Origin of the sequence: Flavivirga amylovorans, from assembly GCF_030540875.1 — a bacterium.
Taxonomy (GTDB): domain Bacteria; phylum Bacteroidota; class Bacteroidia; order Flavobacteriales; family Flavobacteriaceae; genus Flavivirga; species Flavivirga amylovorans.
The window spans coordinates 562,953-620,623 of record NZ_JAUOEM010000002.1; the positions used below are offsets into that span (position 1 = coordinate 562,953).

General features: G+C 32.1%; 59 protein-coding genes (2 of these 59 cut by a window edge). 29 read left to right on the top strand and 30 right to left on the bottom strand.

From position 1 onward, the window contains the following. A protein-coding gene (locus Q4Q39_RS07710) for a PQQ-dependent sugar dehydrogenase (RefSeq protein ID WP_303281828.1) crosses the window boundary here: on the bottom strand, positions 1 to 517 show its 5' end (the start). 2,009 nt of this gene lie to the left of the window's left edge; the window shows 517 of its 2,526 coding nt (coding positions 1–517); the start codon lies at positions 515 to 517; its stop codon lies off the left edge, out of view. A gap of 187 nt (positions 518 to 704) precedes the next feature. On the opposite strand from Q4Q39_RS07710, the gene Q4Q39_RS07715 reads away from it, so the two are divergent. Beyond that, positions 705 to 1,322 (top strand): thioredoxin family protein, encoded by a 618-nt coding sequence (locus Q4Q39_RS07715; RefSeq protein WP_303281829.1) that lies wholly within the window; start codon positions 705 to 707, stop codon positions 1,320 to 1,322. Here Q4Q39_RS07715 and Q4Q39_RS07720 read toward each other — a convergent pair. The 6 genes from Q4Q39_RS07720 to Q4Q39_RS07745 form a co-directional block, all read right to left on the bottom strand. After that, a complete protein-coding gene (locus Q4Q39_RS07720; RefSeq protein WP_303281830.1) occupies positions 1,306 to 1,959 on the bottom strand; it encodes a hypothetical protein in 654 nt (217 codons plus the stop codon). The two genes, Q4Q39_RS07715 and Q4Q39_RS07720, sit on opposite strands and share 17 nt — an antisense overlap. Positions 1,960 to 2,080: 121 nt before the next feature. Next, complete coding sequence (locus tag Q4Q39_RS07725; protein WP_303281831.1) at positions 2,081 to 2,620, bottom strand: hypothetical protein; 540 nt, start codon at positions 2,618 to 2,620, stop codon at positions 2,081 to 2,083. Positions 2,621 to 2,660: 40 nt separating this feature from the next. Beyond that, positions 2,661 to 3,356: a tRNA pseudouridine(55) synthase TruB gene (gene truB, locus Q4Q39_RS07730; RefSeq protein ID WP_303281832.1), complete on the bottom strand. Its 696-nt coding sequence runs from the start codon at positions 3,354 to 3,356 to the stop codon at positions 2,661 to 2,663. 1 nt (position 3,357) lies between these two features. After that, positions 3,358 to 4,155 (bottom strand): undecaprenyl-diphosphatase UppP, encoded by a 798-nt coding sequence (gene uppP / locus Q4Q39_RS07735; protein ID WP_303281833.1) that lies wholly within the window; start codon positions 4,153 to 4,155, stop codon positions 3,358 to 3,360. A 49-nt stretch (positions 4,156 to 4,204) separates the two neighbouring features. Next, entirely contained in the window at positions 4,205 to 4,456 is a 252-nt protein-coding gene (locus Q4Q39_RS07740) for a DUF3098 domain-containing protein (protein ID WP_303281834.1), read from the bottom strand. Positions 4,457 to 4,543: 87 nt separating this feature from the next. Continuing rightward, complete coding sequence (locus Q4Q39_RS07745) at positions 4,544 to 5,419, bottom strand: cell division protein FtsX (RefSeq protein WP_303281835.1); 876 nt, start codon at positions 5,417 to 5,419, stop codon at positions 4,544 to 4,546. A gap of 315 nt (positions 5,420 to 5,734) precedes the next feature. On the opposite strand from Q4Q39_RS07745, the gene leuS reads away from it, so the two are divergent. The 7 genes from leuS to Q4Q39_RS07780 all read left to right on the top strand — a co-directional run bounded on the left by leuS (position 5,735) and on the right by Q4Q39_RS07780 (position 14,710). Continuing rightward, positions 5,735 to 9,016: a leucine--tRNA ligase gene (gene leuS, locus Q4Q39_RS07750; protein ID WP_303281836.1), complete on the top strand. Its 3,282-nt coding sequence runs from the start codon at positions 5,735 to 5,737 to the stop codon at positions 9,014 to 9,016. A gap of 39 nt (positions 9,017 to 9,055) precedes the next feature. After that, positions 9,056 to 9,457 (top strand): DUF302 domain-containing protein, encoded by a 402-nt coding sequence (locus Q4Q39_RS07755; RefSeq protein ID WP_303281837.1) that lies wholly within the window; start codon positions 9,056 to 9,058, stop codon positions 9,455 to 9,457. 219 nt (positions 9,458 to 9,676) lie between these two features. Further along, entirely contained in the window at positions 9,677 to 9,937 is a 261-nt protein-coding gene (locus Q4Q39_RS07760; RefSeq protein WP_303281838.1) for a SemiSWEET family sugar transporter, read from the top strand. A 171-nt stretch (positions 9,938 to 10,108) separates the two neighbouring features. Beyond that, on the top strand, positions 10,109 to 11,209 hold the full coding sequence (gene ald / locus Q4Q39_RS07765; RefSeq protein ID WP_303282033.1) for an alanine dehydrogenase: 1,101 nt from the start codon (positions 10,109 to 10,111) through the stop codon (positions 11,207 to 11,209). A gap of 72 nt (positions 11,210 to 11,281) precedes the next feature. Next, positions 11,282 to 11,980, top strand: coding sequence for a zinc metallopeptidase (locus Q4Q39_RS07770; RefSeq protein ID WP_303281839.1), 699 nt, complete (start codon positions 11,282 to 11,284; stop codon positions 11,978 to 11,980). A gap of 109 nt (positions 11,981 to 12,089) precedes the next feature. Then, entirely contained in the window at positions 12,090 to 12,794 is a 705-nt protein-coding gene (locus tag Q4Q39_RS07775) for a Bax inhibitor-1/YccA family protein (protein WP_303281840.1), read from the top strand. A gap of 146 nt (positions 12,795 to 12,940) precedes the next feature. After that, positions 12,941 to 14,710: a MutS-related protein gene (locus Q4Q39_RS07780; RefSeq protein WP_303281841.1), complete on the top strand. Its 1,770-nt coding sequence runs from the start codon at positions 12,941 to 12,943 to the stop codon at positions 14,708 to 14,710. A 410-nt stretch (positions 14,711 to 15,120) separates the two neighbouring features. Here Q4Q39_RS07780 and Q4Q39_RS07785 read toward each other — a convergent pair whose 3' ends face one another. Beyond that, positions 15,121 to 16,011, bottom strand: a complete 891-nt coding sequence (locus tag Q4Q39_RS07785) for a thioredoxin family protein (RefSeq protein WP_303281842.1) — start codon at positions 16,009 to 16,011, stop codon at positions 15,121 to 15,123. A 195-nt stretch (positions 16,012 to 16,206) separates the two neighbouring features. Here Q4Q39_RS07785 and Q4Q39_RS07790 point away from each other — a divergent pair, with 195 nt between their 5' ends. The 5 genes from Q4Q39_RS07790 to Q4Q39_RS07810 all read left to right on the top strand — a co-directional run bounded on the left by Q4Q39_RS07790 (position 16,207) and on the right by Q4Q39_RS07810 (position 20,582). Continuing rightward, entirely contained in the window at positions 16,207 to 17,175 is a 969-nt protein-coding gene (locus Q4Q39_RS07790; RefSeq protein ID WP_303281843.1) for a sensor histidine kinase, read from the top strand. 35 nt (positions 17,176 to 17,210) lie between these two features. Further along, complete coding sequence (locus Q4Q39_RS07795) at positions 17,211 to 17,906, top strand: LytR/AlgR family response regulator transcription factor (protein ID WP_303281844.1); 696 nt, start codon at positions 17,211 to 17,213, stop codon at positions 17,904 to 17,906. A gap of 89 nt (positions 17,907 to 17,995) precedes the next feature. Next, positions 17,996 to 18,472 (top strand): GNAT family N-acetyltransferase, encoded by a 477-nt coding sequence (locus Q4Q39_RS07800; protein WP_303281845.1) that lies wholly within the window; start codon positions 17,996 to 17,998, stop codon positions 18,470 to 18,472. A gap of 95 nt (positions 18,473 to 18,567) precedes the next feature. Further along, entirely contained in the window at positions 18,568 to 19,710 is a 1,143-nt protein-coding gene (locus tag Q4Q39_RS07805) for a methionine aminotransferase (protein WP_303281846.1), read from the top strand. Positions 19,711 to 19,802: 92 nt separating this feature from the next. Beyond that, complete coding sequence (locus Q4Q39_RS07810) at positions 19,803 to 20,582, top strand: amidohydrolase (RefSeq protein WP_303281847.1); 780 nt, start codon at positions 19,803 to 19,805, stop codon at positions 20,580 to 20,582. Here Q4Q39_RS07810 and Q4Q39_RS07815 read toward each other — a convergent pair. The 3 genes from Q4Q39_RS07815 to Q4Q39_RS07825 all read right to left on the bottom strand — a co-directional run bounded on the left by Q4Q39_RS07815 (position 20,569) and on the right by Q4Q39_RS07825 (position 23,947). Continuing rightward, positions 20,569 to 22,179, bottom strand: coding sequence for an Ig-like domain-containing domain (locus tag Q4Q39_RS07815; RefSeq protein ID WP_303281848.1), 1,611 nt, complete (start codon positions 22,177 to 22,179; stop codon positions 20,569 to 20,571). The genes Q4Q39_RS07810 and Q4Q39_RS07815 overlap by 14 nt on opposite strands. Positions 22,180 to 22,279: 100 nt before the next feature. Further along, positions 22,280 to 22,957 carry a ComF family protein gene (locus Q4Q39_RS07820; protein WP_303281849.1) on the bottom strand — a complete coding sequence of 226 codons (678 nt, stop codon included), beginning with the start codon at positions 22,955 to 22,957 and terminating at the stop codon, positions 22,280 to 22,282. 147 nt (positions 22,958 to 23,104) lie between these two features. After that, a complete protein-coding gene (locus tag Q4Q39_RS07825; protein ID WP_303281850.1) occupies positions 23,105 to 23,947 on the bottom strand; it encodes a hypothetical protein in 843 nt (280 codons plus the stop codon). Between the two features lie 187 nt (positions 23,948 to 24,134). On the opposite strand from Q4Q39_RS07825, the gene Q4Q39_RS07830 reads away from it, so the two are divergent. Further along, positions 24,135 to 25,676 (top strand): glycine--tRNA ligase, encoded by a 1,542-nt coding sequence (locus tag Q4Q39_RS07830; RefSeq protein WP_303281851.1) that lies wholly within the window; start codon positions 24,135 to 24,137, stop codon positions 25,674 to 25,676. 206 nt (positions 25,677 to 25,882) lie between these two features. Here the strand turns inward: Q4Q39_RS07830 and Q4Q39_RS07835 are convergent, their stop codons facing one another. The 3 genes from Q4Q39_RS07835 to Q4Q39_RS07845 form a co-directional block, all read right to left on the bottom strand. Beyond that, positions 25,883 to 26,449, bottom strand: coding sequence for a DUF3575 domain-containing protein (locus Q4Q39_RS07835; RefSeq protein ID WP_303281852.1), 567 nt, complete (start codon positions 26,447 to 26,449; stop codon positions 25,883 to 25,885). Positions 26,450 to 26,593: 144 nt separating this feature from the next. Further along, a complete protein-coding gene (locus Q4Q39_RS07840) occupies positions 26,594 to 27,064 on the bottom strand; it encodes an Lrp/AsnC ligand binding domain-containing protein (protein ID WP_303281853.1) in 471 nt (156 codons plus the stop codon). Positions 27,065 to 27,221: 157 nt separating this feature from the next. Next, entirely contained in the window at positions 27,222 to 28,586 is a 1,365-nt protein-coding gene (locus tag Q4Q39_RS07845) for a saccharopine dehydrogenase family protein (RefSeq protein ID WP_303281854.1), read from the bottom strand. An 81-nt stretch (positions 28,587 to 28,667) separates the two neighbouring features. Here Q4Q39_RS07845 and Q4Q39_RS07850 point away from each other — a divergent pair, with 81 nt between their 5' ends. Together Q4Q39_RS07850 and pckA are read left to right on the top strand one after the other, a co-directional pair. Then, positions 28,668 to 29,069: a DUF423 domain-containing protein gene (locus Q4Q39_RS07850; protein WP_303281855.1), complete on the top strand. Its 402-nt coding sequence runs from the start codon at positions 28,668 to 28,670 to the stop codon at positions 29,067 to 29,069. A 57-nt stretch (positions 29,070 to 29,126) separates the two neighbouring features. Further along, positions 29,127 to 30,743, top strand: a complete 1,617-nt coding sequence (gene pckA / locus Q4Q39_RS07855) for a phosphoenolpyruvate carboxykinase (ATP) (protein ID WP_303281856.1) — start codon at positions 29,127 to 29,129, stop codon at positions 30,741 to 30,743. A gap of 159 nt (positions 30,744 to 30,902) precedes the next feature. Here the strand turns inward: pckA and Q4Q39_RS07860 are convergent, their stop codons facing one another. Continuing rightward, positions 30,903 to 31,652, bottom strand: coding sequence for a uroporphyrinogen-III synthase (locus tag Q4Q39_RS07860; RefSeq protein ID WP_303281857.1), 750 nt, complete (start codon positions 31,650 to 31,652; stop codon positions 30,903 to 30,905). Between the two features lie 23 nt (positions 31,653 to 31,675). Further along, positions 31,676 to 32,323: a DUF4271 domain-containing protein gene (locus Q4Q39_RS07865; RefSeq protein ID WP_303281858.1), complete on the bottom strand. Its 648-nt coding sequence runs from the start codon at positions 32,321 to 32,323 to the stop codon at positions 31,676 to 31,678. A gap of 121 nt (positions 32,324 to 32,444) precedes the next feature. Here Q4Q39_RS07865 and Q4Q39_RS07870 point away from each other — a divergent pair, with 121 nt between their 5' ends. Genes Q4Q39_RS07870 through Q4Q39_RS07880 form a run of 3 tightly spaced genes read left to right on the top strand, consistent with a single transcriptional unit; the run spans position 32,445 to position 35,073 of the window. Beyond that, on the top strand, positions 32,445 to 33,167 hold the full coding sequence (locus Q4Q39_RS07870) for a polyprenol monophosphomannose synthase (protein ID WP_303281859.1): 723 nt from the start codon (positions 32,445 to 32,447) through the stop codon (positions 33,165 to 33,167). Between the two features lie 8 nt (positions 33,168 to 33,175). Next, entirely contained in the window at positions 33,176 to 34,522 is a 1,347-nt protein-coding gene (locus Q4Q39_RS07875; RefSeq protein WP_303281860.1) for a dihydroorotase, read from the top strand. Further along, entirely contained in the window at positions 34,519 to 35,073 is a 555-nt protein-coding gene (locus Q4Q39_RS07880) for a DUF4296 domain-containing protein (protein ID WP_303281862.1), read from the top strand. The genes Q4Q39_RS07875 and Q4Q39_RS07880 overlap by 4 nt, the downstream gene beginning before the upstream one ends. On the opposite strand, the gene Q4Q39_RS07885 is transcribed toward Q4Q39_RS07880, so the two are convergent. Next, positions 35,048 to 36,049, bottom strand: a complete 1,002-nt coding sequence (locus Q4Q39_RS07885; RefSeq protein WP_303281863.1) for an NAD-dependent epimerase/dehydratase family protein — start codon at positions 36,047 to 36,049, stop codon at positions 35,048 to 35,050. The two genes, Q4Q39_RS07880 and Q4Q39_RS07885, sit on opposite strands and share 26 nt — an antisense overlap. A gap of 215 nt (positions 36,050 to 36,264) precedes the next feature. On the opposite strand from Q4Q39_RS07885, the gene tyrS reads away from it, so the two are divergent. Then, on the top strand, positions 36,265 to 37,560 hold the full coding sequence (gene tyrS, locus Q4Q39_RS07890; protein ID WP_303281864.1) for a tyrosine--tRNA ligase: 1,296 nt from the start codon (positions 36,265 to 36,267) through the stop codon (positions 37,558 to 37,560). Positions 37,561 to 37,709: 149 nt separating this feature from the next. Here tyrS and Q4Q39_RS07895 read toward each other — a convergent pair whose 3' ends face one another. Continuing rightward, positions 37,710 to 38,690: a LuxE/PaaK family acyltransferase gene (locus Q4Q39_RS07895; protein WP_303281865.1), complete on the bottom strand. Its 981-nt coding sequence runs from the start codon at positions 38,688 to 38,690 to the stop codon at positions 37,710 to 37,712. A 139-nt stretch (positions 38,691 to 38,829) separates the two neighbouring features. Further along, a complete protein-coding gene (locus tag Q4Q39_RS07900) occupies positions 38,830 to 39,171 on the bottom strand; it encodes a T9SS type A sorting domain-containing protein (protein ID WP_303281866.1) in 342 nt (113 codons plus the stop codon). A gap of 202 nt (positions 39,172 to 39,373) precedes the next feature. On the opposite strand from Q4Q39_RS07900, the gene Q4Q39_RS07905 reads away from it, so the two are divergent. Beyond that, entirely contained in the window at positions 39,374 to 40,054 is a 681-nt protein-coding gene (locus Q4Q39_RS07905; protein WP_303281867.1) for a response regulator transcription factor, read from the top strand. Then, a complete protein-coding gene (locus Q4Q39_RS07910; protein WP_303281868.1) occupies positions 40,054 to 41,097 on the top strand; it encodes a sensor histidine kinase in 1,044 nt (347 codons plus the stop codon). The genes Q4Q39_RS07905 and Q4Q39_RS07910 overlap by 1 nt, the downstream gene beginning before the upstream one ends. Here Q4Q39_RS07910 and Q4Q39_RS07915 read toward each other — a convergent pair. Beyond that, positions 41,071 to 42,126: a glycosyltransferase gene (locus tag Q4Q39_RS07915; protein ID WP_303281869.1), complete on the bottom strand. Its 1,056-nt coding sequence runs from the start codon at positions 42,124 to 42,126 to the stop codon at positions 41,071 to 41,073. The genes Q4Q39_RS07910 and Q4Q39_RS07915 overlap by 27 nt on opposite strands. Before the next feature lie 189 nt (positions 42,127 to 42,315). On the opposite strand from Q4Q39_RS07915, the gene trmB reads away from it, so the two are divergent. From trmB to Q4Q39_RS07945, 6 genes are all read left to right on the top strand, one after another. Beyond that, positions 42,316 to 42,993 carry a tRNA (guanosine(46)-N7)-methyltransferase TrmB gene (gene trmB, locus Q4Q39_RS07920; RefSeq protein ID WP_303281871.1) on the top strand — a complete coding sequence of 226 codons (678 nt, stop codon included), beginning with the start codon at positions 42,316 to 42,318 and terminating at the stop codon, positions 42,991 to 42,993. Next, complete coding sequence (locus Q4Q39_RS07925; protein ID WP_303281872.1) at positions 42,993 to 43,619, top strand: lysine transporter LysE; 627 nt, start codon at positions 42,993 to 42,995, stop codon at positions 43,617 to 43,619. The genes trmB and Q4Q39_RS07925 overlap by 1 nt, the downstream gene beginning before the upstream one ends. A gap of 3 nt (positions 43,620 to 43,622) precedes the next feature. Further along, entirely contained in the window at positions 43,623 to 43,952 is a 330-nt protein-coding gene (locus tag Q4Q39_RS07930; RefSeq protein ID WP_303281873.1) for an MGMT family protein, read from the top strand. Positions 43,953 to 44,223: 271 nt separating this feature from the next. Next, on the top strand, positions 44,224 to 45,360 hold the full coding sequence (locus Q4Q39_RS07935) for an Mrp/NBP35 family ATP-binding protein (RefSeq protein WP_303281874.1): 1,137 nt from the start codon (positions 44,224 to 44,226) through the stop codon (positions 45,358 to 45,360). Between the two features lie 3 nt (positions 45,361 to 45,363). Further along, entirely contained in the window at positions 45,364 to 45,609 is a 246-nt protein-coding gene (locus Q4Q39_RS07940) for a NifU family protein (RefSeq protein ID WP_303281875.1), read from the top strand. Positions 45,610 to 45,728: 119 nt separating this feature from the next. Beyond that, on the top strand, positions 45,729 to 46,058 hold the full coding sequence (locus tag Q4Q39_RS07945) for a 2Fe-2S iron-sulfur cluster-binding family protein (RefSeq protein WP_303281876.1): 330 nt from the start codon (positions 45,729 to 45,731) through the stop codon (positions 46,056 to 46,058). A gap of 193 nt (positions 46,059 to 46,251) precedes the next feature. On the opposite strand, the gene Q4Q39_RS07950 is transcribed toward Q4Q39_RS07945, so the two are convergent. The 7 genes from Q4Q39_RS07950 to Q4Q39_RS07980 form a co-directional block, all read right to left on the bottom strand. Further along, positions 46,252 to 47,058 (bottom strand): DUF1853 family protein, encoded by an 807-nt coding sequence (locus Q4Q39_RS07950; RefSeq protein WP_303281877.1) that lies wholly within the window; start codon positions 47,056 to 47,058, stop codon positions 46,252 to 46,254. Between the two features lie 39 nt (positions 47,059 to 47,097). Next, on the bottom strand, positions 47,098 to 47,583 hold the full coding sequence (locus Q4Q39_RS07955; RefSeq protein ID WP_303281878.1) for a hypothetical protein: 486 nt from the start codon (positions 47,581 to 47,583) through the stop codon (positions 47,098 to 47,100). 2 nt (positions 47,584 to 47,585) lie between these two features. Continuing rightward, a complete protein-coding gene (locus Q4Q39_RS07960) occupies positions 47,586 to 48,485 on the bottom strand; it encodes a metallophosphoesterase family protein (protein WP_303281879.1) in 900 nt (299 codons plus the stop codon). Positions 48,486 to 48,689: 204 nt separating this feature from the next. After that, on the bottom strand, positions 48,690 to 48,854 hold the full coding sequence (locus Q4Q39_RS07965; RefSeq protein WP_303281880.1) for a hypothetical protein: 165 nt from the start codon (positions 48,852 to 48,854) through the stop codon (positions 48,690 to 48,692). Between the two features lie 330 nt (positions 48,855 to 49,184). Continuing rightward, on the bottom strand, positions 49,185 to 52,631 hold the full coding sequence (locus tag Q4Q39_RS07970; RefSeq protein ID WP_303281881.1) for a PPi-type phosphoenolpyruvate carboxykinase family protein: 3,447 nt from the start codon (positions 52,629 to 52,631) through the stop codon (positions 49,185 to 49,187). 142 nt (positions 52,632 to 52,773) lie between these two features. Then, positions 52,774 to 53,952 carry an acyl-CoA dehydrogenase family protein gene (locus Q4Q39_RS07975; protein WP_303281882.1) on the bottom strand — a complete coding sequence of 393 codons (1,179 nt, stop codon included), beginning with the start codon at positions 53,950 to 53,952 and terminating at the stop codon, positions 52,774 to 52,776. Positions 53,953 to 54,060: 108 nt separating this feature from the next. Beyond that, positions 54,061 to 54,777, bottom strand: coding sequence for a tRNA1(Val) (adenine(37)-N6)-methyltransferase (locus Q4Q39_RS07980; protein ID WP_303281883.1), 717 nt, complete (start codon positions 54,775 to 54,777; stop codon positions 54,061 to 54,063). Between the two features lie 149 nt (positions 54,778 to 54,926). Here Q4Q39_RS07980 and Q4Q39_RS07985 point away from each other — a divergent pair, with 149 nt between their 5' ends. Then, positions 54,927 to 55,376 carry a hypothetical protein gene (locus Q4Q39_RS07985; protein ID WP_303281884.1) on the top strand — a complete coding sequence of 150 codons (450 nt, stop codon included), beginning with the start codon at positions 54,927 to 54,929 and terminating at the stop codon, positions 55,374 to 55,376. Positions 55,377 to 55,395: 19 nt separating this feature from the next. On the opposite strand, the gene rimM is transcribed toward Q4Q39_RS07985, so the two are convergent. The 3 genes from rimM to Q4Q39_RS08000 all read right to left on the bottom strand — a co-directional run. Beyond that, positions 55,396 to 55,920 carry a ribosome maturation factor RimM gene (gene rimM, locus Q4Q39_RS07990; protein WP_303281885.1) on the bottom strand — a complete coding sequence of 175 codons (525 nt, stop codon included), beginning with the start codon at positions 55,918 to 55,920 and terminating at the stop codon, positions 55,396 to 55,398. Between the two features lie 218 nt (positions 55,921 to 56,138). Continuing rightward, positions 56,139 to 56,657: a 30S ribosomal protein S16 gene (locus Q4Q39_RS07995; protein ID WP_303281886.1), complete on the bottom strand. Its 519-nt coding sequence runs from the start codon at positions 56,655 to 56,657 to the stop codon at positions 56,139 to 56,141. A 99-nt stretch (positions 56,658 to 56,756) separates the two neighbouring features. Continuing rightward, on the bottom strand, positions 56,757 to 57,671 hold the 3' portion of the coding sequence (locus Q4Q39_RS08000) for a lactonase family protein (protein ID WP_303281887.1). The gene runs 147 nt beyond the window's last position; the window shows 915 of its 1,062 coding nt (coding positions 148–1,062); the start codon falls outside the window, past its right edge; the stop codon is at positions 56,757 to 56,759.

Sequence of the window (57,671 nt, forward strand, 5' to 3'; positions counted from 1 at the left end):
AAATATAGAGGTAGTTATCTGGTCCAAAAGCTATTTTACCACCATTATGATTGCTATTATCTTGGTTTTTATCAGATTCAAAAAGAATGAGTTCGCTATTTGGATCGGCTAAATTTGCATCTCCTGCGCTGACTGAAAATCTGGATAACACAATTTTAACATCAATTCCAGTAATAGAACTATCGGCAGTATAATAAACATAAAAGTAACCATTGGTAGTATAATTAGGATGAAATGCTAATCCTAGTAATCCAACTTCTTGCCCGTTTCTAAAACGCACAATATTTGTTATATTTAGAAACGTATCTACATCTGCAGAAACAACGTCTGCATTCCTTGGAAATACTTTTATACGTCCTCTTTGTTCTACTACAAACATACGGTCTGTCCCGTCTTTTGGTGATTGTATTTCTACAGGAAATTCGAACCCTATATTGGGGAATGCCGATTCATAAGTGATTTGAGCATTTGCAAATGAAATAAAAGACAAAAAAAAGGTATAAAAATAAAGTTTCATAGCATTTATCTTTTATGGTTAAAAGAGTTTCATTTAAAATTAGGAACAAACTAACCATGTTTTTAAATAATAACTTAGATAGCTTCAGATTATTATATTTTGTAAGGTTTAAAGTAAAAGTATGACAAATATCATCTTAATTAAAAAATCAAGATGCTAATTTTGCATTATTCATTAAAAGAAGATTATGGACATCATTATAAAAAATAGCTTAGATAAAAGTATTTCATATCAGGATTATAGAGATTTGGTAAAGCAATTAACAGAAAATAATTCTACTACTGGAAATGAAAAAACAGAAGCTTTAATTAGTTATACAAAGCTTAATGACCGACGTATGAAACGTTGGGATAAAACTATTAAAGTAACAGATGAAGCCTTAAGTAAAATAAAATCTTTTAAAGAACCTATTACCTGGTTAGTTATTACAGAAAGTTGGTGTGGTGATGCAGCACATATAGTGCCTGTGCTAAATAAAGTTTCCGAATTAAATGATAATATTGATTTTAAAGTAGTACTTCGTGATGAGAACCCTGAGCTGATGGATGCCTTTTTAACTAATGGAGGAAGAGCTATTCCTAAAGTAATTATGTTAGATAATAATACAGGGGACGTTTTAAATACTTATGGACCAAGGCCTAGTGAAGCAACAAACTATGTAAATAGATTCAAGGCTATGCATGGAAAATTGACTCCAGAATTTAAAGAAGACTTACAGCATTGGTATAATACCAATAAAGGACAAAATATTATAGATGATTTAACCGATATACTTTGCGAGTTAGAACCTAATGTTTGCCTATAAAGTGAAATGTAATAGATCCTAATTGTGTTTTCTTTGAAGGGTCTTCACTAAATCGAGAATCTTTAGCGTATTGTATAGCATGTTCTATAAGGCACTCGTTGTCTGAAGTAGAAGAGGTGTTAACATAGGCGTCTATAACATTTCCGCTTTCATTAACTGTAATATTTACAACTATTTTACCATCCACCTCACACAAGTAAATAGGAATAGGGATATATCTTTTAGCTCTATCAACTAGAGAAAAACTAATGGTACTTTTTGTATTAGCGCCGTCGTCTTGCTGTTTTTTCAATAAATCATTGACTTTACTAAATGATGATAATTCTTCTTTTTTTACTTTAGTATTATCTAAAGCTTTGTATTCTTTAGTATAAGATTCTGTATCTTCTGAAATGCTGCTAGATTTTGGAACATAATCTTCAGGTGGTGCAATGGGTTTAAAAGCTTCAGCAAAATGCTTATTTTGTTTTGTTTCATTAAAGGCATTATTAGTTTCAGCCTTGCTTGCATTAAGTTTCTCTAAAGCTTCTAATAGTTTAACTTCTTCTTCGGTTAACTCCTTTTCAGGTTCTATTTCATAGTAGCTTTCCGAAGCAAATTTGTCTTGTTTTTTGAGACTTAAATTAAATATAGACATAACCACCGTACCTGAGATCAGGAACGTAATTAGTAGGGCTTTATGCTGATTTGTTAGGTGCAAATCTTATTTAATTCTTGAGAGTTATTTACAAAATATACGGCAAAATACATTAAAAAGTTTAGAATAGCATAAATTCTAAGAAAATTGAGACACTTGATAAGCCTTCCAGAGTTTCATATTCAAAGCGTTTCCTTGTAAAATCTAACCCTATAAGAAAAGAGTTTCTGAAATTTTGATCAAAAATTTGAATACCTATACCAGCTTTAAATATATTACCTTTTTCAAAATTCCTGTTTAAGCTTAAAAGCGTTCCGTACCCAGCTCTTACAAAGATATTCTCGTCATCTACAATAATATTATGACGAAGGTTTAAATAGGTTGGAAAAAACTGAAGTTTTTGTTGTGAGTGGTAGTCATACTCGAAATTTAATCCTAATGAGGTACGTTTATCAAACTGATAACCAACAGTATTATTTAGGAAAACGGCACTTGGATTAAAAAAGGTTTCGCCTTCATCATTGTTAATATTATAATCTTTGTTGATAGTTAATGTTGCAGCCAGCGAAATTTTATAAAAAAGACCATGAGATTTTTCTTTGCGAATTTGAGAAAAACCGAAAAAGGGTAAACATAAAAGTAAGATGTAAATTTGCTTCATAATAGTGTGGTTTTGTGAAACAAATTTTATTTATCAATAACTATTCCATGGAAAGGTCTTTAATAAAAGATTCAATAGAAATAGCATTAGTGACATCAAAATCACCAATTTTAGTGCGTCTTAGTGCAGATAGGTGGGCTCCAGAGTTTAAAGCTTTTCCAAAATCATTTGCCAAAGAACGAATGTAAGTCCCTTTACTACATACCACTCTAAAATCAACATTTGTACTGTCAATTTTTGTGATTTCGAATTCTGAAATAGTAACAGTTCTTGGTTTTATTTCAACGGTTTCGCCTGCTCTCGCAAATTCGTATAATCGCTTTCCATCCTTTTTTAATGCAGAAAAAATAGGCGGATATTGTTGAATATTTCCAATAAATTGTTGCGTTGCATCAAGAATTGAGGCCTCTGTAATATGACTGGTAGAGAATGTTTCGTTGATTTCAGTTTCTAAATCATAAGAGCGTGTTGTACTGCCTAAAGCAATGGTGCCTGTATACTCCTTAATCTGCCCTTGAAATGTGTCAATTTGCTTGGTCATTTTACCTGTGCAAATAATCAGCAACCCTGTTGCCAGAGGATCAAGCGTACCTGCGTGTCCGACTTTTATTTTTTTAATATTGAAAGCTTGTCGGATTTCCCAACGCAATTTATTAACCACTTGGAATGAAGTCCAATTTAAAGGCTTGTCTATTAACAAGACTTGTCCAGAAAGATAATCTTCTTTCGTAATCATTTTACGAGTTTAATAATGAAAATGCAATGGCAATAACGCCAACAATAATACAGTAAATAGCAAAATAACTAAGCTTGCTTTTTTTAACCAAAGCAATCATCCATGTACAAGCAAATAAACCAGCAATAAAGGCAGCGATAAAACCAATGGATAGTGAGGTGAAGTTTCCGCTATCATAAGTTAAATCACCACTCATAACATCTTTTGCGATTTTACCAAAAATTAAGGGAACAACCATTAAGAATGAAAAACGAGCTGCTTTTGTTTTGTCGTTTCCTAATAAAACAGATGTTGAAATTGTGGCTCCAGAGCGCGAAATACCAGGAAGCATAGCAATAGCTTGAGAAATTCCTATAATGAAGGCATTTTTAAAAGATACTTTTTTATTAGTGTCTTTAGCCTTATCTGCTAAAAATAGTAAAATAGCAGTTATAATGAGCATACATCCTACTAGTAAAATATTGCCTCCAAAAAGTTGCTCTAATTGTTCTTCAAAAAATAATCCGACAATAACAGCTGGAATCATGGACACTATAATTTTTGAAACGAATTGTAAATCTTCATTCCACTCAAATTTCAATATACCTTTAATAATATCTAAAATATCTTTTCTAAAAACAACCATAGTACTTAAAGCAGTTGCAAAATGTAGAACGACTGTAAATAGTAAACTTTCTTCTGGTACAGAGCTATCGCCAAGAATGGCTTTTCCAAGTTCTAAATGACCGCTTGATGATACAGGTAAAAATTCAGTAAGCCCTTGAATGATACCTAAAATAATTGCATCGATTATATCCATGGCGCAAAAATATCAAAATAGATATAGCGAAACTTATAAGTTTTAAATTTTATTTATCAGGATTTAATAAAATAGCATAAATTTCTATACCAAACCCGAGTAGTATAATTGCGGGTGCAAGTCTTATGCGTCTCCAGTGAAAGATTTCAGGATTAAAAACATTAGGGTCGTCACTGCCGCCGCCAGACATTAAAATAAAACCTATAGCGATGCAAGCTAAACCAATAAACATAAATTTATAGTTTTTCTTTCCAAAAACAAATATACTTTTAGCCTCTTCTTTTCGTTTTTTTTCTCCCATAGAATTGTGTAATACAGATATGCAAATTAACGGATTTATTTAAAACTTGAACGTTAAGACTTTCTAAATTTAATTGATTGTTTCATATTAATACAGTTGATCCGTTTTTAAATTCAAGAAACGCTGTGTTGCAAAATGCGTACTTATCCATGTGATAATAATGCCAAGAGCAAAAATGAAAAGGAATAAAAAAGCCATTAAAACAGGATTGCTTAGTAATTCTAACTCTAAAAAGGTCTTATTAAGATAATACAGAACAATGGCCATGCCTATGAGTGCCAGAACAGCTCCAATTATTCCCAAACGAACACTTTTCATAATAAAAGGAAACCTGATAAATTGTTTTGTGGCACCTACCATTTGCATGGTTTTAATAGTAAAACGTTTGGAATAAACTGCCAATCTTATAGAGCTGTTAATAAGTAAAACAGCTATTAAAGTGAAAATAGCACTTATAATAAGTACCCAAAAACTAATCTTTTTAACATTATCGTTCATCAAATTAACTAAGTCATTATCATAGTTAACCTCGTCAACAAAGTTTTTGTTTAACGCCTCAGCAGAAATTTTCTCTAAATGCTCAGAAGTTACAAAATCGGCTTTAAGATGCACATCAATGGAATTTTGTAATGGGTTGTAACCCACAAAATCCATAAAATCTTCACCATTTTCAGCTTTCATAAATTCAGCAGCTTGCTCCTTAGAAACATATTCAGTAGATTTCACATACTCTGCCATGGCTAAACTTTTTTCAAGCTGTTTCGTTTCAACCTCTTTAGCAGAATCTTTTAAATAGATCGTTACTACGACCTGCTCTTTAAAATGGTCAGATACTTTTTTAGCATTTAGAATAAGCATGCCCAATAAACCCAATAAAAATAACACTAAAGCAATACTTAATACAACTGAGAAATAAGAAGAGATAAGTCTGCGCTTTTGGTGTTTTTCAAATGATGAACTCATAAAATGATGGATTAATGTGGTAAAAATAATAAAGTATATGAAAAGAAACTTCAAAAGATTTAAGTCTTTTAATTTCAAAGACATGTCTTTCAGGTAAAAAAGGGAATCTTATTAAATTGAAATTAAAAACAAACTAAGCTTCAAGCTTCTATAATTACAACGTTTTAACTTTCAACATTGTTATAATAAGTTTAAATTTGCGCTTTTAAAATCTGTCATTCCGAGTGAAGCGCGGGAATCTTAAGTTCTAAATTAAAAAAGATTGCCACAGTCGTACCTCCTTCGTAATGACAAGAACCTTTATGTAAGATTATAATGAAATACAATTTCAACGAGATAGAAGCCAAATGGCAAAAGTATTGGGCAGAAAACCAAACGTTTAAAGCTGTTAATAATAGTGAAAAACCAAAATATTATGTTTTGGATATGTTCCCTTATCCAAGTGGTGCAGGTTTACATGTTGGACACCCATTAGGATATATCGCTTCAGATATCTATGCGCGTTATAAACGTCATAAAGGTTTTAATGTATTACACCCTCAAGGCTATGATAGTTTTGGACTACCAGCAGAACAATATGCTATTCAAACTGGTCAGCATCCAGCAATAACGACTGCTGAAAACATAAAAACATACCGCCGACAGTTAGATCAAATAGGGTTTTCATTCGATTGGTCTCGTGAGGTTAGAACGTCAGATCCAAGCTATTACAAATGGACACAATGGATTTTCATTCAATTGTTTGAATCCTGGTTTAATAATGCAACGAATAAAGCAGAAGACATTTCAAGTTTAGTAACCATTTTTGAAACTGATGGGAATACGAGTGTCAATGCCGTTTGTGATGATGATGTTGAAATGTTTTCTGCTAATGAATGGAATGGGTTTTCATCTGAAAAACAACAAAAAGTATTATTACAATACCGATTAACATATTTAGCTGAAACGGAAGTAAACTGGTGTCCTGCATTAGGAACTGTTTTAGCAAATGATGAAATTGTAAATGGTGTTTCCGAACGTGGAGGACACCCTGTTATTCGTAAAAAAATGACCCAATGGAGTATGCGTATTTCTGCATATGCAGAGCGTTTACTTCAAGGACTAGAGACTATTGATTGGACAGATTCTTTAAAAGAAAGCCAACGTAACTGGATTGGAAAGTCGGTTGGGGCGTCTGTAGTATTCCCCATCCTATCCTTCCCCCGAAGGGAAGAGAAAGCAGGCTCTGAAAAACGCCCTGGTTATATGACAGGTGGAAATAATTCTCATTTATTGCTTGAAAGGGCTAAAGAAATGCGAGCTAATCCTACTCAGGCAGAAGAAGCGTTATGGCAAGAACTTAGAAATAAGAACCTTGATGCTAAGTTTAGACAGCAGCATTTAATTGGAGATTATATTGTTGATTTTGTTTGTTTAGATAAAAAGCTGATTATTGAAGTTGACGGAAAAATTCATGAATCGCAAGTTGATGAAGATGCTAAGAGAACCGAAGTTTTAGAAAATGATTATTTCAAAGTTATTCGATTTACAAACGAAGAAGTTTTGAGCAATATTGAAAGTGTTCTAAAAATTATTCGAGAAGAATTAAGTCAAAGAGAATCAATCAAGAGTGAGAAAGTTCCCCCTTCGGGGGTTAGGGGGATTGAAGTCTTCACAACAAGACCCGACACCATTTTCGGAGTAAGTTTTATGACCCTAGCACCAGAACACGAACTAGTATCACAAATAACCACCTCAGAACAAAAGGAAACTGTTGATGCATATATACTTGCATCTGCAAAACGTAGTGAGCGTGATAGAATGGCAGACGTTAAAACCATTTCAGGTGCTTTTACAGGAGCTTATGCAGAACACCCATTTACAAAAGAACCTATTCCTATTTGGATTGGCGATTACGTATTAGCTGGTTATGGTACAGGAGCAGTGATGTCTGTACCATGTGGCGATCAACGTGATTACGATTTTGCAAAGCATTTTAATATTCCAATTCCGAATATTTTTGAAGGTGTAGATATTTCTGAAGAAGCGTTTTCAGATAAAGAAAAAACCATCATCGCAAATAGTGATTTCATTAACGGAATGAACTATAAAAAAGCAACCAAACGCATTATTTTTGAGTTGGAACAATTGGGACAAGGTCAAGGAAAAACGAACTATAGGTTGCGTGATGCCGTATTTAGTAGACAACGCTACTGGGGCGAACCATTTCCTGTGTATTATGTGAATGGCATGCCACAAATGATTGCTAAAGAGCATTTACCAATAAAATTACCAGAAGTTGAAAAGTATTTACCAACCGAAACAGGCGAGCCACCATTAGGAAACGCTAAAAAATGGTATTGGTTACAATATGGTGATAAAGCAGACATCGTATCCAAAGAAGAGTTTGAGAATTCCTCCCCTTCGGGGAGGTTAGGTGGGGCTTTAGAGTTGAATACCATGCCAGGTTGGGCAGGAAGTTCGTTTTATTTTAACAGATATATGGATCCTACCAATGATAATGAAATGGCTTCTAAAGAAGCATTGGATTATTGGAAGGATGTCGATTTATATATTGGAGGAAGTGAGCATGCTACAGGACATTTATTGTATTCACGTTTTTGGCAAAAATTCTTGTTTGACAAAGGCGTTGTACCTGTTGATGAATATGCAAAAAAACTTATTAATCAAGGGATGATTTTGGGGACTAGTGCCTTTGTATACCGTATTGAAGGTGAGAATAAATTCATATCGAAAGGATTAATAGGAAAAAATAAAGTACAACCAATTCATTCAGATGTATCTTTTGTAAATAGTTCTGATGAATTAGATATTGAAGCATTTAAAAATTGGAGAGAAGAATTTAAAGATGCAGAATTTATTCTTGAAGATGGGGTTTATAAAGTAGGTCGTGACGTAGAAAAAATGTCCAAATCTAAATACAACGTGGTTAATCCAGACCAAATATGTATTGATTATGGAGCAGACAGCCTACGTCTCTATGAAATGTTCTTAGGACCTTTAGAACAATACAAACCATGGAATACAGCTGGTATTACAGGTGTACACAATTTCCTGAAAAAACTTTGGAAACTTTACCATCAAGGAGAAAATGGAAGCTTCTATGTAACGAGTTCCCCTCCTTCGGAGGGGTTAGGGGAGGCTCTTAAAACACTCCATAAAACAATAAAGAAAGTTGAAGAAGATATTGAGAATTTTTCATTCAATACATCAGTGTCTACTTTTATGATAGCAGTTAACGAATTAACATCTCAAAAATGTACAAGTAAAGAGATTCTGGAACCTCTATTGATTTTAATGTCTCCTTATGCGCCTCATATTGCAGAAGAATTATGGAACCAATTAGGACACAACGAATCTATTTCAACAGCAGATTTTCCAAAATTTGATGGAAGTCATTTGGTAGAAAGCAGTAAAAATTACCCCATTTCATTTAATGGGAAAATGCGATTTACACTAGAATTGCCATTAGATATGAGTAAAGAGGATATAGAGAAAACAGTTTTAGAACACGAAAAAACGAAAGAACAATTACAAGGACGTGAACCTAAAAAGGTAATTGTGGTTCCAGGAAAAATAGTCAATATTGTAGGGTAATGTGATTTTTGGAAACTATAATGATAAGAATGTATTATTATGAATGAAACAGGAATTATCTCAAAAATAAGTCATCAAGATTTTGATACAACCTATCAAAAATTGAAAGGTGTTATCGAAAACAATCCAAATTTAAAGATTATAGCAGAGCTAAATCATCAAGCAAATGCTTCTTCTGTCGGTTTAGAACTAAACCCAACAAAAATCATCATGTTTGGAAATCCTAATTTAGGAACACCATTGATGCAAAACTCGCAAACCATGGGTTTAGATTTACCGCAAAAGATATTAGTATATCAAGATAATGAAGGCGTTGTAAAAGTATCATATAATAATCCTCTGTATTTAAGAGATAGGCACAGTATTACGAATCAAGAAGGGATACTGAATAAGATAGCCGGTGCATTAGATAACATTACAAATGCTGCAATAGCAGGATAGTTGAAAAACTCTCCTTCTTAAAAAAGAGGAGTGGATTCAGTTTCACAAAAAGAAACTGAAGACGAGGTGGTTCAGTCTACCTGTTTTAGTCATGTCCGAAATGAGACACGGTAGAGAATCGCATAATGTATTGAGTATATAATTTTTTCTAAAGCTCTTATATTGAGCTTGTCGAAGTGAATGCAGAAATTAGCAACTTTTAAACAGTTATTACACTGAATGAATCACATAGAAATAATAGGTTTTATAGCAGCGTTTTTAACAACCGCAGCCTTTTTACCCCAAGTTTATAAAACTTGGAAAACCAAAGATGTATCTAGTTTATCGTTGCCTATGCTATTCATTTTTTTCATAGGTATTTTAATGTGGTTAATCTACGGTTTTCTAAAAAATAGCCCTCCAATGATTTTTGCAAACAGTATTACCATCGTATCAGTATTTTTATTAGTGTATTTCAAAATTAAATACGGTAAAAAATAAATCAACTTGATAATTTTGAAGCTAAATTTTAGTGTTGAATTTCCTATTTAATAAAATAGTTTTTTCAGTTTTATTAAATTCATAAAAATCATCTAATCTTAATATTATGGTACCTTAATTTCTGTATTTCATTGTAATTTGTAGGAATAAAATAACCTAAAAATGACAACTATGAAAATCGGTATTCCTATTGAAATTAAAAATAATGAAAACAGAGTAGGTATGACGCCTGCAGGCGTTTTTGAACTCACAAAAAACAATCATACCGTTTATGTGCAAACCAATGCTGGTTTTGGAAGCGGTTTTTTTGATGAAGATTATCAAGAAGCTGGAGCAATTGTTTTAAATTCTATTGAAGAAGTATATGCATCCAGCGATATGATCGTGAAAGTAAAAGAACCGATAGAAAAGGAATACACACTAATAAAACCAGATCAGGTTGTATTTACTTATTTTCATTTTGCCTCGAGTGAAACACTAACAAAGGCTATGATTAAAAGTAACGCAATTTGTATTGCTTATGAAACGGTCGAGGATACTGATGGTGCTTTGCCACTATTAATACCTATGTCTGAAGTGGCAGGGAGGATGTCTATTCAACAAGGAGCCAAATATTTAGAGAAGCCTATAAAAGGAAGAGGCGTATTGTTAGGTGGCGTTCCAGGGGTGCCGCCAGGTAAAGTATTAGTTTTAGGCGCAGGTGTTGTAGGAATTCAAGCGGCTAAAATGGCTGCTGGGTTAGGCGCTCATGTTACTATTATGGATATTAATATGAAACAATTGCGTTATGTGAATGATGTGATGCCAAATCATGTCGTTACAGAATTTTCGAGTGAATATAATATTAGAAAACGCATTAAAGAATCTGATTTGATTGTCGGTGGTGTTTTAATAAAAGGCGCAAAAGCACCAAAGTTAATCACTAAAGATATGCTTAAAGACATGCGACCAGGCACGGTAGTCGTAGATGTGGCAGTAGACCAAGGCGGATGTTTTGAGACTACCAAAGCAACCACTCATGAAGATCCAACGTATGTTATTGATGATGTGGTCCATTATTGTGTTGCCAATATGCCTGGAGCTGTGCCCTATACCTCTACGGTAGCACTAACCAATGTAACTTTACCATATGTTCTTAAACTAGCTAATTTAGGCTGGAAAAAAGCCTGTGATATGAATCCTTTATTAGCAAAAGGGCTTAATATTGTAAAAGGAGAGATTGTTTATAAAGAAATAACAGAAGCGTTTAATTGGGAAGTTGAAGTTGCATGAAACTGACATAATTTCATATTCAAATATTGGCGTTATTTTTGCTATATTTAATTATAATTAAAAAAGAAAGCAATGTTAATACAATATTATATATTATTAGGAGCGATAGCCTTAGTAAGTTGGCTAGTAAGCAGCACTTTAAAAAGAAAGTTCAAAGAGTACTCGAAAGTACAGCTGCGTAATGGTATGAGTGGTGCAGAAATAGCAGAAAAAATGTTAGCAGATCACGGCATTAGAGATGTTGAGGTGATCTCAACACCTGGTCGTTTAACAGATCATTACAACCCTAGAAATAAAACAGTTAATTTAAGTGAAGCAGTTTATAATCAGCGTAATGCAGCTGCTGCGGCAGTCGCGGCACATGAATGTGGTCATGCCGTACAGCATGCTCAAGCTTATAGTTGGTTACAAATGCGCTCTGCTTTAGTTCCTGTGGTTAGTGTAACATCTGGAATGTCTCAATGGGTGGTTATTGGAGGCTTAATGTTAGGAGCTGCTGCTGGTTTAGGTTTTGGGTATTATGTAGCAGTTGCTGGACTAGTGATGATGGGGTTTGCTACCTTATTTAGCTTTATAACGTTACCTGTAGAATACGATGCTAGTAATCGCGCTTTAGCTTGGTTAAAAAACAAAAACATAGTATCTCAAGAAGAATATGCAGGATCTGAAGATGCACTTAAATGGGCAGCAAGAACTTACTTAGTTGCTGCAATTGGCGCTTTAGCATCTTTAGTGTATTGGGCACTTCAAGTATTTGGAGGACGAGATTAAATAATGCATTTTCAAACATATATTAAACCGAATTTTTCATAAAAACTGAAGAATTCGGTTTCTTTTTTTAGTACATTTAAATTTCAAATTAATATAACGAATCGTAATTATGGAAGAAATTCAAAATAATAAGTTATTACTCAGTCAAACTTCAGATTTAGATCGTGTGGCATTTTATAAAAAAACCTATGCTCATGTCGCTGGAGGCGTTTTAGTATTTATTCTTTTTGAATACTTATTACTTCAAAGCAATACAATTGTTGAGTTTGCATTATCAATGACAGAAGGTTACAGATGGCTTATTATGCTAGGTGGTTTTATGTTTATTACAAATTATGCTGAGCGTATGGCTTTAAAAACACCAGATAAGAATAAGCAGTATTTAGCCTATGGATTATATATATTAGCAGAAGCTTTTATTTTTGTGCCGCTAATCTATATTGCCGCATTTTATATGGAATCTGGTCCAGAAATGTTAAATCAGGCAGCCATTGTTACATTGGCATTATTTTCAGGATTAACAGCCATTGTTTTTCTTACTAAAAAGGATTTTTCTTTTTTAAAAACAGGACTTACAATCGGATTCTTTATAGCTATAGGACTTATTATAGCAGGCTCACTATTCGGTTTTAATTTAGGTTTATGGTTCTCTGTCGGTATGTGTTTGTTGGCAGGAGGTTCTATTTTGTACCAAACTTCTAATCTAATAAATAAATATACTACCGAAGATTATATTCCAGCAGCATTAGGCCTATTTGCCTCTCTAATGTTACTATTTTGGTATATCCTTAGTATTTTTATGTCACGAGATTAAAAATCATTAAATATAAACTTAAAGCTCTGAATCATTTCAGGGCTTTTTTGTTTCTTTACTCGAAAAATAGCCCTCGATGTGATGTTTCGAGGTTTTCTATGAAAGTGTTATTCTCGCGAACGCGGGAACCTAAATCAAAATTAAAAATGGATAGCCCAATATCATACTATAAAGAACATTCAGAAACGTATAAATCTGAAACTCAAAGATTATTCAAAAAAATGACAGCCTTAAGCATGTTAAGACTCTCTATATTTTTGATAACAGGTTTTGGAATCTATTTTACATTTCAGTATTGGCAAGTTGCTATTGTTATAGCCGTCATTGGAATTGCTGTATTTGTTTATGTACTATCAAAGTATACCGATATAAAATCGCAAAGAAATTTTAATAAGGCTTTAGTTGAAATAAATGAAGAAGAAATTAAAATAGCCTCTGGTGATTTTCATGATCGAGATAAAGGTTTGCAATTTCAAGACCCTAATCATTTTTATAGCTTAGATATTGATTTATTTGGTCGTGGTTCTTTTTTTCAATTTATAAATAGAACAACTATTAATGAAGGGACTCAAAAGTTGGCAGATGCTTTAAAAGCAAATAATATTGATGCTATTAAATTACGCCAAGAAGCGATTAATGAATTGAGTTCTAAACCAAAATGGAGGCAATATTATTCAGCTACATCAAGTTTAGTTGAGGTTGAGACACCTGCTAAAAACATTATTAGCTGGTTACAAGGATATCAATCTTTTTTACCAAAAGTGATGCGACGGTTGCCAATAACCTTTGCCATATGCTCAATAGTCATATTTGGTTTAACAGTTTCAAATATTATTAGTCCAGATCTTATTGGGTATTGGCTATTTTTAGGACTTGGTATTACTGGTGTTTATGTTAAAAAAACGAATATTTTAGCTTCAAATACAGATAGAGTTAAAGATACATTTCGTCAATACTCACTATTATTGGATTTAATAGAAAATGAAACGTTTTCTTCAGAATTATTACAACAGAAACAAAAACAAATACAATTAGATACAGAAAAAGCATCTCATATTTTTAAAAAGCTTTCAAAATCGTTAGATGCTTTAGATAATAGAAATAATATTATAGGTGCTATTTTTGGAAATGGATTGTTTTTAACAGACATAAATAATAGCTATAGTATTGAGAAATGGATTGAACAATATAAGACTAAGGTTGCTGATTGGTTTGAGGTCGTATCATTTTTTGACGCTTATAATTCATTAGGAAACTTTGCTTTTAATAAACCAGATTTTATATACCCAGAGATACTAGAAAAAGGAGCGGTTATTAATGCTAATAGTTTAGGACATCCTTTGTTAGATAAAAACAAACGAATAGCTAGCGATTTAACAATAGATAATGAGCAATTCTTTATAGTAACTGGGGCGAATATGGCAGGTAAGAGTACCTTTTTACGTACGGTGTCTTTGCACATTGTTATGGCTAATGTAGGACTTCCAATTTGTGCGAGAACAAGTAAATATTCACCAGTGAAATTGATTACCAGTATGCGAACAACAGATTCTTTAACAGATGATAGTTCGTATTTCTTTTCAGAATTAACACGTTTAAAATATATCGTTGATGCTATTGAAAAAGAACCTTATTTTATTGTTTTAGATGAAATCTTAAAAGGAACAAATAGTACAGATAAGGCCATAGGCTCCAGAAAGTTTGTTGAAAAATTGGTGGCTTCAAACGCCACAGGGATTATTGCTACACACGATTTAAGCTTATGTGAAATTGAACAGGAACTAGAGGATGTGAAGAATTATTATTTTGATGCCGAAATCATCAATGATGAACTTCATTTTGATTATAAATTAAAAGTAGGGATTTGCCAAAATATGAATGCTTCTTTTCTTTTAAAGAAGATGAATATTGTTTAAACGCATACTGTCTTAATTGTATTCTATTTCTAAATTACTTGAAAAGATGATCTGATGTTCTGAGTCATTTCGAACCGAGAGAGAAATCACATAATTAGAATAACAGAAATCAATAGGGTGTGATGTCTCAATCGTGTCTCATTCGACATGGTCTCAAGGTTAATTTCGTATTATGAATGACTTCAGTGATTAATGATTAACTACAATTAGTTCTCGATACAATTCTGTAAAAAACAGAATCACTCGAAGTTGACAACATAGTTAATAACTTAATTTAGAACTCTATTGTCATTTCGACGCTAGGAGAAATCACATCCTAAAAAGTATTATATAGACGATGTGATATCTCAATCGTACCTCATTCGATATGACTTCAATATTGAATTTGTATTATAATAAAAATCAACATGTTAAATATATAATCTTATCTTCTCAATCATTTTAACAGCATGTTCATTATCAGGTTTTATACTTAGTACTTTATAGTAGTTTTTTAACGCTTCTGCATAATTTTTAATCATAAAACAAGCCTCTCCCAAACTATCATAGGTATTATATTTATAAGGAAAAATCTTAGTATTCAAATCAAAAATGTATAAGGCTTTTTTTGGTTGATTAGAACTTAAAAGCACATAGCCATAAGTGTTTAATTCTCTGCTTCCTTTTACAAATTCTGCGAGTTTGGGAATTAATTCCGATTCTTTTAGCTTTAAATCATCCAAAGTTTTAGAATTGAATAAGTCATTCATATAATTAGCTGCCCAATAATTTGATGAATAGTTGCTATTAGAAACAATCTTAAGAATATCCCGTTCTAAAGTTTCCTTGGGCGATTCTACAATTCGATTAACTTCTTTACCATCCTTATAAAAAATAAAGGTCGGTACACGATGTACGTTTAAGCCTTTTTCTTCATGATTCGGACTTTGTTTATAGGCTTCAGCAGTTCTATTAACAGCTATGACTTTTAATTGACTTTCTGGAAAATTTGCAGCATCTAAAACTTTATAAAACCTAGGAACTTCTCGCTTACTATCACCACACCAGGTTCCTAAAAAGACCTTGATTTCATAATTCTTTAATGAGGTTTTTAATAGCTTCACAACTTTTTTATTAACTAAGTAATCCTTATGATTTTTAGAAAACCAATTGTTAAAACTGTTTTTTGTTAATCCGTTTCTATTTATCTCGCCAAGTAAAAGCTCGTTTCCTTTTTTATCTAGAGACAGACTATTTAATGTTTGAGAAAATACAAAATGTAGATTAAGTAACAGGGTAAAAAGGATCATTGTTCGTTTCATGATTTAGATTGTTTAAAACCAAAAATAGACAGCTATAGCATGTAATTCCATAAAAACGGATAGCTTACTTAATTAATAATGCGAACGATTATAGTTTATTTACAAACAACATTTATGACGTTTGTAACTACAAAACTGATTTTTGTACTTATTTTTTGATAGTTATGGCTTTTCTGTTTACTTTCATTTAGTATAATGACTTTTGTAAAGAAACATACTTCGCAAATTTTAGTTCACATCCTATTTTGGATGCTGTTTGTGTTTGTATCACTGTTTTTATTTTCAGACTTTTATTGGAAAGAAAATCCATTTCTTCAATACCTAGCACTTCTAGTCTTCATTGTTTATGGAAACAATTTTTTATTGCTTCCCTTTTTTGTTAAGAAGAAAATGTACCTGCTTTACACACTTGTATTTGCTGCCATTTCATTTTTAGCAACACAGTTGTATTGTTATTCATTTGCCAAATGCGGATGTACCATTGTTAAATGCTTAAGTGACTATTTATGGCAATCGCTAGTACCATTAATTTTCTTTTCTTTTATATGGATACTATATCGCTTTATTGATAAAGAAAATGAGATTGAAGCTATTAAAAAGGAACACGTTGAAATGGAGTTGAAGTTTTTAAAGTCACAGATAAATCCACATGTGTTATTCAATAATCTGAATACGATTTATTCGTATTCATTAGAAAAACCAAACGAGGTTCCAGAGATGATTTTAATGCTGTCTGATAATCTTAAACACGTACTCTATGAAAGTAATTCCAAAACAATTTCTTTAGAAAAAGAAATTAAGTTTATAGATAATTATATGAAGTTCCAAGTGTTACGAACAGAAGGAACAAAGAAGGTTAGTTATAAAAAAGATATAGATTCTTATAGTCATAAAATAGCACCATTACTTTTAATAACCATTATAGAAAACGCTTTTAAACATAGTGTTTTAAATAGTATAATTTCTATTTCTATTGGTGTTGAAAAAGGTGTTTTAGAATGTGTTTGTGAAAATGATTACGATAAAGACAAAGTAAGTACAGACGATTTCAGGATTGGGTTACAAAATCTGGAGAAAAGGCTAGAGCTTATTTATAAAGATGCTTATGAGTTTAGAATCGATAAAGGTGAAAATTTTAAGGTGTATTTAAAACTTAAATTATAATAGAATAATGTTCGACCAGATAACTGAATAGATAAATGATGAATTGTGTTATTATAGAAGACGAAATACCTGCTCAAAAAATCTTAAAGAATTTTATAGGCAAAATACCAAGCCTTAATTTAGTTGAGACTTTTAAAGCAGCTATTGAAGCAAATACATTTTTAAATACGAATAAAATTGATGTTGTTTTTCTGGATATTAATTTGCCAGATATGTCTGGATTAGATTTTATAAAAACAGTTAAAAACCCACCAGCCATTATAATGACCACAGCATACCCAGAGTATGCGGTAAGCAGTTTTGAATTGCCAACTATTGTTGATTATTTGGTAAAACCTTTTTCTTTCGATCGGTTTTTAAAAGCCATTAATAAAGCTAAGGATAGAATAGAGTTGCCTGAAAACACATTAGAAGAAAATAATGATGATACCATTTTTTTAAATGTGGACAAGACACTACATAAACTTGTTTTAAGCAACATTTTATATATTGAATCAGATAGGAATTATATAACAATAGTGACTGAGACCCAAAAATTATCCTACGTAGATTCGTTAAAAAACTGGGCTGCTAAGCTTCCCAAAGATCAATTCATTCAAGTCCACAAATCGTACATCATCAACAGCAAATTTGTAGATAAGATTTCTGGTAACAGTATTTTTGTGAAAGCTAATAAAATATCTATTGGTAGAACCTATAAACAAGAATTACTGAAAGCATTAGGCGTGTAAATTTTGCATATCATCTCAAACCCTTCCAACTCTTTTCATCGGTATGAATTTGTAAGTTGTTATATTTACATGAGATAACAATTGCATTTATGAAGTTTAGAAAAGCTACAAAGAAAGACATTCCAATTATTGTAGAAATGCTTGCCGACGACGAACTTGGAAAAAAAAGAGAAAACTTCCAAATACCATTACCGTCCGAATACTTAGAGGCATTTACCAAGATTGAATCTGATGAAAACCAAGAGCTAATTGTTGTAGAAAATGAAACTTCCGAAATTATTGGAACGTTACAACTCACATTTATTCAATATCTAACCTATCGTGGCGGAATAAGAGCCCAAATTGAAGCCGTTCGAATTAAAAAAGACAAAAGAGGGTTGGGAATTGGAAAAACGATGTTCGAATGGGCTATTAACAGAGCAAAAGAACGAAAGGCGCATGTGTTACAATTGACCACTGATAAAAAAAGACCAAAAGCGATTAAGTTTTATAATGATTTAGGTTTTGTTCAATCTCATGAAGGTATGAAGATGCATTTTACTCAAAAAGAATTCTCTGAGGTTTAGACTCGGAGTTTCCGTTGAAATTGTCATTCCCGCAAAAACGGGAATCAAATTAATTATGATTTTAGTAGATATTAAAGAAAATTTCTAGAAACGTTATGCAGCATAAATCTAAACTACCCAATGTAGAAACTACTATTTTTTCAATTATGAGTAAGTTGTCTAACGATCATAACGCCATTAACTTGTCTCAGGGGTTTCCGAATTTTGAGAGTGACCAGAAATTAACCGATTTGGTTAGTAAAGCGATGAATTCTGGGTACAACCATTATGCGCCTATGGCTGGAAACTTAGAATTAAGAGAAGCCATTGCAAAAAAAATAGCATTATTATATAATACAGGTTATCATCCAGAAAATGAAATAACAATAACTGCTGGTGCTACTCAAGCCATTTTCACAATCATAACAACATTTATCAATCCCAATGATGAGGTTATAATTTTTAGACCGGCTTACGATAGTTACGAACCTGCTATAACGCTTAGTGGAGGCAAAGCAGTTTCAGTCCAATTAGAGGCGCCAGGTTTTGAAATAGATTGGAGTGATGTAAGAGCGAAGGTGAATAATCAAACGAAGATGATTATTATTAATACGCCACATAATCCTTCAGGGACTATATTATCAAAAGAAGACATGCTACAATTGGAAGACATCACCAGAAACACGAATATTATTGTGTTGAGTGATGAGGTTTATGAGCATATGATTTTTGATGAAGAAAAACACCAAAGCGCCTGTTTATTCCCCGATTTAAAATCACGAAGTTTTGTGGTCGCTTCCTTTTGCAAAACATTTCATAATACAGGATGGCGAATAGGCTATTGCTGTGCACCGAAAGCACTCATGGAAGAATTTATGAAAGTACATCAATTTAATGTGTTTTGTATTCATCATCCCACCCAAAAAGGAATTGCAGATTATATGAAGCAGCCCAGTCGTTATCTAGATTTACATACTTTTTATCAAAAGAAGAGAGATTTGTTTTTAGACCTTATTAAAGATTCTAGGTTTAAATTCACACCTTCAAAAGGTACCTATTTTCAAGTATTAGACTATTCAGAAATTACAAAAGAATATGATGTTGATTTTGCAAAGCGTTTAACGATTGAATCTGGGATTGCTTCCATTCCATTATCAGTTTTTAATAACAATAATTTAGATAATAAAGTACTTCGATTTTGCTTTGCTAAGACCGATGATACTTTAAGAAAAGCAGCAGATATATTAAATAGTATTTAAAAGATGAAACATCCATAACTAAAGGTTTGATACACAAGGACAATGGTTATATGGATGTTACGTGACAAATAAAAAACAATAGATATAGACACATGAAAGAGACCTTAAAAATAGCATTAATTCAATCTGATTTAGTTTGGGAAAACCCTAAGCAGAATCTTGAGAATTTTTCTAAAAAAATAGATCACATTTCTGAAACAGTAGATTTAATTGTGCTTCCGGAAATGTTTACAACTGGTTTTACTATGAATGCAAAGGATGTTGCAGAACCTATGAATGGAAAAACGGTTGAATGGATGCAATCTGTAGCATCAAAATTTAACACAGCCATAGTTGGTAGTTTTGTTGTTTTGGAAGAAAACAACTATCATAACCGATTGCTTTTTGTGGAGTCATCAGGAGCTATTCAATATTACGATAAACGACATACGTTTACTTTGGTTGGTGAAGATAAAATCTACACAGCAGGCGTTAAAAAACTAATTATTGATTATAAAGGATGGAAAATTTGTCCATTAGTTTGTTATGATTTACGCTTTCCAGTTTGGGCAAGAAATGTTGAGGATTACGATGTGTTGTTGTATGTTGCTAACTGGCCAAAACCTAGAATATCTGCATGGGATGCTTTATTAAAAGCACGTGCTATTGAGAATATGAGTTATTGCATTGGTGTAAACCGTGTTGGTGTAGATGGTGTTAATAGTGAATATTCAGGGCATTCTGCGGCGTATGATGTGTTAGGAAATATAATGACTTCGATAACGCCAAGTAAAGAAGAAACCCAGATCACCATTTTAGAAAAAAGACATGTTGAAGCTTACAGAAATAAACTTAAATTTTTAGATGATAGAGATCTGTTTATTTTGAAGTAAAATTAAGCGTTTCTGAGATCCCCCAATCTGCTCTAATTTCTATTTCTTTAAAATGACTAACACGTTCTGGTTGTATTATTTTAAGATAGCTTCCTGTGTCATGTTTTTTGTTACCATTAGCATCATGTATAACACGAATATTATAGATTTTAGGAGACAAATTTAAAAAATCGACAGGGTCTGAGTTTTCAACAAATTGTTCAAATTGAACGTCCCCATCTTTATTAGTTAATTGTATAACAACTGGATATTTGGCATTTACCAATGTAAAACGCACATAACCATATTCAGATGCTTTCTTTGTTTTAAGAGAATAACTTAAAGAGTCATTTTTATCATCAAAAAAATCTACAAAAGCTTCAGGAAGTATTTGCATATTATAGGCATTATCCTCTGTCTTATCAAAATTGAAAGCATACGTATTGGTGATCGTATCAAAGTCTGTAGTGAAAGCTATTTGAGTAGAATCTTTATCTATTAATGTGATTTTAGAGGTATCTATAGTAGAGAAAGGCGTACTACCAGAAATTTTAAATGATTCATCTTTGCGAATAATTCCAGATGGTGATGCTTCGATTACTAATGAGTCTCTTTTTTGCTCGCTAATTCTAACAATAAACTCCTCATCTTGAATGGTAGGATGTGTTACTTTAAAAAGTAACGAGTCAACTTCAAGACGGGGTTTGTACCAATAGTTAAGACTGTCTGTTTTTTGGTCTTTTGTAATGCGATATTCAAATTCTGGAGGTGTTTCAGATAGCATATTAATAGTCATACCTTTATAATCACCTTCATATCCAAAAGCAATTTTCTCACCAGATATTAAACGAGGTCTAGTGGCTTTAAAATCTAAATCTTCTGAAAACAATTTTAAAGTATAAATTGTATCAGAAGGAACTTCAATAAAATCTTGAAGAAATGCGATTTGATCGGTCTTTTGCTGAAATTTATTATCTCCATTATTATCTTTTAAAGCGACAAGCATATACTTCCCTTCTTTAATGTTATCGATAGAAAATGTTGTAAGACTATCTAATGTATTAGTAACATATCTAGGATTCTCTTTATAAACAATAGAATCGCTAAATGTAGAATCTACTTCATATAAAGCTACAGAAACAAAAGTTTCTGGCTCTGTTTTTACAGCGTCTACTATATTACCTTTTACACTAAGAGAATCTATATAGTCCCCAGTTGATAGTACGTATCTGTAATACGGGTATGGGTTTCCCTCGTTATTATCTGCTATACTATTTCCAAAGTTAAACGCATAAGTTGTATTGGGTTGTAGTGTATCATAAATTTTAATAGTAATATATTTACTTGCACCACCTAAAGGTGTAACCTCAGGTTGGGTATTCATAGGAGGAGAAATAATAAGCTGCTTTTGTAAATCTTTAATTTTAACGTATTCATCAAAGTAAACCTTTATTTCATTACCAGTAAAATTGGTAGAATAATTCTCTGGATTAGATTTAAGAATAACTGGAGGCGTTTCATCTTTTGGCCCTCCACCAGGAGTCCCTCGGTTAGCACAATTAATAAAAAGTACACTTAGAAAAACAACTAAAATAAAATTTGAAAGGGTTTTATTCATTACCAATTTTAAATTTTGCACAAACCTACATAATTTTGAAGATATAACGATGAATACCAATTTAACATTGCAATATCGTGACTAATTTATTTCTTTTTCATTAAGCTATTGCCATTGTTGCGATACTTATTTTTATGTTTTTTGCTTGGCTTAATACCGCAATACAAGCTTCTAGAGTAGCTCCGGTAGTAATAATATCGTCTACTAACAGGATATGTTTGTTCTCAATAGATTCAGAATTAATAAGTGTGAATAATTCATCGCTATTGTTCCAACGTGCCAATCGTTTTTTATCGACTTGAGATTTGGTATTCGTGATCTTTAAAAGTGCATCATCCTTGTAAGCTACTTTTAAAGCTTCGGCAATTTGTTGACCAAATTTTGAAACTTGGTTATATCCTCTTTTTTTTAGCTTCTTTTTATGAAGCGGCACGGGGATTACCATATCAATAGTCTTGTATGATTCTATGTTTTTTAGTTCACCACCTAACCAATCTCCAAGAAACAAACCAATGTTTTCATAACCTTTGTATTTTAGTCCGTGAATGAGTTGTTGTACAATTCCTTTTTTTTCAAACCGAAAAAGAGCCGTTCCATTTTCAACTTTAGCACGACCATATAAGACTTTAGTAACGGCATCGTCATTGTTAAAATGAAAATTTGTAATGGGTAAGCCATGCCTGCAATCAATACAGATTGTTTTTTCATTATCGCTCAATAAATTAAGACAGGCGTAGCATACCTTGGGAAAGAATAAGTTAACTATTGAGTTAATCATTTATCGTTAATAAGAATGTATGTAAACTTAAATAAAAAATAACAATTAAAATTTCTATTTTACAAGGGACTTAGTAACTATCCTCTAAAACATTAATAAGTTAAATATAGTATACTTTTTCATTCATGAATTCATAGTTAATACAACCTAAAACTTATGATAAGCTCCAATATTTAAAGCGGCTTGTTTAGCTACGTTGTTTCCAAAAAAAGCGCCGCCAAAACCAGCTGTTAGTCCAAATTTGTTTGTGATTTCTCCAATACCTTTAAAACCGTAAGCACCATAATCTTGGTCGTTTACATACAGACCATTAAAAGTGTTTTCTACTGGTAGCTCAATGTTTCCGTTTTCTAAGGATTTTACAATATCTACAAAACCAATTAACCAAATATGTCTGGTAATTTTGCGTCCTACTTCTCCACCAATTTTAAAGTTAGAGCTGTAATTATTGGTTCTAATATTGGCTCCAATAAAACCTTGAATATAGTTTCTTTTAAAGCTTTTTCCTGCTAAAAAAAGTGGTGTAAATGTAAATGCATCGTAACCAGTTCTAATTCCAGAAGTTGTATCATAAGAACCTGTATTTGCTTCAATAGAAAATTGCCCAGAAAGAACCCAATCTTTTTTATAAAAATTATGTTTTATACCAATTTCTAGATTTCCTAGTGCTGTTTTATTAAAATCTTTAGAGCAATCCGAAGTACAATTAGTCAGAAGGTTTTCAAAATCGTTAATTGAGATTAACTTTAAAGGGAGGTTTAAAACCAGACTAGTTTTATCTGAAAACGCATATTCTCCATAAAATTGAATGGTATTATCTGAAATTTTCCCAGAAATAGTATAATCAGGATCGCCAAAAAAAGTATCGTAATTTGGTATAGTAGTAAATGTAAGTTGCGTGTATAATTTACCTTTTTCTTGTGTCCAAGGACTTTGCGAAAATGCAGAAACACCAATAAGCAAGAATAAAATTTTAATATGACCTTTCAAGAGTTTTATTTTTTATGAGGTTTTAGTTGTAAAAACTTATAAAAACTAACAAATAATTGATTGTAACTTACAACTAGCAATAAACCATTTTAATTCAATAAAATCTAATCGTATAAAAAATACTTTAAATTTTGTTTTTTTTAGAAAACAACTCCCTTTGTTTCAAGCGGTTTTTTATTTTTGCAGAATGGCAAATCAAGACGATCAATTTAAGAAGGTTATTTCGCATGCGAAAGAGTATGGATATGTATTTCAAAGTAGTGAAATATATGACGGATTAAGTGCGGTATACGACTATGCGCAAAATGGTGCAGAGTTAAAGAAAAACATACGTGATTACTGGTGGAAAGCGATGGTGCAAATGAATGAAAATATTGTAGGTATAGATGCGGCTATTTTTATGCATCCAACCACATGGAAAGCGTCTGGACATGTTGATGCGTTCAATGATCCACTAATTGATAATAAAGACTCTAAAAAAAGATATCGCGCTGATGTTTTAATTGAAGACTATTGTGCTAAAATTGAATCTAAGATAGACAAAGAGGTTGCAAAAGCAAAGAAACGTTTTGGAGACGCCTTCAATAAAGAAGAATTTGTTTCTACAAACGGACGTGTTGTAGGCTATCAGGAAAAAATAAACACAACGCTTTCCCGAATGGCAAAATCTCTTGAAAGTGAAGATCTGGCAGATGTTAAAGCGCTTATTGAAGAATTAGGAATAGCAGACCCATTAACGGGAAGTAAAAACTGGACAGATGTTAAGCAGTTTAACCTCATGTTCGGTACTAAACTAGGTGCTTCTGCAGAGTCTGCAATGGATTTATATTTACGCCCAGAAACAGCACAAGGTATTTTTGTAAACTTTTTAAACGTTCAGAAAACGGGACGTATGAAGATTCCATTCGGAATTGCACAAACAGGAAAAGCGTTTAGAAATGAAATTGTTGCAAGACAATTTATTTTTAGAATGCGTGAGTTTGAACAAATGGAAATGCAGTTTTTTATAAAACCTGGGACTCAAAAAGAATGGTACGAGCATTGGAAAGAGCATAGAATGAAATGGCATTTGTCTTTAGGAATGGGAGCTGATAATTATCGTTTTCATGACCATGAGAAATTAGCACATTATGCGGATGCTGCTTCCGATATTGAGTTTAAATTCCCATTTGGTTTTAAAGAATTAGAAGGAATTCATTCACGTACAGATTTCGATCTAAAAGCGCACGAAGAACATTCAGGAAAGAAATTACAATATTTCGATCACGAAGATAATGCGAGTTACACACCATACGTTTTAGAAACATCTATTGGTTTAGATAGAATGTTTTTAGCCGTATTTTCTAATTCGTTACAAGAAGAAGCATTAGAAAATGGAACAACACGTACTGTTTTAAAATTACCAAGTGTTTTAGCGCCAGTAAAAGCGGCTATTTTACCATTGGTTAAAAAAGATGGCTTGCCTGAGGTGGCCCGTAAAATTGTAGACGAATTAAAATGGGATTTTAATGTGATTTATGACGAAAAAGATGCTGTTGGAAGACGTTATAGAAGGCAAGATGCTAACGGAACACCGTTTTGTATCACTGTAGATCATGATACTTTAGAAGATAATACGGTTACCATTCGACGTAGAGATACTATGGAGCAACAACGTGTTAAAATTGAAGATTTAAGAGAGATCATTAAAAAAGAAGTAGATGTACGTTCTTGGTTAATGAAGATGTAAGAAATAAATCAATTCCTTAGAAGAAAAGGCCTCTTACAAAAGAAAGATAGGTCTAAAAAGAGATGTGTTTTGTCATCAGAGTACTTCGGCTGAGCTAAGCATAAACCAAAGGCGAAGAATCTTATTTATCAGTAAATTAAAATTTTAAGAGATTCTTCATTACATTCAGAATGACACTTTTTAGACCTATTTATATATAAAGTTTGTTAAAACCTATAACCTAAAGAAGCGGCTATTCTAGGGACAAGTTCTGTGCCAATATCATCGTTAGATTGTGATAAGTTTCGACCTAAACCACCCAGAAACTCGAAAGCAAATCCTTTTTTGCTTACAAATTTACCTCCTAAAGAGATCCCTAGAGCAACGTTATTTGAAGTGCCATCTCTAAAGACATCTTGACCAATACTACCATCGTAATAACCATCAAAATCTTTTTGAACATTATACATCCCAAAAGCTTCTAGGAAAAATCCCCAAGCATACTTATTGGAAAAATAATGTCTGTAAAAAGGAGTCAATGCAAATTCTTCATTGTAAATAGGACCATTATCATCATCAAATGATCTGTCATCAGAGTCATGTAAATTAAAAAAAACAGATACACCTATAGAAGATTCTGAATCGATTAAATACTCATAAGAGAAATCAATAGATTTAAAAATAATAGCATTAAATGCATTTAGTTTTATTTCATGAGATTTTATATTTTCTTCTTCTTGAGAAAAGGAAAAGTATGACACTAGGAGTAATAATAAACAAAGTACTTTTTTCATAATTTAGATTTAAGATTAAATATGGCTTATAATCAATAACTGTACCATCTAAAAGATGAAGTGTTAATAAAAAGGTTGCTTAAGAAAAGCGCTTATTTTTTATGAAGGAAAAGGAGTGAGTACAAACCTTTTAGTTATTATTCATTAAATTTTTATTTGTCTGTTAATTTGTTGATCTAAAGAAATGATAGATTCTGTTCTTAAAACGCCTACTATGGTTTGAATTTTATTATTTAATAATAGCATTAAATGATTGTTATTGTAAGCCAGCATTTTGATAAAAATATTCCAATCGCCAGTTGTGTAATGGCATTCTAAAACCTCTGGAACTTTTTTTAAAGCTCTAATAACATCTTCTGTATTTACAGCCTTCTCAAGATAAATACCAACAAAAGTCATGGTTGTATAGCCCAAAACTTTTGGATCTATAATGAATTGTGAACCAGAAATAAGTTTAGATTTTTCTAATTTTCGTAAACGTTGATGGATAGCAGCGCCAGAAATACCAACATTACGAGCTATTTCTAAAATAGGTATTCTTGCATCTTCTGTTAATGCGCGCAGTATTTTTTTATCAATCCCATCTATTATTATAGGCTTGTTTTTAGACTTCATTAGTTGAATTTTAAAACATAAAAATAACTATTTGATTTCAAATTGAAACTGTTTTATGTAAAAGGTTACTCATTAAGCCATGTTTTATAACCTCTATTAAATGAAAAATATATTCAATTCGTTTTGCCCCATCGAATGCAGTCGAGAGGGTTTTAAACTAATTATTTAATGGATTGTAACCTAAATAAGGAACCTCTTTTTCATGAAAAGTTACACCAAAAGTTTCCAGTTCTTTTAAAATAGGTTCGTAAACTTCTTTTGTAATAGGGATTTGAACACCAGGGGAGGTGATTTTTTTATTCAGAATAGCCAGAGTAGCCATGGCAACAGGTAAGCCGACGGTTTTTGCCATAGCTGTATAAGTTTGATCTTCACCTAAAACGACCATATTAGCGTCTATTTGATATTTTTCCCCATCTTTCTCGTAACCGAATTTATGATACATGACAATCATATCCTTATCATCCGAATCAAGCGTCCAACTGTCCATGAGTATTTTTTGAAGTATTTGAGCAGGAGTAGCTTTTTGAAGTCCTACTTTCTTTTCAGGATTAAAGATATCAAGCTCTATAAGTTTGTCCCATACAATATCATCCTGATCAATCTTAAGCGCATGTCTTAGCTTCAATTCTACAGAATCAAAAGGGCTATAGGTTAAAAAGGCATTGATAAAATCACGATAACTCATGTTTTCACTATCGTCTATCGTATAACTATCATCCGTCATTCCTAATATGACAAAAATATTCCACGCACGACTAAAACCAACACGCCTTATAGTGCCTCTATATAATGTTTTAACATTATCAAGACCATAAATGCTTTGATATTTTAAAGAATCTCTATTGGCATAAACTTCAAAACGACCATAATTATCAATATCCAGAAACTCAGTGCGCCTAAATAAACGGTGATAAGGGATATATTTATAAGTGCCTTCCTGTAAAAATTTAGCCGTCCCGCCTTGCCCAGCAGTAACTACGTTCCTTGGGTTCCAGGTGAATTTATAATTCCATAAGTTATTATCACTTTCGGGAGCTACTAAACCACCCGTAAATGATTCAAACAAAATTATTTTTCCACCCTTGTTACGTATACGATCTAAAACTTGCATCGCGCTCATGTGATCTATACCTGGATCTACACCAATTTCATTCATAAGTACAAGCCCTTTGGCTTTGGCATCGTCATCTAAAGCTTGCATTTCTGGACTTACGTAAGAAGCTGTTACCATATGCTTTCCTAGTAAAACACAATCTTTGGCAACTTCTATATGAAAACGAGCAGGTAGCATGGATACTACAATATCTGCATTTTTTATAGCATCAGTACGAGATGCTTCATCGAAAATATCCAATAATATAGCTTTCGCATTTTTATGATTATCAATCAGTTTTTTAGCAGCATTAATGTTTAAATCGCCAACGGTAATGAAAAGATTTTCAGAAGTCGATTTATCTAATAAATATTTTAGAAGACTGGAAGCCGATTTTCCTGAGCCAATGACTAAAATTTTTCGCATAATAAGAATAGTTAACTTAGTTTTGTAAAAACGAATTTAATAAATACATTAGGTTTTAATAGTCTTAACGAAACACATATTATGAACAAAAAAATAGTAATAACGGCTTCCTTTTTTGGTTTATTAGCTGTTGTTTTTGGCGCATTTGGAGCCCATGCGTTAAAAGAATTAATTACAGTTGAAGCAAAACAAACTTTTGAGACAGGTGTGAGATATCAGATGTATCATGCTATTTTACTACTATTTGTAGGAAGTACTACATATATTCAACAAAAGACGAAGAACGTTTTATACTATTTAATTGTATTGGGAATCATTTTATTCTCAGGATCTATTTATGGATTAGCAACAAATTTGTTAACAACTTTTGATTTCAAAACGATCGGTTTTATAACTCCAATAGGTGGAATGCTCCTAATTTTAGCATGGGGCGTTATGATTGCGAATTTCTTAAAAATTGAATCTAAAAACGATAATCAATAACGGATAATTTAAAATAATTGTTTTAGTTTTGCACAATAAATAATTTTACAACAAATTATGATAAACGATAATCAAGTTACGAAAACGATTTCGCTGGAAGCATATGGAATTAAAAATGCCAATGTACAGTATCAACTTTCACCAGAACAACTTCATAAAATTACGATTGAAAAGGGCTTAGGTTATGAAGCATCGTCAGGAGCTTTAGCAGTTAATACAGGTGAGTTTACTGGGCGCTCTCCAAAAGATCGATTTATTGTTAAAGATGATATAACAAAAGATCGAGTTTGGTGGGGTGATATTAATATTCCGTTTGATGCAGACAAATTTGATATATTATATAATAAGGTTGTTAATTATTTATCTAATAAAGAAATTTTTGTAAGAGATAGTTATGCTTGTGCAGATGAAGATTATAAGTTGAATATTCGCGTGATTAACGAATACCCTTGGAGCAATCAATTTGCTTACAATATGTTTTTAAGACCAACAGAAGAAGAGTTAACAGGCTTTGATCCAGAATGGACAGTGGTTAACGCTCCAGGTTTTATGGCGAATCCGGAAGAGGATGGAACACGTCAACATAATTTTGCTATTTTAAATTTTTCTAAAAAAATAGCATTAATTGGAGGTACAGGATATACTGGAGAGATTAAAAAAGGTATTTTTTCAGCTCTTAATTTTATACTTCCAGTATTTAAAAACACATTACCAATGCATTGTAGCGCAAATGTAGGTAAGGAAGGTGATACGGCTATTTTCTTTGGATTGTCCGGTACAGGAAAAACAACGTTATCAACAGATCCAAATAGAAGTTTAATTGGAGATGACGAGCATGGTTGGACTGCAGGAAATTCAGTGTTTAATTTTGAAGGTGGATGCTATGCTAAGGTTATTAATCTTTCTAGAGATAATGAACCAGAAATATACGATGCCATTAAAAAGGGAGCTATTCTGGAAAATGTTATTTTAGATGCAGATGGTCACGTAAATTTTGAAGATACGTCAATTACTCAAAATACAAGAGTTAGTTATCCAATCGAACATATTGAAAATATTCAAATACCTTCAACTGGTGAGAATCCAAAAAATATTTTCTTTTTAACAGCTGATGCCTTTGGGGTATTGCCTCCAATATCTAAATTAACACCTAGTCAAGCGGCCTACCATTTTATTTCTGGATATACAGCAAAAGTAGCTGGAACAGAAGCTGGGGTTAAAGAACCACAGCCATCTTTTTCGGCCTGTTTTGGTGCGCCTTTTATGCCTTTGCACCCAGCTAAATATGCCGAAATGTTAAGCGAAAAAATGATACAGTCTGGGGTTAATGTGTGGTTGGTAAATACAGGTTGGACTGGTGGTCCTTACGGTATTGGTACAAGAATGAAATTAAAGTATACGCGTGCTATGATTAACGCTGTATTAAATGGTGATTTAGGTTTATATAACTATGATGATTACCATATCCATTCGGTTTTTGGTGTTGCACAACCTAGAGAATGCCCTGGAGTGCCAACGAGTGTTTTAAGCCCTAGGGCGACTTGGAACGATGATGAAAATTATTATAAAACAGCATTTAAATTAACCAATGCGTTTCGTGAGAATTTCAAAAAATTTGAAGCACATTGTAATGAGGAAATCAGACGTGGCGGTCCGCAACGTTATGCCTTTTAAATATAAAGAAGTAGTTAAATAAAAAAAGAGGGCGTCTAAAAAGTTTTTTCAAGTCCTTGAGAATTGCGTATTTGAAAAATCTCTCCGATACCTATCCGAATAAAAAAGAGGCTGTCTTGACTTTTTAGACAGCCTCTTTTCTCTATAAGAATTTTAAGTTTATTTTCCTTTATTAACTTTATCAATATACTTCTGTAAAGCCATTGTCATTGATGGTGTTTCTGGTGTTGGTGCAGCAATATCTACTCGCAACCCTTTTTCTTCTACAGCTTTTATTGTTGTATTTCCAAAAACAGCAATTCGTGTATCGTTTTGCTTAAAATCTGGAAAATTATGAAATAAAGATTCTATTCCAGAAGGACTGAAAAAGACTAAAACATCATAATATACATTCGCTAAATCAGACAGATCACTAACCACAGTTTTGTAAAAAGTAGCTTGTTTCCAATTAACACCTAAAGCATCTAAAGTTTCAGGCACAGCTGGTTTTACCTTATCTGTATTAGGTAACAAGAAGGTTTCTTCTTTATATTTTTTAATTAATGGGGATAATTCAGCAAACGTACGTTTACCAACATAAATTTTACGTTTTCTGTATACCACATATTTTTGTAGATAAAAAGCAACAGCTTCAGACTGACAGAAATACTTCATGGAGTCAGGAACTTTGAATCGCATTTCTTCAGCAATTCTAAAAAAATGATCAACAGCATTTCTACTTGTTAAAATAATAGCTGTGTAATTATTTAAATCTACCTTTTGATGTCTAATTTCTTTGGCAGATACACCTTCAACATGAATAAAAGGTCTGAAATCTATTTTTACCTTTTGCTTTTCTTGTAAATCAAAGTAGGGTGAGTTCTCTATTTTGGGTTCTGGTTGAGATACTAGAATTGTTTTTACTTTCATACGGGTAAGTAGTTTGTTCTCTATTATTTGGTAATAAACACCTTATACAAAATGACGTAAGGTGAGATTTCGAGAGTGCAAAGATACAAAATAAAATAAAAATAATTGTGTTTTATTAAACTTTGATGTGTTTTAAAAGAAGTTATTAGCCCAATAATATTAACAATTAGCAATAAAATAATTACGAAATAGATAATTGGTAAAGAGGGGTTAAAACTAAATAGTAGAAAAGCGTTTATAGGAAGTAATAATACACCTAAGAAATTTTTATAGCTAATTTTTTGAAAAAGATATTGATCTATTAACTTATCAATTCCAAAAAGACTCCCAATAAGTCGTTCAATAAGAACCTTTATCAAGATAAAAACAGCAATACCAAAAGATAGTTTAAACATTAAATCTATTGAAAGCGATTTGCTGTTAGTTATATTTTGGTAAGCGATGAAGCTAAAAACAGATAATGAAAGAATTAAGTTGCCAAATAATAAGGCATCAAATTTGTCAAGAAATTTTTGTTCTCTAGAATAAATCTTTAAGTATTTGTAATTTCCTAAAACAAATATAAAGTCATCAAAACGTTTTGGGGATACTAATTTTGCCACAGCGACAACAACTAGTCCTGTGACTAATAAAATGGTATATAATTCATTTGATACAATATCCCGAAGCATGGTATAAAATTATCATAATTATTAATAATAGACTTATAATTATTAAGGAATATTTAAAAAAAATGAGCGGTTATTAATGTACATTTGCTAAAAATTAAAAAGATTTTAATAAAGTTAGAGAATGAAAGATACGGTTGTTATCATTCCAACATACAATGAAATAGAAAACATTGAGGCTATTATAAAAGCTGTTTTCTCTCAATCTGATAGTATTCACATTCTTGTTGTTGATGATAATTCACCAGACTTAACGGCTTTAAAGGTCAAAGAACTTCAAGCTGATTTCCCAAACAGATTATTCTTAGAAATTCGAAAAGAAAAGTCGGGATTAGGAACTGCTTATATTTATGGTTTTAAATGGTGTTTAAATAAGCACTATGAGTATATTTTTGAAATGGACGCAGATTTTTCACATAATCCAGACGATTTGATTAAATTATATAATGCTTGTCACATAGATGGAGCAGATTTATCTATAGGATCTAGGTATGTTACAGGTGTTAATGTTGTTAATTGGCCAATGAACCGTGTTCTTATGTCTTATTGTGCATCAAAATATGTACGTATTATTACAGGCATGAAAATTCATGATACAACGGCAGGCTATGTTTGTTATAAACGTCATGTTCTTGAGACAATAAATTTGGACGCTATAAAGTTTATTGGTTATGCGTTTCAAATTGAAATGAAATTTAAAACCTATTTAAAGAAGTTTAAAATTATAGAAATACCGGTTATTTTTACAGATAGAACAAAAGGAGAATCAAAACTGAGTTCTGGTATTATCTCTGAAGCTATTTTTGGAGTTATTTCGATGAAACTTAAAAGTCTTTTTAAAAAATAAGAATTTATATGAAATTAAAATCGACACTTATTAAGAATGCGAATATTGTAAATGAAGGCGTTATTTTTAATGGCGACATATTAATTGAAGGTGAGTACATTAAAAAAATAGGAAAATCTATAAGTGCTAAATCTGCCGATGTGCTTGTTGTAGATGCCGAAGGAAAATACTTATTACCTGGAGCTATCGATGATCAAGTTCATTTTAGAGAACCAGGATTAACACATAAAGGTAATATAGAAACTGAATCTAGAGCCGCTATTGCAGGAGGGATCACCTCTTTTATAGAAATGCCTAATACAACCCCTCAAACAACAACCATTGAGAAATTGGAAGAGAAGTTTGAAGTAGCGGCAAAAACGTCTTTAGCTAATTATTCGTTTATGTTTGGAGGCACTAATGATAATTTAGATGAAATTCTAAAATTAGATATAAATCAAGCAGCAGGTCTGAAACTATTCTTAGGATCTTCAACAGGTAATATGTTGGTTGATGACCTAGATGTTCTGGAGAAGATTTTCAGGAGTACCAAAATGGTTATTTCTGTTCATTGCGAAGATGAAGGTACCATAAGAAAGAATCTTAAAGAACATTTAGAAACGTATGGAGATGACATTCCTATTAAATATCATCCAAAAATAAGAAGCGAAGAAGCTTGTTATTTGTCATCTTCAAGGGCGATAGAATTAGCCAAGAAAACGGGGGCAAGATTGCATGTATTTCATCTTTCAACCGGAAAAGAAACTAATCTATTTGACAATAAGACTCCTTTAAAAGATAAAAAGATTACCTCAGAAGTTTGTACACATCACTTGTGGTTTAGTGATGAAGATTATGATGAAAAAGGGACTTTTATTAAGTGGAATCCAGCGGTTAAAACCAAAGAAGATAGAGCGCAATTATGGGAAGCTTTATTAGATGATAGAATAGATGTTTTAGCTACCGATCATGCACCGCATACTTTAGAGGAAAAGAAAAATATTTACACCAAGGCACCGTCAGGAGGCCCGTTAGTACAACATGCATTGCCAGCCATGTTGGAAATGTGTCATAAAGGCAGAATTACTTTGGAGAAAGTCGTTGAAAAAATGTGTCATAACCCAGCAATTCTATTTCAAATTGCAAGGAGAGGTTTTATAAAGGAAGGTTATTTTGCAGATTTGGTGTTGGTAGATTTAAATAATCCGTGGACAGTAAAGAAAGATAATATTTTATATAAGTGTGAATGGTCTCCGTTTGAAGGAACAACATTTAAATCAAGAGTTACGCATACCTTTTTAAACGGTAGTTTAGTGTACCAAAACTCTAAATTTAATGGTGTAAAAGCAGCAAAACGATTAACTTTTAATAGATGATTTTTAAACGATTAACTATATATTTAAGTATTTTAATAGTCATTTCGGCCTGTCATGATTTAGAGAAACCAAAGAAACCCGATAATTTAATATCTAAGGAGAAAATGGTTGATATTTTAATTGATGCTAAAATAATATCATTGGCAAATCCTGTTAATAGAAAAATAATGGAAGATCATGGTGTTAAGTTTAACACCTATGTTTATGATAAGCATAATATAGACAGCTTGCAATTTGCTTTAAGTAATGAATATTATGCTTTTTATATAAAAGATTATGAAGAGATTTTTCTTAAAGTTAAAGATAGCTTAGAAATACTTAAGGTTAAGTTTAAAGATGAAGAAGAAAAAGAACGAATAGAAGCCGAAAAAAGAAAAGAAGACTCACTTATAGTGGCATTTACAGAAAAGGATTCAACAAGTTTATTAAAAATTAGAGATTCGTTAAAAGTATTATCTATAAAGGACTCTATTACTGAAATGTTAATAGATAGAAGACTTGAAGAAATAAGAACTGTAATAGACTCTATTTCAGATAAAGATTCCCGATAGTAGTAATCGTTTTATCTATAGGCTTAAACTTGTAGTTTAAAGCAGTTATAACTTTATGACTACTGTAGTTGGTTTTTGTTGATAAAGATATGGCAATGTGTTTTGTTAATTGCCTTCGTTTACCCGTTAATCTGGTTTTTAACCAATCTAATTTCCATGCCAATTTTAATAACCAATTGCTAATCATCTTCTCTGGAGGCTTTGCATTTACAGACTTAGATAAAGCTTGTAGAAACTTTTTATATGTCCAATGTTCCGCAACTAAAACAAAACGTTCATTTATGATGTCACTCTTTATAAGTCTTATCATAATCGAAACGACATCCTCAACAGCTATAAGAGCCACTGTTCCAGAAGTATAATATTTAAAGCCTTTATGTGCTTTTTTGAAAAAACTTCCAGTTCCATAACGCCAAATACCAGCACCTAAAATAACGCCAGGATTAACAATTACGACATTAAGTCCTTCCTGTGTTGCACGCCAAATTTCCATTTCGGCACCATATTTTGTAATCGCATAAACACTATTATCATCTTCGGGGTTCCAAATAGTATCTTCGTTTATATCTTCATTATTAATAGCGTTACCTAAAGTAGCAATGGAACTTACATAACAAAGTTTACTAACAGTATTTGATAAACATAGATTTGCAATATTAGCAGTGCCTTCAATATTTGTTTTTCGTAATGTTTGATATTTATTGGGATCAAAAGATACAAATGCAGCACAATGATATACATGAGTAACCTCTTTAAATGCTTCAGATAATGCAGGAATATCCAAAAGATCTGCTTTCACCCATTCAATGGTTTTAAAAAGAGGCTCGTAATTATTCGTATACGTAGCAAAAACAGATTTTACATTAGCAAGTTTGCGTTCTGTTCTATAGATAGCCCTAATTTTCTCATTACTGCTAGCAAGCTTATAAAGTAAATGAGAACCAACTAAACCCGTACCACCTGTTACTAAAATCATGCAACGAAAGTAATAAATATTTAAGAGTACTTAGGTTCAAATGTCATCTATGTAAAATATTTATTGTTTTAATCCTCACTTATAAAGGATGATAATTTCAATTAAAATTGCGATGTTAGATTAGATCTATTTTTCCAAGTAAAGAATTATTCATAATACCTAAGTAATTATACATTGATTTTTATCTTTGCATAGTTTTGTAAAAATTGAAAATAATGATAAAGAACTTTGTTGAAGAATTAACGTGGAGAGGTATGATACATACCGTAATGCCAGGAGCTGAAGAGCATTTAATGGAAAGTATGCGCAGTGCGTATGTGGGGTTTGATCCTACAGCAGATTCTTTACATATTGGAAACCTGGTTCCTATTATGCTTTTGGCGCATTATCAGCGTTGTGGGCATAGACCACTAGCTTTGGTTGGAGGTGCTACAGGAATGATTGGAGATCCGTCTGGTAAATCAAACGAACGTAATTTGTTAGATGAAAAAACATTACGTCATAACCAAAACGCTATTAAAAATCAATTATCACATTTTTTAGACTTTGAAAGTGATGTTGAGAATGCTGCGGTTTTAGTGAATAATTACGATTGGATGAAAGACTTTTCATTTCTTGAATTTATTCGCGATGTTGGTAAGCATATCACTGTAAACTATATGATGGCAAAAGATTCTGTGAAAAATAGAATTTCGTCTGAGGCGTCCGAAGGAATGAGTTTTACAGAGTTTACATATCAATTAGTCCAAGGGTACGATTTTCTTCATTTGTATAAAGAAAAAGATTGTACAATTCAAATGGGAGGAAGTGACCAATGGGGAAATATTACAACTGGTACAGAATTAATTAGAAGAATAGATAGCGGAAAAGGCTTTGCTATCACCTGTCCGTTAATTACTAAATCCGACGGTTCTAAATTTGGAAAATCTGAAGGCGGCAATGTGTGGTTAGATGCTAATAGAACCTCACCATATAAGTTCTACCAATATTGGTTAAATTCTAGTGATGAAGATGCTGAAAAATATATCAAAATATTTACTTTTTTAACAGAAGGGGACATCAATACTTTAATAGATACTCATAAAGAAGCTCCTCATTTACGTGTTTTACAAAAGCGTTTAGCCGAAGAAATAACCATGATGGTGCATTCTAAAGACGATTTAGAAAACGCAATAAAAGCAAGTACTATACTTTTTGGTAAGTCGACAAGCTATGATCTAAAAGGACTGAATGAGCAAACATTTTTAGATGTATTTGATGGTGTGCCACAAACAGAAATATCTCAAACAGATATTGATAATGGCCTAGATATTATTGCAGCTTTAGCCGAGAAAGGTGGATTTTTGAAGTCTAACGGAGAAGCAAGAAGGGCGCTTAAAGAGAATTCTATTTCTGTAAATAAAGAAAAGGTAAAAGACGATTACCGTATTACCACAAAAGATTTAATTAACAATAAGTTTGTATTGTTGCAGCGTGGTAAGAAAAATTATTTCGTATTACGAATTGTATAAAAATAACAAAGCCTGATTTAAGAAATCAGGCTTTGTTTTAACCAACCAACTAAAAACTAAATTTTTCTTTTATCTTAGCTGTTGGTTTTGTCGTAGCTATTTCGAATAACTTACACAAAGATTAAATTATTTTCTATTTTTTTTTGTAATTAAAGCACCATAAGGTTACATCCGCGAATATCCGAATTATCAAAACGACCAATAACTTCGAATGCCCCGTTATTGTTAACACGGCCTAAATCTTGAGTGGCAATAAAAGAACAGGAGTTTATATTGGCTAGGTCAATAACATTTATCCCACCTGTTTTGCCTAACGGTTGTATAGAAAACGGGTCTTCCGTATCTCGTGTTAAAATACGCATCCAGTTAGGGCAATTAAAAATACCATGCCCTTTAGAATATCCTTGACTTAAAAGCTCGGTCATTCCATACTCACTATGTATTACGTTAATTCCAAAGCCTATTTTTAACTTTTTATGCAAGGCTTCTCTAATAAGTTCTTTTCTTCTCCCTTTCATACCGCCAGTTTCCATAACAATGGTATTGTTTAGATTAAACTGATGTATTTCAACAAGATCTAACAAAGCAAAAGATACGCCTATTAATAATACCTTTTTCCCCTGTGAGTCCAATGTTATTAATGTGTCTTTCAGCTCGGAATAATTATTTAAATAAAATCCGCTTTCAGGATGTTTTGATTGCTTAATCATAGCATCTACCATATATATCAAGGAGGAACCTTCACGCTCTAAATAAGAAGGTAATAATGCCAGAATCACATAGTCTTCGATAGCTTCATAGAATTGTTGAAATCCTTTGGTGAAACTTTGGGTATAAATATCTAAATCTGTTACTTGATGTTTGCTAGTCATACTTCCAGTAGTGCCAGAACTAGAAAAAGTAGTTTTAATAGTGTCTTTAGAGCTTAGAATATTATGAGATTTAAAGAACTGGATAGGTAAAAAAGGGATGTCCTTTATAGTCTTAACATCGCTGGGATGTTTATATATTAAATCGCAAAAAGAACGATAAACACGATTATTTTCAAATTGAAACTTAAAAACTTGGAGTGCCAAATCTTCAAACTCTGTTTGCGTATTAATATTGAAAATAGAATTAGTGTCAATCATAATTAATCGAACAGAATTCCTCCGGGTTTTGTCTTGAGGATAGTCAGTTTTAAGAATTTTTATTAGAAAGACAAAAATATATAAATTTAAAAAGCGTTACTATATTAGTAACGCTTTTTAAATTTATGAATTGTAATATTTATTTAATCACTAGTTTTCTTGTCTCACTAAAGCCTTTTTCAGTAATCTTTAAAATATAGACGCCTTTGCTTAAATTTGAAATATTTAATTCTTTACCAGTTAAAACAATAGAACGAATCTGTTTTCCTAAAACATTAAAGAACTCAATTTTTTTAGTCAAATTACGTTTTGATGTTATATTTACAAACGTTCTGCCAATAGGAGAAGGGTTTGGATATAAAGATAATCCTTCTATTTTTTGTTGAATAGGAGAGTTGTTAACATTGTTTTGAGCAAGCCCGTATTGGGTTGCAGATAATGTTAATGCTAAAAACAAAATGAATAGGTAGTTTTTTTTCATATACTCTTTTCAACACTATAAAGGTAATAATTTACTACAAAATTGATGCCAAAAAAGTGTTAAAGATTTCGTTATTTGGTCGAAAGTTTAAATTACTGTAACTTGTCTGTTACGTTAATGTTATTAATTTTAGAGTATCAATAAAACGGTGTTATTTAGTTTTATCTTTACTTTAAGAAATAAATATAATTGTTATTTAAGTATGAAAAAGAATGATATTAAGATATTATTAGTTGACGATGAACCAGATATTTTAGAGATAGTTGGTTACAATTTGTCAAGTGAAGGCTACCAAGTTATTACTGCAGAAAACGGTCATGAAGGGGTTAAAAAAGCAAAAAAAGAGCTTCCACAATTAATCATTCTAGATGTTATGATGCCAGAAATGGATGGTATTGAAGCGTGTGAATTAATTCGAAAAAACCCTGATTTAAAAAACAGTATTATTACTTTTTTAACAGCTAGAGGAGAAGATTACTCTCAAGTAGCTGGTTTTGATGCAGGTGCAGACGATTATATAACAAAACCAATAAAACCAAAGGTTTTAGTTAGTAAAGTAAAAGCCCTTTTAAGACGCTTTAAAGAAGAGGATACTTCAGATACGGTTAAAATAGGGAATTTAGTAATAAATAGAGATGAGTATAAGATTATTTCAAAGGGTGAAGAAATAATTTTACCAAGAAAAGAATTTGAATTGTTATCTTTGTTAGCTTCAAAACCAGGAAAGGTTTTTAAAAGAGATGAAATTCTTGATGCAGTTTGGGGCAATGAAGTTGTTGTTGGAGGAAGGACAATCGATGTACACATTCGTAAATTAAGAGAAAAATTAGGAGATACTAGTTTTAAAACCATAAAAGGAGTAGGTTACAAGTTTGTAGAATAATGCAGACAAAATTTAAAAGGTCATATAGGTTTTCCATAAAAACATCATTATATATAACTTTATTTACAACGCTCTTAATGAGTGTTTTTTTATATTATTTATATGAGTTTAATTGGCTTCACGCATTTGCTTTTGCAGTAAGCGTTTATGTATTTTCTTTTTTAGTCATTCAGTTTAGCGTAGAACGATTTATATATAAGCGTGTTAAAAAAATATATGACGATTTAACCCTTTTAGAATCTGCTAGTTTAAATAAAGGTCCTATTACTACAGATATGCGAACACTTACTCAAGAGATTGATAAGTTTGCGAGAGACAAAAAGCTAGAAATTGAAACTTTAAAAGTTCGTGAAAAATATAGGAAAGAGTTTTTAGGTAATGTATCTCATGAATTAAAAACGCCATTATTTACAGTGCAAGGTTACATACTTACTTTGTTGGATGGTGCTATGAATGACGAAAAACTACTAGAAAAGTATTTGGAACGTGCTAGTAAAGGTATTGAACGCTTAGGCTATATTATTAAAGACTTAGATATGATCACTAAATTAGAAGTTGGTGATTTAAGTTTAACTATAGAAGAATTTGATATTGTTGAGTTAGTTGAAAACGTATTTGAGATGTTGGAGATGAAAGCTAACAAAAGAAAAATCACACTTACTTTTGATACAGATTATAAAAACTTGGTGTTAGTTAAAGCAGATAAAGAACGTATACAGCAAGTATTAGTAAATTTAATTGTGAACTCTTTAAAATATGGAAGAGAAAAAGGAACTACAGAAATAAGCATAGAAAACTTAATAAAAAACAAGGTTATTGTTCGTGTTACAGATAATGGAGAGGGGATAGAAAAAGCACATCTTCCTCGTTTGTTTGAACGTTTTTATAGAGTTGATAAAAGTGGCTCTCGTAAAGAAGGAGGCTCTGGTTTAGGACTTTCTATTGTAAAACATATTATTGAAGCTCACGACGAAAAAATATATGTAGAAAGTGAGTTTGGAGTTGGTAGTGAGTTTTCATTCACACTCGAAAAGATCGAATAGTTTTTTAAAATTCACATGATAATCAAAGGATTTTAAACCTTTAAAAGAGTCTATGTCTTTTAATTTGTCTAATGAAAAATCCTCCTGGTTACAGCTTGATACTAACTCTAGATCAGTCAATCTTTTTGCTAAATATTCTTGCTCAAATTGTCCAGGGGTAGGTATAAAAAAAGCTTTTTTGTTGAGTTTAGCTAAATCCATAATGGTTGTATAACCAGATCTTGATAAAATTAATTTGCTCTGATTAATAGTTTTTTCCAATAAATTAGAGGTCATAAAGTTATAAATAGTCATATTTCCTATAATTTGGATCGTTTGTTCCTTTTCCATAATACCTTTAACAAAAACAATTTTTCCGTTATACTGTTTTAATTCAGAAAAAAGGATTTCTTCTAGTAATGTACGTTGCGGTTCGGGACCAGACAATAATACCATTAAATCATTTTCAATGCTTGAATATTTGTTGTCAAACCTACTTAAAGGTCCAATATATTCTATAGGTATTTCAAAACTATCAACATGTCCAAGTTTGCCACTTAGATTAATATCTCCTTTAGTATCGGGAACCCAGCATACATCAAATTTCTTTATGATTTTTTGATGCATTTTTGTACTTAGCCATGTCGTGCTTCCTGTTAAAACATTAAGTTGATGTGTTATAAAAACAGAAGGTATTTTTTTACTATATACACCTAATCGGTTATCGGAAATAATTCCTTTAATATTATGAGTTTCTACAATAAGCTTCGTCGCTTTTTTCTCAGCTTTAATAGCTTTAATTAATTTAGGAGAATCCTTAATCAGTTTTAATTTAAAATGCTTTCCTTTTTTAGCATAGGTAATGTTATAAGAAGGTAACGTTATAGACGAAAGCATTGGGAACTCTTTTTGCAGAAGTGTTAAAGCTACTCCGTCACTGGCAATAATAGGTTCAAATCCATGTTTTATCAATTCATAAATAATAGGAATGCTTCTAGTGGCATGCCCTAAGCCCCAATTTAAAGGAGCAACTAAAATTCGTTTTTTCATCTGTTAAATATAACCTGCCTTTAACTTTGCTAAAGACGAGTTTTCTACAATAATCTTTTTAATTTAAACAATACGACCAAGTTAAAAAGATGTTGTTACTGTTCTTTGCTCAAGTTTTTAGTAAAATCAAAGATAAGCATATAAACGCTCTCGTATATTTCCTTAATTTTACCAAAATTTTAAATAATAGTGGGAAGTAAAAATAAACTCAAGAGATTTAAGGAAAATGAAACCTTTTCAAACGTGTTTCAACCATCAAGAGAAGAATTGGTTAATGAAGAATATGAGTTAAAAGGTCATTGGAGACCATCTGTATTTAAAAATGAAAACCCATTAGTGTTAGAACTAGGTTGTGGAAAAGGAGAATATTCTGTAGCATTGGCAAAAAAGTATCCTAATAAAAACTTTATAGGAATAGATATTAAAGGGGCGCGCTTTTGGAGAGGAGCAAAAACAGCTATTGAAGAAACTATTTCTAATGTTGCTTTTTTAAGAACTCAAATCGAATTAATAGATCATGCTTTTGCAGAAAACGAAGTAGATGAAATCTGGATAACCTTTCCAGATCCGCAAATAAAGTATAAGCGAACAAAACATAGAATGACCAATGAAGCATTTTTAAAACGCTATAAAAAAGTATTAAAAAAGGAAGGTGTGGTTAATCTAAAAACAGATAGTGAGTTTATGCACGGGTATACACTCGGTTTGTTGCATGGTGCAGGGCATGAGGTGCTTTATGCCAATCATAATGTATACAAGCAGGAAGGTAGCCCCGAAGAAGTTACAAGCATTCAAACATTCTATGAATCGCAATATTTAGAACAAAACAAACCAATTACGTATATTCGGTTTAAAATTAAGCATTAGTGAGCATAACTCTTATCTTTATTTTTGGTTTATTTATAGCTTTAATTGGAGTGATCCCTCCAGGCTTGTTGAATATGACGGCTGCTAAAATAAGTTTAAAAGAAGGACACGCGAGGGGTATTATGTTTTCTATTGGGGTATGTGTTGTCGTTTTACTTCAAACATATCTTGCTGCAGTTTTTGCAAGGTATTTAAGTAAGCACTTAGAAGTCGTAGACATTCTGCAACGTGTTGCATTCGTGATTTTTGTATTAATAACTATTTACTTTTTGATTATAGCAAAACCTAAACCACCAATTGAAACTCAAATGCGCCGTAGTAAACATAGTCGGTTTTTCCAAGGTATGTTTCTATCAGCAATAAATGTGTTTCCTATTCCTTATCAGGCGTATATGACGATTACATTGGCTTCTTTTGGATGGATGTCTTTTGGTCAAACTAGTATTATATCTTATGTAGCCGGAGCAGCGATGGGAACTTTTGTAATGTTATACATGTATATTTTCTTTTTTGATAAAATAAAAGGAAAATCGTTTACGTCTCAAAAAAACATGAACTATGTTATTGGAAGTATTACAGGCGTTATTTCAATTATTACACTAATCAATATCATCAAAGAAATATAGGCTATGAAACCTGAAACCTTAAATTTTTTTGACAAAGTTTACGAAGTAGCTAAACAAATCCCCTATGGCAAAGTTACAAGTTATGGTGCTATTGCGGTCTACTTAGGAGCGGCTAGGAGTGCTCGTATGGTGGGTTATGCTATGAATGGTTCTGGAGGCAAAGATGTTCCAGCCCACCGTGTTGTAAACAGAAAAGGCTTACTAACTGGTAAGCATCATTTTGATGGAACTAACCTTATGCAGCAACTACTAGAAAGCGAAGGTGTTGAGGTGATAGAAAATCAAATTCAGAATTTAGAAAAAGTGTTTTGGGATCCTTCAAAAGAATTATAGTGAAATAGAATCAAATTTATCTCCTTTCCAATAATTAAATGTTTTTTATTGACGGCCACTTTTTTAGATCTTCAGATTCAATTTCTGTATTAGGTGCTTTTCAATCATAATTCACTAATATTTCCTAATTTTATAAAAATTTACAAATAACTACATATTGGTTTTCTCCTATAAATAAACCGAATAATCATATAAATCATTTCAATAAAATGGCTTTAAAGTCTAAACAATTCACTGTATATTTGCATATTAGAATTAATCTAAATAAGGAATGAAGCTTAATAAACAAGATATATTAAAAGCATTAGAATCTATTACTGTACCAGGAGAAGGACAAAATATGGTTGAAAGCGGTGCTGTGAAAAATGTGATTACTTTTGGAGATGAGGTTATTGTAGATATTACCATTAAAAACCCTAGTTTACAAGCTAAGAAACGTACAGAGGTAGATATCTTAAAAACAATTCATGAGCAGGTTTACGAAAAAGCTAAAATTACAGTGAATGTAAAAGTAGAAGCTCCTGCAAAACCAAAAGCTAATGTTATTAAAGGAAACCCTATTCCAGGGATTCAAAATATTGTAGCTGTAGCATCTGGTAAAGGTGGTGTAGGCAAATCTACGGTTACTGCAAATTTAGCAGTTACTTTAGCAAAAATGGGCTTTAAGGTAGGTGTTTTAGATGCCGATATTTATGGGCCGTCCATCCCTATTATGTTTGATGTAGAAGACGAAAAACCTTTAGCGGTAAATATTGGTGGGAAATCTAAAATGAAACCTATAGAGAATTATGGTGTTAAAGTATTATCTATCGGTTTTTTTACGCAACCTAACCAAGCAGTAGTTTGGAGAGGCCCCATGGCTGCAAAAGCATTAAATCAAATGATTTTTGATGCGCACTGGGGGGAATTAGACTTCTTACTTTTAGATTTACCTCCTGGTACAGGAGATATTCATTTAAGTATTATGCAATCTCTGCCAATTACTGGAGCCGTTGTAGTAAGCACTCCTCAAAACGTAGCATTAGCAGATGCTAAAAAAGGAGTGGCTATGTTTCAGCAAGAGAGTATAAATGTGCCTGTTTTAGGAATTATAGAAAATATGGCTTATTTTACACCAGATGAATTGCCAGATAATAAATATTATATCTTCGGAAAAGAAGGTGCTAAAAATTTATCTGAAGATTTAGAAGTGCCATTTTTGGGAGAATTACCTTTAGTACAAAGTATAAGAGAAGCAGGTGATGTTGGTCGTCCAGCAGCTTTACAAACTGCTACAGCATTGGAGCAGGCTTTTGAAAAATTAACTCAAAATGTGGTGCAAGAAGTTGTAAGACGAAATGATGATTTACCTCCAACAGAAGCAATTAAAATAACAACAATGGCTGGGTGTTCAGCAGTTAAAAAATAACAAATGACTTCAGAAGAATTAAAAGTAAATGTTGAAAAAGCCCTAGAAGAAATCCGTCCATTTTTACAAAGTGATGGTGGTGATATTTCTTTACTATCAATAGAAGAAAACGATACTTTAGTTAAAGTAAAGCTAAAAGGAGCTTGCGTGGGTTGTAGCGTTAATCAAATGACCTTAAAGTCTGGTGTAGAAATGACTATTAAAAAGTATGCACCTCAAATAGAACAGGTTATTAATATTGAAGACTAATTCACTTTTTTTAATTCCTACTAAAATAATAGAGAAACTTGTCTCTAAATAATTCAGAAAGTTTAAATTTGCGGCACGAATTGTGAAATGCTTTTAATTAAAAGTATAAAAACTTAACAATGGAAGACATTAATATAAAAATTACAGATAGAGACGGTGTAACTCATGATATTGTTGCGCCAACAGATATGGCAATGAATCTTATGGAAGTTGTAAGATCTTATGAGTTAGCTCCAGAAGGCACTATTGGTGTTTGCGGAGGTATGGCTATGTGTGCATCCTGTCAGTGTTATGTATTAAGTGAAACAGATTTACCAGAAATGAGCGACGATGAAGAAGCGATGCTATCAGAAGCTTTTGATGTAAAAGATAATAGCCGTTTAGGTTGCCAGATTCAAATGACTTCAGATATGGAGGGTCTCGAGGTCGAGTTGGCACCAGAGAGTTAATATATTCCTGCGACTTGTGCTGAATTTGTTTCAGTAAGGTAGGAGATCTCATAAATAGTAACTAAGAATACCAAATGTTTGGGCGTTACCCTATTGGGGCGGGCTTTCACTACTTGCTCTCAAAGAGGAGCTCAAACATGCCGCTTAATCCCTAACGCAAAAAAGTTCCTATTCTAGATCCTCAAAAGTATAATCACCACCAAACCAAGAATATTTTTTTTAATTCACCGTTTTTTAATTTCACCCAGCATAGTGGAGAAAATTGCTGATTAAAATAGTCTTTAGCAACGGTTTCAAATTCGTTGGGATGTAACCACTTTACATTTGTATGCGGAATTACTAACCAATCTTTCTTTTGTGGGATATAAAACTTGCAATCATTAAATTGATTTAGCTGATTTTTATTGATATAGAAACCGTTAATACAGTCGTTATTTAGTGTTTTAAGTTGAATATCTTGATTTGAAAAAGGAACAAACAATTGAGCTTTAAAATAGACCTGTTGCGAAATATCTTCAGATTTTAGATTAAGTGTTTTTAAGTATTCTTTACATTCGTTGGAATGCAAAAGAGGTAATTGTTTCTCCGTTAACTTAGTGATTTTTTCTTTTAAAGAGTCTTTTCTATTTGGTCCAATAAAATGTTCGATTTCTGTTTCTCCAATGGAAGTATCATATACGTAGAATTTGTAAACGATCTCTAAATGAATAGGTTTGTTGTTTTTAAGCAGTAAACAATCAAGTTCTCCTAAAGTTATGTTATTATCTTGAATTTGTACATTTTCTGCTATAATGGAAATGTTTTTATACTGTTCTAATTCAAAAGAAACAAATCGCTCTACATATTTTCCTAAGCGCAGTTTTTCATCAATATTAATAGCAATTTTATTAGATTTTGAAATGATTTCGAATGGATTTAAATTTGAAAGGACACCACTTTTCCATAAAAAAGGCGTGTTTAAAAAACCTTCATATCGTTTTTGGAGTATATGCTTAGTCACAGGAAGTAATAATGGATATTTTATGAGATTTTTTTAACGTCAATTTTTGTGCAATGATATTAATTGATTGTAAGTAGGTATATTTTTATTATTCGTTTTCCAGATTTCAATTTCATAATAATCATCACCATCAAGTTCATCCTTACTAATTTTGTCTAGATCACAATAGTAAATTCGAACTCTATAAATTCCATTTTCTAATTCAATACGTTTTGCTTCTGGAAAATATTCAGTACATCCCATCACTACTAATTTTTTAGATATAATCAATAAGTCTGATTCATTAATTTGAAATATAGAATCCTTGTTATTATTTTTTGGCACTGGTTCAGAGTCAAGTATTTTAATTAGAACTTTGACATCCATATTTCTACGAGTACCTACGGCAATGCCTTCATCTGTTATAGCTAGAAGGTTTTTTGTAGTAAATTCAGTCCATGCATTTCCAAAATTTGGATTATATTTTTCATCATGCAAATGAAATTGAAAGTAATCAGCAAAAATTTCTAATTTATATTCTTTCATTTTCAATTTGTCTTATAGTCAATCAATTTCATAGGACCTTCAAGTACTGTTCTAACAATTTGAAGTGTACCATCTTCTTTAGTCGCTATATGCCATTTAATTAATGAAATGGTACCGTTCTCTATTTCAATCCCCGTAATGCTTCGTGGGTGTACACAACTACCATCATTAAAAAAAGCTATATCTCCGGGTTCGGGAAAACGAGGTCGGTGTGTATGACCAACAATGGTTAATAAATTATCGTTATCGCTAATCCATTTTTTAGTTCTACGTTCTACTTTTATGAGTTCTTTGTAGTTCTTAGCTGGGCTTGTAGGGTCTGCTATTCCCATAACATTCAATGGTTTCCAAAGAACACGAACCATAAACCGACTCCATTTCCAAAACAAGAAGTTCCACCAATCGGCTTGATGCCCATGCGTTAAAAATAATTCTTGTTCAGTCTTTCGGTGTTTTAAAACAATGCCTTCATGATATGTAATGTCTCCAAAGAGTTCCACATTTTCACCAGTTTTGGCATCAAAATAAGTTGATAAATGCTTTTTTACATAATTAGGGTTTCGGTAAACCATATCATGATTACCCCAAATCATATGTAGTCTATTTGCTTTATGAAACTGTTTCATAAGCATGAATACATTTTTATGTGCATTTAAAATAGCATTGAAAGAAATGTTTTCCCAGAGTTCATCACCATCACCAACCTCACAATACTGAAAACCTTCAGTATAATAATGCTTTAAAGCATGAAAGTAAATGTTTCGGTTATTTGCAAAATCGTCGGCAAAACTATTATCTCCTCTATGGCAATCACTAAATAGTATAAATTTACTATCATCATCAAAATCAATGATCTTAGCATTTTTATAAGCGTTGTCTAATCTTTTTTTAGATGAAAACATGAAGTAAAAGTACGCAAAAAGAGGCAGCCTAAAAAGTGTACTTAGATGTCTGTTCGTGGGCAGTCGAGAATTTTTAAAAACATCTCGACTGCATTCGGTGTGACAATTTTAAGCTTCTAAACTTTTAAGGAAGCCTCTTTTTATGATTTGAAAAAAAAGGTTTTAATGAAAGGCGTACTGCAATCCGAACGTTAAATTATAGTTCTATTTTAATTGAATGCCATTTAGGTCTTGGTAAAGTGGAGTTGAACATTCTGCAGCAAAACGAAGGCCTTTTTTTTGAGATTCTGTATTCCCATCTTCTTTTGGAATATCTAAATCTATATTTTGAGTTTTATCGTCTTCTTTAAGAGTAAGTATCTTTATCATCACTACAACAAAACTAAGGGTAAGAAAGTATTATTAAGTAAATACTCTTTTTCATGTTTATTAAGATTAAAGATTCGAATTTCCTTGTTTTTCGATTTTTTGAATAAGAACTCATTTAGACTTTTTCAATTTGCTAAAAAAATTGCTGTTTTCAGCTCTGTTTTTTGTCTTTTTTTCCTTCCGTAGCTCTGCTATGCAATTCAAAAAAGTCTTCAACATAGGCAAAAACTTCTAATTTTCGCTTAAATCCAAAAAGTCTAAATGAGTTCTAAAAAAAAATGCTTCTTACAATAAGAAGCATTTTTAAAAAGGTTGTTTTAAAGAATTAATTTACTTTCTAAATAAAGGATCGGCTCCAATAGTGCCAATTAAACTGTCTAAATATGAATCGGATTTAACATTATTATATGACTGTTTTACAGATTTTAAACGACCTTTAATATTCATTTCTGAAACTAATACGCTATTATCTGGATTTGCAATGAAATTTTCTAGGTAAGCGATTTGAGAATCATAAAAACGGATATCTTTTTGTTGTTTTAACACCAATCGTTCTTTATACCAACTACTATTTAAAACGTAATCTCTATCAAAGAATTTTCGTAACTCAGGGTCACTTATCTGTTTACCTTCATAAGTACCGTAAGCCATAATATGTAATAGGATTTTAAGAGGTGGTATTGCTGCATCTACACTTCCATCTTCGAAGTAATTCATAGCTACTTTTTGCTGGGTTTCAACAATATTTTTAATACCGTCTACATAATCCTCCAGACCTTGTAATTCTGGTTTTAACATGTGTTCATTGAAAACAGCAGTTGGTTCATCGAATAGACGATTTAAACACCTTAGAGAGAATGTCTTAGTGATTCTATACCCTAAACGACTTGCTAAAATAGTGTCTCCGTTATACTCGAAATCTTCCAGTTTTTCTAATGAGCCGTTAGCGATTAACTCTTTAGGGTCTCTATCTTCTGGCTCTAATCTTGCCCAGATCTCCGGAATTAATAAACTTATATCATGGTCTACTTTATTCTCTGCGCCTACGTAACCAGCTGCTGTGCTGAATCCATTTGACTCTGTTAAAATATGCGATAATAAGGCATTATTTAAATCGGTTGTTGGTGTCAGCATATTAAAAGGCGCTTTGGTTAATGCACCTTCAGATCCAGCTCCTGTTGTTGATGGTGATTTACCTGTTAAACTGCTAACAAAATCCATAAACAATTCTGGTGTTTCTTGATAGTGAATTGGATTGTATACTGCCAATGGACGTATTCCTGCTTTTTTATCCACAGGGTTATTTCTTCTACCTGGTAATACGGCATTCACCACATGAATTACTGGTTCATCAGATTTTATTTTTCTAACTAAACGAACTCCGACATCAGCCAAATAACTTGCTTCGGTTTCATTTACAAATCGATTTGGTTCTAGATAACGTGGGTTTTTTGTTGGACCGTCACTTATAATTCTTGTATGCGAAGGCACTACAAAGAACTCTTCTTCGTTTGGACTGTTTACAATACTTATTATGAAATCTTGAACGGGTTGCGTGTATTTATCAAAATTAATAGTGTCTTCATAAAGTGCTATAGCATCTTTTTTCTTTAACAGTTCATAATTTGTTAAGAATCGGCCATCAGAAACAATATCTAATTCGGCATTCTTATCGTAACCTCTTACAACAGCTTCATCTGGTCTTTGAAATAAATGAGCCTCACAATTAACAAGTACTTTTACACTCTTATTGTCAAATTCCGGATTTAAGTTTTTAAATTGTTGTCTCGGTAACGTTATGGATGCTGAGATATCATCTTCAGTCTGAATTTTTTCACTTGGTGAAAAATCAGATCTTAATTTGTTGAGCATCCAATTGCCTTTTTGATTAAAACCAATACGAACATAACTACCAACCACAGGAGTATTGTTATGTAAAAGGCCTGTGCCTTTTTCCCCGTTAATAATTTCTACAGACATATAATCTTTCCAGTTTAAGACACCGTGGGCTTGTCTGTATAGTCGTTTTACAAATAAAACTAAAGAACGGATATGTACTGGAATATTCTTTAAGAATTCATTGAATTCATCTGAGTTTTCTTCAGAAGGAATTAACAATTTTACAGCCGAACTTAAAGTCCGTTCTTCACTTAAGAAAGGTCTTGATTTAGGTCTGTTAGGGTCTTTAACTTTCCATCTTGTAGAATAATCAAATTCTATAATTTCATCTGCTTTTTTAAAATCTTCATCTATATTTTGAATGTTGAACGTGCTATATGTGATAGCATTTTGCATAGATTTTGAAATCTCAGATTTACCTCCACCAGATACAGTACATGGTTTATGGCAGAATATCCCCTCGGCAAAGGTGTCAACAATACGCCATAAATCAACGGACTTATGCTTTTCTAATCTGAATTTGTTTCCCGTAGGATGAACATACGTTTTATAAGGAGACAAAATTAATTTTTGCTCTTTATTATTATATGTCCATGTAATACTATTTGTATTGGTATTTACATAAGCGAATTCAGGGATGTAAATAATATTTGGATATTTTTTATCGATGGCATAGTTTTCTGGTTGTACCTCAATGCGATCCCCCATTAATTTTTTGACGTCTTCGAAACTATGACGGTTGTTATGAAAGTCTGAGTAATCTTTCCCATCTAGAGTGTCTCCCATAACTCTTCTTGCAAAGGCTATAGCACCTCCTGCGTGTTCTTCCTCAAGGATACCAAATAAATTTGCAGAGTAACTTATTTGTGTTTTGATTTCTTTTTTTGAATATCCATAATAATTATCTGCAATAAGCGTAATAACAACACCTCTATCATCCCTACAAGTAATTTTAAAAGCACCCCCGTTGTTATAAAGTTCGTTTGCATCTTTCCAGCACATACCATCTTTTATTTGACGCTCTGTCGCATCATCAAAATGAGGTAATCCAACATCCTTTTTCTTTAAATCTTTTAATTGTGGTGCTAAAATGATACAACCTGTATGACCTGTCCAATGTTCAGGATCTAATGCTGCGTCGTTATGCACTAAATTAGGATCTCCAGCGTTGCCAAAAATAGACTCTACAAAGTCAAGATTGCTCACTAAAGTACCAGGAACAAAAAAGCGAACTTCTAATGATTTTTTAGCAATAATTCCTGGAACCTCTGGACAAACAGTAGGTCTTAATAACATTGAAACCATCGTTTTTGCTTGATCTTCTTGACTAGAAGTAAATGGAAGTGTTTTTAAATCATCCGAAGGGTTAAAAGCAGCATGTAAAAAATGCGCAAATGCAATTTTTGGAACTTCTTTTTTGTCAAGAGGAACAGGTAAATCTCCTTCTACAATATGAAAGGTGCCTTTTGTTGTTCTTTTATCATGTAATGGGTTATTTAAAATCCCCTGTTTTACACGACTTGAAGTTACTAAATCACTTTTAAAAGAATTTCCATCTGGAGGTAAACTAATCTCTCTGGCTTGTCCTTTTTTTGATAAAATCAGTGTATTGTTGGGTAGCTTTAATGATTTACCTATTGAAATGTCTTTTAGATAATCGTCAATAAAATTTTGAATCCTCGAGTCTGCTGGTGCCTGATGGTCTGCTAATAATCTTGATTTCTCTCTCAGGCTCATTATAAGAGCTCTAGTAGATTTTTCAAATTTTGGATCTAAAAATTTATCAGTACTTTCTGGTTTATCTTTAAAAGTTGGTTGTCCTATTGAAGCTAACTGTAAGTTAATAAACTGAATGATGTCTTGTCTTGATTCTCGCATGATTTTAAAGGTTAGAATACGCATAGTATTCAAATTCACAGACAAAGTTAAAATGCGAATTAGATTAAAAACATGTCAAAAGTCAGTTCTCCAATAATTTTATAAGAAAACGTTTTCGTAAAAAAAGGAAGGAAAATTACGATTATTTAAAAGCGTTTAAACCAGTAATATCTAAACCTGTAATAAGTAAATGTATATCATGTGTCCCTTCATAAGTAATAACGCTCTCTAGATTCATGGAATGACGCATAATACTGTATTCTCCCGTAATTCCCATGCCACCAAGTATTTGCCTAGCTTCTCGGGCAATATTGATAGCCATATCCACATTATTACGTTTCGCCATAGATATTTGTGCAGAAGTCGCTTTATTATCATTACGTAAAACACCTAGCCTCCAGGTTAATAGTTGAGCTTTAGTGATTTCAGTAATCATTTCTGCTAATTTTTTTTGTTGTAATTGAAATTGACCAATAGGTTTTCCAAATTGCATACGTTCTTTGCTATATCGAAGTGCCGTATCATAACAATCCATTGCAGCTCCAATGGCGCCCCAGGCAATACCATAACGTGCGGAGTCCAAACACCCAAGAGGTGCTCCTAATCCAGATTTATTAGGGAGTAAATTTTCTTTTGGTACTTTGACATTATCAAAAATAAGTTCACCAGTTGCAGAAGCTCGCAATGACCATTTATTATGAGTTTCGGGAGTTGTAAAACCTTCCATGCCACGTTCAACGATTAAACCGTGGATGCGTCCCTCTTCATTTTTTGCCCAAACAACTGCCACCTGCGCGAATGGTGCATTGCTGATCCACATTTTGGCACCATTTAAAAGATAATGGTCTCCCATATCTTTGTAATTTGTAACCATACCAGATGGGTTGCTTCCATGATCAGGTTCTGTTAAACCAAAACAACCGATCCATTCACCACTGGCTAATTTTGGTAAATATTTTTGGCGTTGTTCTTCATTACCATATTTCCAGATAGGATACATAACGAGTGATGACTGCACAGAAGCTGTACTTCTAACACCAGAATCGCCACGTTCTATTTCCTGCATGATTAAGCCATAAGAAATTTGATCTAATCCAGCACCACCATATTCCATTGGAATGTATGGGCCAAAAGCACCTATTTCTGCCAGCCCATTAATAATTTGTGTTGGAAATTCTGCTTTTTGTGCGTAGTCTTCAATAATGGGAGAAACTTCTCGTTTCACCCATTCACGAGCTGCATCGCGTACTAATTTATGTTCATCTGTAAGTAACTCATCTAGGTTATAGTAATCGGGAGCTTCGAATAGGTCTGGTCGCATAAAAACTGAATTTAAGTATATTTGAAATCAAATTATTAATAAAAATGCTATTTTTTTAACAATTCAATATTTTTAGAGCTCAAATTTAATTAATTCATATCGATTCGATTACATTTTTAAGTAAAAATCTTTAGTAAGATTAGTGTAATCTTGAGTATATTGATGTCTTCCTGTTTCAATAATCAAATTGTCAACTTTTTTATCGCTTTCGTGGAAGGAGAATTCGATTAAACTTCGTTTAATTTCAGAAGTTGGAGTTCCTTTTACATGTAGTATTTTGTTTGGAATGAGTTTGAATTTTGATGCTAAATGAATTAGTTTTTCTTCTTCTTTAAATGGAATAATCACTGAAAATATGCCATCTTCTGATAATAGTTTAGATACACTTTCAATTAAATGATTAAAAGGCATAGCGTCTTGAAAACGTGCAAGGTCCCGTTGCGTATTTTCTGTTTTGTAATCTTCTGAATAAAAAGGAGGGTTAGATATAATGAGATCGTATTTGTCGTCTATCTCTTCAGCAAATTCTTCAAGTGAAGCATGGTAACAAAATAATCGATCTCCCCAAGGAGAGTTTTCAAAGTTATCAACGCATTGTTCGTATGCATTATCATCAATTTCAATGCCGTCAACCACTTCAGCATGGCTGCGTTGTGCTAACATAAGTGATAAAATACCTGTACCAGTTCCAATATCTAGTATAGAAAAAAGATTATCTTTAACGGATGTCCATGCTCCTAATAAGACACTATCGGTGCCAATTTTCATCGCGCATTGCTCTTGTTTTACGGAAAATTGTTTAAAAACAAAGGGTTTTTTAGACATGAAATGATATTTTGAATTTTAAAGCAATAGTATAAAATAAAATGAAAGAATGAAGTGAAAATCATAAAAGTATATTAAAATTAATGTTAAAGATATCCATTTATTTTATAGTTAACGTATATAAAAAAATAGTGGTCTAATTGAAGAAAATGAAAAAAGAAAACAAAATTTTGGTAAAGTTGAACGACGTCTTATTAATGAATGAAGTCATTGAAAAAATCTATATAAAAACATGTGAAAAAGCGTCTGATACAAATATAGAGACCTTTTTAAAAGGAAAAATCTTAGAACAACAAAATTTTGGTAAAATATTACAAAATGAAATTAAAAAACTTGATGGAGATGTTCAAGAGTCGATAATGTCAAAAAGGCGATACCATCTTTATATGAGAGATTTTAATAATTTATTGCAACTAGGGAATAATAGTGATTTGATAAATGCTATTTATAAAATCGAGCTATTATGCATGGAAAAATATAATGAATTACTTAGGGAAATTAATCTGTCTTTGTCACTTTGCAAATTATTGGTAAAACAACAAGATAGTGTTCAATACGGATTGCGTTTAATAAAAAAAGAATTGATTGTTGCTGATTAATTTTTTAAACATCAAATAGTTACAAATATAAGTCGATTAGTCCTTCTGGTGTTTCAACCAAAATAGTTTTATTTTCCCTATCCACCTTTACTATAAATTCATCATTCATAGGGATTAAAATTTCAATACCATTTCTGTCTATTTCAAAAAGTGATTGAGCAGTCGAATCGTTTATCGCTTTTATAGTGCCCACTTTTCCGTAATTTACATCTTCAATAGTAAAACCAATGACTTCATGAAAATAAAACTTATTGCCTTCCAGTTTAGGTAATAAGTCTAGAGGTAAATACAAATCACTTTTCATGATGGCATCTGCATCAGCTTCCTCATCTACATCTTCAAATTTAATACGTAATAATTCTGATTTGTGCAGCTGAGAACGTTCAATAAAAAAAGGAACCAGGTTATTTCTTAAGTTTAAAAAAATAGCGTCTAAGTTTTCGTAAATTTCAGGCTGATCAGTATCTAGCTTAGCTAAAACTTCTCCTTTAAAACTATATTTTTTAACAATTTTACCTAAGTAAAAACAATTTTCTTTTTGCATGACAAATGGTTTTTTGTCATTCCCGGCTTGCGGGAATCTTTTAAAGTTTATGAGATTCCCACCTTTGTGGGAATTATTTAATCAAACTTGTGAAAGTTTGTGAGATCCCGCTTTAGCGGGATTTGTTCAATTACGTATTTTGCTTTTTGACAAAATACTATTTCACAAAAAAACTCCGATAAAAATATCGGAGTTTAAAAGTATAAAAAATTATTTTTTTATTCTTCTTCAGTTGAAGCTTCTGCTTCGGCAGCAGGAGTTTCTTCTTCAGCAACTTCCTCTTCTACAACAGGAGCAGCTGCAGCAATACGTGCTTCATTAGCAGCCTTTTCAGCTTCAAAAGCTTTTGCTTTTGCTTCTGCCTCGGCTTTAGCTAAACTATCAACTTTAGCACCAACTTTGCTTTCTTTTTCTTCTACCCAAGCAGTAAACTTAGCTTCTGCTTGCTCTTCAGTTAAAGCCCCTTTTCTAACACCACCTACAAGATGATTTTTTAGTAAAGCACCTTTATGAGATAAAATAGCTTTGGCTGTATCTGTTGGCTGTGCACCATTCTGTAACCATTGCACTGCACCATCAATGTTTAATTCGATAGTTGCTGGGTTTGTGTTTGGATTGTAAGCACCTAATTTTTCTAGGTATTTACCATCTCTTTTTGAACGTGCATCTGCTGCTACGATCCAGTAGTAAGGTTTTCCTTTTTTACCGTGTCTTTGTAATCTAATCTTTACTGGCATAATAATTAATTATTTGAGGTTCTCGACCTCGGTTATTAATGAGGGCGCAAAGATACTATATTTTTTTAATTATCAATGCTTTATTTTTAATTAGAAAACTTAAAATAATAAGCAAACAGGAGCTGGTAAATCTGTTGAATGCAGGAAAGATAGTTTTCCTGATTCAGGATCTATTTTAAATACACTAATATTATTACTTTTTTTATTTGCTACTAAAAGAAATTTACCCGTTGGATCTAATGAGAAATTTCGAGGCCAATCACCATGAACACTCATGTTTTGGATTCTGTCTAAAGTACCATTTCGAGTATTTCTTTTAAAAACAGCAATAGAGTTTTCACCTCTGTTTGATCCGTAAAGAAATCGTTCGTCTTTAGATAAATGAATGTCGGCACAAGAATTTTTTCCTTTATAATTTTCATCCAGAGTAGAGTCGAAATCTATTTGCTTAAAGCCTTTTTTTGTTTTCTTAATTGAAGTAACCGAACCTCCGTATTCATTAATAACATATAAAAACTCATTCCCTTTGTCTAATAAAAAATGTCGTGGTCCTGGGTTGCCTTCCATTTCAACGATAGAAGGAGATGCAAGTTTATAATTCCCGTCTTTTAATTTATATTGATAAACGGCATTTCTTCCTAAATCGGCAACAAATAAATTATCTTTAGAGAACTTAGCGGAATGCGCATGTGATTTTTCATTTTCTGAATTATGATTAAAGATTTGAGAAGCTTCTTTTAGACTGCCATCCTTATTAATAGGATAAATGGATACGGTGCCCCCAGTGTAATTAGAAACGACAACTTTATCTCCACTTTCATTTATAGAAATATGACAAGGCCCTTTACCATGACTGCTAACACGTGTTAAAAGTGATAACGTACCATCGGTATTAATTTTGTAAGATGATACAAATCCATCGTCACTTTGATTTACAGAATACAGATATTTCTTGTCTGGAGAATATGTCAGAAATGAAGGGCTATCTATGTTTATAGCAAGCTGTTTGTTTTC

Bases quoted from the DNA above. Each gene is read 5' to 3' on its own strand.
- Q4Q39_RS07965 (WP_303281880.1), bottom strand. From the start codon at position 48,854: ATGATAAAGATACTTACTCTTAAAGAAGACGATAAAACTCAAAATATA.
- Q4Q39_RS07930 (WP_303281873.1), top strand. From the start codon at position 43,623: ATGAAACCTGAAACCTTAAATTTTTTTGACAAAGTTTACGAAGTAGCT.
- Q4Q39_RS07810 (WP_303281847.1), top strand. From the start codon at position 19,803: ATGAAAGAGACCTTAAAAATAGCATTAATTCAATCTGATTTAGTTTGG.
- Q4Q39_RS07845 (WP_303281854.1), bottom strand. From the start codon at position 28,586: ATGCGAAAAATTTTAGTCATTGGCTCAGGAAAATCGGCTTCCAGTCTT.
- Q4Q39_RS07970 (WP_303281881.1), bottom strand. From the start codon at position 52,631: ATGCGAGAATCAAGACAAGACATCATTCAGTTTATTAACTTACAGTTA.
- Q4Q39_RS07745 (WP_303281835.1), bottom strand. From the start codon at position 5,419: ATGAGTTCATCATTTGAAAAACACCAAAAGCGCAGACTTATCTCTTCT.
- Q4Q39_RS07905 (WP_303281867.1), top strand. From the start codon at position 39,374: ATGAAAAAGAATGATATTAAGATATTATTAGTTGACGATGAACCAGAT.
- Q4Q39_RS07780 (WP_303281841.1), top strand. From the start codon at position 12,941: ATGGATAGCCCAATATCATACTATAAAGAACATTCAGAAACGTATAAA.
- Q4Q39_RS07800 (WP_303281845.1), top strand. From the start codon at position 17,996: ATGAAGTTTAGAAAAGCTACAAAGAAAGACATTCCAATTATTGTAGAA.
- rimM (WP_303281885.1), bottom strand. From the start codon at position 55,920: ATGCAAAAAGAAAATTGTTTTTACTTAGGTAAAATTGTTAAAAAATAT.
- Q4Q39_RS07915 (WP_303281869.1), bottom strand. From the start codon at position 42,126: ATGAAAAAACGAATTTTAGTTGCTCCTTTAAATTGGGGCTTAGGGCAT.
- Q4Q39_RS07790 (WP_303281843.1), top strand. From the start codon at position 16,207: ATGACTTTTGTAAAGAAACATACTTCGCAAATTTTAGTTCACATCCTA.
- Q4Q39_RS07910 (WP_303281868.1), top strand. From the start codon at position 40,054: ATGCAGACAAAATTTAAAAGGTCATATAGGTTTTCCATAAAAACATCA.
- Q4Q39_RS07805 (WP_303281846.1), top strand. From the start codon at position 18,568: ATGCAGCATAAATCTAAACTACCCAATGTAGAAACTACTATTTTTTCA.
- Q4Q39_RS07760 (WP_303281838.1), top strand. From the start codon at position 9,677: ATGAATCACATAGAAATAATAGGTTTTATAGCAGCGTTTTTAACAACC.
- Q4Q39_RS07785 (WP_303281842.1), bottom strand. From the start codon at position 16,011: ATGAAACGAACAATGATCCTTTTTACCCTGTTACTTAATCTACATTTT.
- Q4Q39_RS07900 (WP_303281866.1), bottom strand. From the start codon at position 39,171: ATGAAAAAAAACTACCTATTCATTTTGTTTTTAGCATTAACATTATCT.
- Q4Q39_RS07880 (WP_303281862.1), top strand. From the start codon at position 34,519: ATGATTTTTAAACGATTAACTATATATTTAAGTATTTTAATAGTCATT.
- Q4Q39_RS07995 (WP_303281886.1), bottom strand. From the start codon at position 56,657: ATGCCAGTAAAGATTAGATTACAAAGACACGGTAAAAAAGGAAAACCT.
- Q4Q39_RS07775 (WP_303281840.1), top strand. From the start codon at position 12,090: ATGGAAGAAATTCAAAATAATAAGTTATTACTCAGTCAAACTTCAGAT.
- Q4Q39_RS07955 (WP_303281878.1), bottom strand. From the start codon at position 47,583: ATGAAAGAATATAAATTAGAAATTTTTGCTGATTACTTTCAATTTCAT.
- Q4Q39_RS07715 (WP_303281829.1), top strand. From the start codon at position 705: ATGGACATCATTATAAAAAATAGCTTAGATAAAAGTATTTCATATCAG.
- Q4Q39_RS07875 (WP_303281860.1), top strand. From the start codon at position 33,176: ATGAAATTAAAATCGACACTTATTAAGAATGCGAATATTGTAAATGAA.
- Q4Q39_RS07870 (WP_303281859.1), top strand. From the start codon at position 32,445: ATGAAAGATACGGTTGTTATCATTCCAACATACAATGAAATAGAAAAC.
- tyrS (WP_303281864.1), top strand. From the start codon at position 36,265: ATGATAAAGAACTTTGTTGAAGAATTAACGTGGAGAGGTATGATACAT.
- truB (WP_303281832.1), bottom strand. From the start codon at position 3,356: ATGATTACGAAAGAAGATTATCTTTCTGGACAAGTCTTGTTAATAGAC.
- Q4Q39_RS07850 (WP_303281855.1), top strand. From the start codon at position 28,668: ATGAACAAAAAAATAGTAATAACGGCTTCCTTTTTTGGTTTATTAGCT.
- Q4Q39_RS07860 (WP_303281857.1), bottom strand. From the start codon at position 31,652: ATGAAAGTAAAAACAATTCTAGTATCTCAACCAGAACCCAAAATAGAG.
- Q4Q39_RS07935 (WP_303281874.1), top strand. From the start codon at position 44,224: ATGAAGCTTAATAAACAAGATATATTAAAAGCATTAGAATCTATTACT.
- Q4Q39_RS07940 (WP_303281875.1), top strand. From the start codon at position 45,364: ATGACTTCAGAAGAATTAAAAGTAAATGTTGAAAAAGCCCTAGAAGAA.
- uppP (WP_303281833.1), bottom strand. From the start codon at position 4,155: ATGGATATAATCGATGCAATTATTTTAGGTATCATTCAAGGGCTTACT.
- Q4Q39_RS07865 (WP_303281858.1), bottom strand. From the start codon at position 32,323: ATGCTTCGGGATATTGTATCAAATGAATTATATACCATTTTATTAGTC.
- Q4Q39_RS07960 (WP_303281879.1), bottom strand. From the start codon at position 48,485: ATGTTTTCATCTAAAAAAAGATTAGACAACGCTTATAAAAATGCTAAG.
- Q4Q39_RS07945 (WP_303281876.1), top strand. From the start codon at position 45,729: ATGGAAGACATTAATATAAAAATTACAGATAGAGACGGTGTAACTCAT.
- ald (WP_303282033.1), top strand. From the start codon at position 10,109: ATGAAAATCGGTATTCCTATTGAAATTAAAAATAATGAAAACAGAGTA.
- Q4Q39_RS07720 (WP_303281830.1), bottom strand. From the start codon at position 1,959: ATGTCTATATTTAATTTAAGTCTCAAAAAACAAGACAAATTTGCTTCG.
- pckA (WP_303281856.1), top strand. From the start codon at position 29,127: ATGATAAACGATAATCAAGTTACGAAAACGATTTCGCTGGAAGCATAT.
- Q4Q39_RS07895 (WP_303281865.1), bottom strand. From the start codon at position 38,690: ATGATTGACACTAATTCTATTTTCAATATTAATACGCAAACAGAGTTT.
- Q4Q39_RS07820 (WP_303281849.1), bottom strand. From the start codon at position 22,957: ATGATTAACTCAATAGTTAACTTATTCTTTCCCAAGGTATGCTACGCC.
- Q4Q39_RS07985 (WP_303281884.1), top strand. From the start codon at position 54,927: ATGAAAAAAGAAAACAAAATTTTGGTAAAGTTGAACGACGTCTTATTA.
- Q4Q39_RS07815 (WP_303281848.1), bottom strand. From the start codon at position 22,179: ATGAATAAAACCCTTTCAAATTTTATTTTAGTTGTTTTTCTAAGTGTA.
- Q4Q39_RS07840 (WP_303281853.1), bottom strand. From the start codon at position 27,064: ATGAAGTCTAAAAACAAGCCTATAATAATAGATGGGATTGATAAAAAA.
- Q4Q39_RS07885 (WP_303281863.1), bottom strand. From the start codon at position 36,049: ATGATTTTAGTAACAGGTGGTACGGGTTTAGTTGGTTCTCATTTACTT.
- Q4Q39_RS07980 (WP_303281883.1), bottom strand. From the start codon at position 54,777: ATGTCTAAAAAACCCTTTGTTTTTAAACAATTTTCCGTAAAACAAGAG.
- Q4Q39_RS07795 (WP_303281844.1), top strand. From the start codon at position 17,211: ATGATGAATTGTGTTATTATAGAAGACGAAATACCTGCTCAAAAAATC.
- Q4Q39_RS07770 (WP_303281839.1), top strand. From the start codon at position 11,282: ATGTTAATACAATATTATATATTATTAGGAGCGATAGCCTTAGTAAGT.
- Q4Q39_RS07725 (WP_303281831.1), bottom strand. From the start codon at position 2,620: ATGAAGCAAATTTACATCTTACTTTTATGTTTACCCTTTTTCGGTTTT.
- Q4Q39_RS07835 (WP_303281852.1), bottom strand. From the start codon at position 26,449: ATGAAAAAAGTACTTTGTTTATTATTACTCCTAGTGTCATACTTTTCC.
- Q4Q39_RS07830 (WP_303281851.1), top strand. From the start codon at position 24,135: ATGGCAAATCAAGACGATCAATTTAAGAAGGTTATTTCGCATGCGAAA.
- leuS (WP_303281836.1), top strand. From the start codon at position 5,735: ATGAAATACAATTTCAACGAGATAGAAGCCAAATGGCAAAAGTATTGG.
- Q4Q39_RS07740 (WP_303281834.1), bottom strand. From the start codon at position 4,456: ATGGGAGAAAAAAAACGAAAAGAAGAGGCTAAAAGTATATTTGTTTTT.
- Q4Q39_RS07755 (WP_303281837.1), top strand. From the start codon at position 9,056: ATGAATGAAACAGGAATTATCTCAAAAATAAGTCATCAAGATTTTGAT.
- Q4Q39_RS07975 (WP_303281882.1), bottom strand. From the start codon at position 53,952: ATGCGACCAGACCTATTCGAAGCTCCCGATTACTATAACCTAGATGAG.